Origin of the sequence: Streptomyces sp. VRA16 Mangrove soil, from assembly GCF_017377775.1 — a bacterium.
GTDB lineage: Bacteria > Actinomycetota > Actinomycetes > Streptomycetales > Streptomycetaceae > Streptomyces.
The window spans coordinates 224,275-280,538 of the sequence record NZ_JAFVLN010000006.1 but is presented as its reverse complement, the minus strand read 5'-3'; the positions used below and the strand labels follow the sequence as shown (position 1 = coordinate 280,538).

General features: G+C 71.8%; 51 protein-coding genes (2 of these 51 only partly in view). 30 read left to right on the top strand and 21 right to left on the bottom strand.

Annotated elements, in window-relative coordinates; genetic code table 11:
• Both J3486_RS18840 and J3486_RS18835 read right to left on the bottom strand, forming a co-directional pair.
• Nucleotides 1-517, bottom strand: partial view of a Uma2 family endonuclease gene (locus J3486_RS18840; RefSeq protein WP_207821539.1) — the 5' portion only. 50 nt of this gene lie to the left of the window's left edge; 517 of the gene's 567 nt are visible here — the first part of the coding sequence; it begins with the start codon at nt 515-517; its stop codon lies off the left edge, out of view.
• Nucleotides 518-882: 365 nt separating this feature from the next.
• Nucleotides 883-2,406, bottom strand: a complete 1,524-nt coding sequence (locus J3486_RS18835) for an aminotransferase class V-fold PLP-dependent enzyme (RefSeq protein ID WP_207821537.1) — start codon at nt 2,404-2,406, stop codon at nt 883-885.
• Nucleotides 2,407-2,846: 440 nt separating this feature from the next.
• On the opposite strand from J3486_RS18835, the gene J3486_RS18830 reads away from it, so the two are divergent.
• Nucleotides 2,847-3,413, top strand: a complete 567-nt coding sequence (locus tag J3486_RS18830; RefSeq protein ID WP_207821534.1) for a DUF1269 domain-containing protein — start codon at nt 2,847-2,849, stop codon at nt 3,411-3,413.
• A 150-nt stretch (nt 3,414-3,563) separates the two neighbouring features.
• On the opposite strand, the gene J3486_RS18825 is transcribed toward J3486_RS18830, so the two are convergent.
• Genes J3486_RS18825 through J3486_RS18800 form a run of 6 tightly spaced genes read right to left on the bottom strand, consistent with a single transcriptional unit; the run spans nt 3,564 to nt 9,555 of the window.
• Nucleotides 3,564-4,286, bottom strand: a complete 723-nt coding sequence (locus J3486_RS18825) for a GAF and ANTAR domain-containing protein (protein ID WP_207821533.1) — start codon at nt 4,284-4,286, stop codon at nt 3,564-3,566.
• A gap of 15 nt (nt 4,287-4,301) precedes the next feature.
• On the bottom strand, nt 4,302-5,150 hold the full coding sequence (locus J3486_RS18820; RefSeq protein WP_207821531.1) for a GAF and ANTAR domain-containing protein: 849 nt from the start codon (nt 5,148-5,150) through the stop codon (nt 4,302-4,304).
• A gap of 23 nt (nt 5,151-5,173) precedes the next feature.
• A complete protein-coding gene (locus J3486_RS18815; RefSeq protein WP_207821529.1) occupies nt 5,174-7,042 on the bottom strand; it encodes a CheR family methyltransferase in 1,869 nt (622 codons plus the stop codon).
• Nucleotides 7,043-7,075: 33 nt separating this feature from the next.
• The gene (locus tag J3486_RS18810; protein WP_307804862.1) at nt 7,076-7,678 is read right to left on the bottom strand and encodes a chemotaxis protein CheB; all 603 of its coding nucleotides are present in this window, start codon (nt 7,676-7,678) and stop codon (nt 7,076-7,078) included.
• A gap of 25 nt (nt 7,679-7,703) precedes the next feature.
• Nucleotides 7,704-9,050, bottom strand: coding sequence for a DUF2252 domain-containing protein (locus J3486_RS18805; RefSeq protein WP_207821526.1), 1,347 nt, complete (start codon nt 9,048-9,050; stop codon nt 7,704-7,706).
• A gap of 19 nt (nt 9,051-9,069) precedes the next feature.
• Nucleotides 9,070-9,555 carry a hypothetical protein gene (locus J3486_RS18800; RefSeq protein ID WP_207821524.1) on the bottom strand — a complete coding sequence of 162 codons (486 nt, stop codon included), beginning with the start codon at nt 9,553-9,555 and terminating at the stop codon, nt 9,070-9,072.
• 117 nt (nt 9,556-9,672) lie between these two features.
• Between J3486_RS18800 and J3486_RS18795 the strand changes: the two genes are divergently transcribed.
• A complete protein-coding gene (locus J3486_RS18795; RefSeq protein ID WP_207821521.1) occupies nt 9,673-10,890 on the top strand; it encodes a winged helix DNA-binding domain-containing protein in 1,218 nt (405 codons plus the stop codon).
• A gap of 155 nt (nt 10,891-11,045) precedes the next feature.
• Here J3486_RS18795 and J3486_RS18790 read toward each other — a convergent pair whose 3' ends face one another.
• A complete protein-coding gene (locus J3486_RS18790) occupies nt 11,046-11,324 on the bottom strand; it encodes a hypothetical protein (RefSeq protein WP_229378212.1) in 279 nt (92 codons plus the stop codon).
• A gap of 126 nt (nt 11,325-11,450) precedes the next feature.
• Between J3486_RS18790 and J3486_RS18785 the strand changes: the two genes are divergently transcribed.
• Nucleotides 11,451-11,813: an arsenate reductase family protein gene (locus tag J3486_RS18785; protein WP_207821517.1), complete on the top strand. Its 363-nt coding sequence runs from the start codon at nt 11,451-11,453 to the stop codon at nt 11,811-11,813.
• On the opposite strand, the gene J3486_RS18780 is transcribed toward J3486_RS18785, so the two are convergent.
• Nucleotides 11,810-12,634 (bottom strand): alpha/beta hydrolase, encoded by an 825-nt coding sequence (locus tag J3486_RS18780; protein WP_207821515.1) that lies wholly within the window; start codon nt 12,632-12,634, stop codon nt 11,810-11,812. The genes J3486_RS18785 and J3486_RS18780 overlap by 4 nt on opposite strands.
• A gap of 50 nt (nt 12,635-12,684) precedes the next feature.
• On the opposite strand from J3486_RS18780, the gene J3486_RS18775 reads away from it, so the two are divergent.
• The 7 genes from J3486_RS18775 (at nt 12,685) to J3486_RS18745 (ending at nt 19,744) form a co-directional block, all read left to right on the top strand.
• Nucleotides 12,685-13,137, top strand: a complete 453-nt coding sequence (locus tag J3486_RS18775) for a MarR family winged helix-turn-helix transcriptional regulator (protein WP_207821513.1) — start codon at nt 12,685-12,687, stop codon at nt 13,135-13,137.
• Between the two features lie 69 nt (nt 13,138-13,206).
• Nucleotides 13,207-13,881: a hypothetical protein gene (locus J3486_RS18770; protein ID WP_207821511.1), complete on the top strand. Its 675-nt coding sequence runs from the start codon at nt 13,207-13,209 to the stop codon at nt 13,879-13,881.
• A 154-nt stretch (nt 13,882-14,035) separates the two neighbouring features.
• Complete coding sequence (gene glnII, locus J3486_RS18765) at nt 14,036-15,067, top strand: glutamine synthetase (protein ID WP_207821510.1); 1,032 nt, start codon at nt 14,036-14,038, stop codon at nt 15,065-15,067.
• A 339-nt stretch (nt 15,068-15,406) separates the two neighbouring features.
• On the top strand, nt 15,407-15,943 hold the full coding sequence (locus J3486_RS18760; RefSeq protein WP_207821508.1) for a winged helix-turn-helix domain-containing protein: 537 nt from the start codon (nt 15,407-15,409) through the stop codon (nt 15,941-15,943).
• A 124-nt stretch (nt 15,944-16,067) separates the two neighbouring features.
• The gene (locus J3486_RS18755) at nt 16,068-17,324 is read left to right on the top strand and encodes a sensor domain-containing protein (RefSeq protein WP_207821506.1); all 1,257 of its coding nucleotides are present in this window, start codon (nt 16,068-16,070) and stop codon (nt 17,322-17,324) included.
• Complete coding sequence (locus J3486_RS18750) at nt 17,309-17,959, top strand: response regulator transcription factor (RefSeq protein WP_207821504.1); 651 nt, start codon at nt 17,309-17,311, stop codon at nt 17,957-17,959. Before J3486_RS18755 ends, J3486_RS18750 begins: the two co-directional genes overlap by 16 nt.
• Nucleotides 17,960-18,280: 321 nt before the next feature.
• Nucleotides 18,281-19,744 carry a DUF1996 domain-containing protein gene (locus J3486_RS18745; protein WP_229378211.1) on the top strand — a complete coding sequence of 488 codons (1,464 nt, stop codon included), beginning with the start codon at nt 18,281-18,283 and terminating at the stop codon, nt 19,742-19,744.
• A gap of 40 nt (nt 19,745-19,784) precedes the next feature.
• Here J3486_RS18745 and J3486_RS18740 read toward each other — a convergent pair whose 3' ends face one another.
• The gene (locus J3486_RS18740) at nt 19,785-20,246 is read right to left on the bottom strand and encodes a hypothetical protein (RefSeq protein WP_207821500.1); all 462 of its coding nucleotides are present in this window, start codon (nt 20,244-20,246) and stop codon (nt 19,785-19,787) included.
• A 142-nt stretch (nt 20,247-20,388) separates the two neighbouring features.
• On the opposite strand from J3486_RS18740, the gene J3486_RS18735 reads away from it, so the two are divergent.
• From J3486_RS18735 to J3486_RS18715, 5 genes are all read left to right on the top strand, one after another.
• Complete coding sequence (locus J3486_RS18735; RefSeq protein ID WP_207821497.1) at nt 20,389-23,496, top strand: alpha-N-acetylglucosaminidase; 3,108 nt, start codon at nt 20,389-20,391, stop codon at nt 23,494-23,496.
• An 80-nt stretch (nt 23,497-23,576) separates the two neighbouring features.
• Complete coding sequence (locus J3486_RS18730) at nt 23,577-25,472, top strand: hypothetical protein (protein WP_307804861.1); 1,896 nt, start codon at nt 23,577-23,579, stop codon at nt 25,470-25,472.
• An 87-nt stretch (nt 25,473-25,559) separates the two neighbouring features.
• A complete protein-coding gene (locus J3486_RS18725) occupies nt 25,560-26,441 on the top strand; it encodes a metal-dependent hydrolase (protein WP_207821495.1) in 882 nt (293 codons plus the stop codon).
• Nucleotides 26,438-27,544: a PDR/VanB family oxidoreductase gene (locus J3486_RS18720; protein ID WP_207821494.1), complete on the top strand. Its 1,107-nt coding sequence runs from the start codon at nt 26,438-26,440 to the stop codon at nt 27,542-27,544. The genes J3486_RS18725 and J3486_RS18720 overlap by 4 nt, the downstream gene beginning before the upstream one ends.
• Before the next feature lie 46 nt (nt 27,545-27,590).
• Nucleotides 27,591-28,283, top strand: coding sequence for a TetR/AcrR family transcriptional regulator (locus tag J3486_RS18715; protein WP_207821493.1), 693 nt, complete (start codon nt 27,591-27,593; stop codon nt 28,281-28,283).
• A gap of 14 nt (nt 28,284-28,297) precedes the next feature.
• Here J3486_RS18715 and J3486_RS18710 read toward each other — a convergent pair whose 3' ends face one another.
• Nucleotides 28,298-28,660, bottom strand: coding sequence for a 5-carboxymethyl-2-hydroxymuconate Delta-isomerase (locus tag J3486_RS18710; protein ID WP_207821492.1), 363 nt, complete (start codon nt 28,658-28,660; stop codon nt 28,298-28,300).
• Nucleotides 28,661-28,728: 68 nt separating this feature from the next.
• On the opposite strand from J3486_RS18710, the gene J3486_RS18705 reads away from it, so the two are divergent.
• Nucleotides 28,729-29,247 (top strand): GNAT family N-acetyltransferase, encoded by a 519-nt coding sequence (locus J3486_RS18705; RefSeq protein ID WP_207821491.1) that lies wholly within the window; start codon nt 28,729-28,731, stop codon nt 29,245-29,247.
• Here J3486_RS18705 and J3486_RS18700 read toward each other — a convergent pair.
• Nucleotides 29,210-30,847, bottom strand: a complete 1,638-nt coding sequence (locus tag J3486_RS18700) for a fused response regulator/phosphatase (protein WP_207821490.1) — start codon at nt 30,845-30,847, stop codon at nt 29,210-29,212. The two genes, J3486_RS18705 and J3486_RS18700, sit on opposite strands and share 38 nt — an antisense overlap.
• A gap of 537 nt (nt 30,848-31,384) precedes the next feature.
• Here J3486_RS18700 and J3486_RS18695 point away from each other — a divergent pair.
• Nucleotides 31,385-32,419, top strand: coding sequence for a LacI family DNA-binding transcriptional regulator (locus J3486_RS18695; RefSeq protein WP_207821489.1), 1,035 nt, complete (start codon nt 31,385-31,387; stop codon nt 32,417-32,419).
• 75 nt (nt 32,420-32,494) lie between these two features.
• Entirely contained in the window at nt 32,495-33,370 is an 876-nt protein-coding gene (locus J3486_RS18690) for a phosphatase PAP2 family protein (RefSeq protein ID WP_207821488.1), read from the top strand.
• 346 nt (nt 33,371-33,716) lie between these two features.
• On the opposite strand, the gene J3486_RS18685 is transcribed toward J3486_RS18690, so the two are convergent.
• Nucleotides 33,717-36,725 (bottom strand): bifunctional [glutamine synthetase] adenylyltransferase/[glutamine synthetase]-adenylyl-L-tyrosine phosphorylase, encoded by a 3,009-nt coding sequence (locus tag J3486_RS18685; RefSeq protein ID WP_207821487.1) that lies wholly within the window; start codon nt 36,723-36,725, stop codon nt 33,717-33,719.
• A gap of 132 nt (nt 36,726-36,857) precedes the next feature.
• On the opposite strand from J3486_RS18685, the gene J3486_RS18680 reads away from it, so the two are divergent.
• From J3486_RS18680 to J3486_RS18660, 5 genes are all read left to right on the top strand, one after another.
• Complete coding sequence (locus J3486_RS18680; protein WP_207821486.1) at nt 36,858-37,289, top strand: VOC family protein; 432 nt, start codon at nt 36,858-36,860, stop codon at nt 37,287-37,289.
• Nucleotides 37,290-37,415: 126 nt separating this feature from the next.
• Complete coding sequence (locus J3486_RS18675) at nt 37,416-38,309, top strand: alkaline phosphatase family protein (protein ID WP_207821485.1); 894 nt, start codon at nt 37,416-37,418, stop codon at nt 38,307-38,309.
• 1 nt (nt 38,310) lies between these two features.
• The gene (locus J3486_RS18670) at nt 38,311-39,603 is read left to right on the top strand and encodes an MFS transporter (protein ID WP_207821484.1); all 1,293 of its coding nucleotides are present in this window, start codon (nt 38,311-38,313) and stop codon (nt 39,601-39,603) included.
• Nucleotides 39,600-40,625, top strand: coding sequence for a PD40 domain-containing protein (locus tag J3486_RS18665; RefSeq protein WP_207821483.1), 1,026 nt, complete (start codon nt 39,600-39,602; stop codon nt 40,623-40,625). The genes J3486_RS18670 and J3486_RS18665 overlap by 4 nt, the downstream gene beginning before the upstream one ends.
• 3 nt (nt 40,626-40,628) lie before the next feature.
• Complete coding sequence (locus tag J3486_RS18660) at nt 40,629-41,060, top strand: VOC family protein (RefSeq protein ID WP_207821482.1); 432 nt, start codon at nt 40,629-40,631, stop codon at nt 41,058-41,060.
• Here the strand turns inward: J3486_RS18660 and J3486_RS18655 are convergent.
• The 4 genes from J3486_RS18655 to J3486_RS18640 all read right to left on the bottom strand — a co-directional run bounded on the left by J3486_RS18655 (nt 41,041) and on the right by J3486_RS18640 (nt 43,863).
• A complete protein-coding gene (locus J3486_RS18655; RefSeq protein WP_207821481.1) occupies nt 41,041-41,484 on the bottom strand; it encodes an iron chaperone in 444 nt (147 codons plus the stop codon). The two genes, J3486_RS18660 and J3486_RS18655, sit on opposite strands and share 20 nt — an antisense overlap.
• Before the next feature lie 10 nt (nt 41,485-41,494).
• The gene (locus tag J3486_RS18650; RefSeq protein ID WP_307804860.1) at nt 41,495-41,752 is read right to left on the bottom strand and encodes a hypothetical protein; all 258 of its coding nucleotides are present in this window, start codon (nt 41,750-41,752) and stop codon (nt 41,495-41,497) included.
• Between the two features lie 10 nt (nt 41,753-41,762).
• Entirely contained in the window at nt 41,763-42,176 is a 414-nt protein-coding gene (locus J3486_RS18645; RefSeq protein ID WP_207821480.1) for a VOC family protein, read from the bottom strand.
• Between the two features lie 325 nt (nt 42,177-42,501).
• Entirely contained in the window at nt 42,502-43,863 is a 1,362-nt protein-coding gene (locus J3486_RS18640) for a glutamine synthetase family protein (RefSeq protein ID WP_207821479.1), read from the bottom strand.
• 319 nt (nt 43,864-44,182) lie between these two features.
• On the opposite strand from J3486_RS18640, the gene J3486_RS18635 reads away from it, so the two are divergent.
• From J3486_RS18635 to J3486_RS18625, 3 genes are all read left to right on the top strand, one after another.
• The gene (locus tag J3486_RS18635) at nt 44,183-44,869 is read left to right on the top strand and encodes a DUF3105 domain-containing protein (RefSeq protein ID WP_207821478.1); all 687 of its coding nucleotides are present in this window, start codon (nt 44,183-44,185) and stop codon (nt 44,867-44,869) included.
• Between the two features lie 5 nt (nt 44,870-44,874).
• Nucleotides 44,875-45,501: a DUF305 domain-containing protein gene (locus tag J3486_RS18630; protein ID WP_374194743.1), complete on the top strand. Its 627-nt coding sequence runs from the start codon at nt 44,875-44,877 to the stop codon at nt 45,499-45,501.
• 144 nt (nt 45,502-45,645) lie between these two features.
• Nucleotides 45,646-47,553, top strand: a complete 1,908-nt coding sequence (locus J3486_RS18625; RefSeq protein ID WP_207821477.1) for a protease pro-enzyme activation domain-containing protein — start codon at nt 45,646-45,648, stop codon at nt 47,551-47,553.
• Between the two features lie 60 nt (nt 47,554-47,613).
• Here the strand turns inward: J3486_RS18625 and J3486_RS18620 are convergent, their stop codons facing one another.
• Nucleotides 47,614-49,590, bottom strand: coding sequence for a right-handed parallel beta-helix repeat-containing protein (locus J3486_RS18620; protein ID WP_207821476.1), 1,977 nt, complete (start codon nt 49,588-49,590; stop codon nt 47,614-47,616).
• Between the two features lie 56 nt (nt 49,591-49,646).
• Complete coding sequence (locus J3486_RS18615; protein ID WP_207821980.1) at nt 49,647-50,606, bottom strand: hydroxyacid dehydrogenase; 960 nt, start codon at nt 50,604-50,606, stop codon at nt 49,647-49,649.
• Between the two features lie 352 nt (nt 50,607-50,958).
• Between J3486_RS18615 and J3486_RS18610 the strand changes: the two genes are divergently transcribed.
• The 4 genes from J3486_RS18610 to J3486_RS18595 all read left to right on the top strand — a co-directional run bounded on the left by J3486_RS18610 (nt 50,959) and on the right by J3486_RS18595 (nt 55,581).
• Entirely contained in the window at nt 50,959-51,813 is an 855-nt protein-coding gene (locus J3486_RS18610) for a sugar ABC transporter permease (RefSeq protein WP_207821475.1), read from the top strand.
• A 44-nt stretch (nt 51,814-51,857) separates the two neighbouring features.
• Nucleotides 51,858-52,721, top strand: coding sequence for a carbohydrate ABC transporter permease (locus J3486_RS18605; RefSeq protein ID WP_207821978.1), 864 nt, complete (start codon nt 51,858-51,860; stop codon nt 52,719-52,721).
• Nucleotides 52,722-52,789: 68 nt separating this feature from the next.
• Entirely contained in the window at nt 52,790-54,448 is a 1,659-nt protein-coding gene (locus J3486_RS18600) for an extracellular solute-binding protein (RefSeq protein WP_207821474.1), read from the top strand.
• Nucleotides 54,449-54,534: 86 nt separating this feature from the next.
• Nucleotides 54,535-55,581: a LacI family DNA-binding transcriptional regulator gene (locus J3486_RS18595; protein WP_207821473.1), complete on the top strand. Its 1,047-nt coding sequence runs from the start codon at nt 54,535-54,537 to the stop codon at nt 55,579-55,581.
• On the opposite strand, the gene J3486_RS18590 is transcribed toward J3486_RS18595, so the two are convergent.
• Nucleotides 55,582-56,264, bottom strand: partial view of an APC family permease gene (locus J3486_RS18590; protein ID WP_207821472.1) — the final stretch only. 760 nt of this gene lie beyond the right edge of the window; the window shows 683 of its 1,443 coding nt (coding positions 761-1,443); the start codon falls outside the window, past its right edge; the stop codon is at nt 55,582-55,584. It abuts the gene before it with no gap.

Sequence of the window (56,264 nt, the reverse complement as noted above, 5' to 3'; positions counted from 1 at the left end):
CGGTGCCGGTGAACACGTCGCTGTCCCGGTAGGTCTTGCCGGCGGGGTCCAGGACGTAGGCGTAGACGATGGGGAGGCCTGTGGCAGCCTGCTCGATGCGCCAGTAGAAGGGGATTCCGGCTTTCGCGTACTGCTCGACTTTGACGATCCGGTCGGTCGTTTCCGAGCCGGGGGAGACGACTTCGACGACGAGGAGGACGTGTTCGGGCCGCGTGGGAGTGACGTCGATGGTGTCGGCCCGGTACATGGTGACGTCGGGGCGCCGGTTGGTCAGGGGGACGTCCTGGAGGCGGACGTCGAAGCCGGTGTCAGCGTTCCAGTCCGCGCCGGCAGCTTCGTCCAGGGCGTTGGCCAGGACACGGGCCAGCCGGTTGTGGCGCTTGGACGTGCTCGGGCTCGCTACGACCATCCCGTCCACGATCTCGATGCCTGCACACTGTTCCTCGGTCCAGGAGTCGTACTGCTCCGCGCTGATCTGCGCGTGCATCCAGTCGGGTGCGACCATCTCGGCGGTCATGGCGTACCTCCCTCGCGCGTGCTCGGCGATTTCCGTGCTGCTCGGCGCAGCCTACTGTTCCCGGCGAGTCAGGGACGGCTCGCGCAGGTGCGCCGCCTCCAGCCCGATTCACCGGCCTCACCCGAACCGCAGGGCGTCGGCGCTCTCTCCTGTGACCGTCACTACTCGTCGTGTGCACCACGAGTGCACCTCACCTGGGGCACGGCCCACGGTCCCTGGGCGAATCGCCTGCGCGGCTTCGACATCCGGAAAGCAGCTCCGCGCGGCCTGGATCCAGGTCCCGGAGCACTGCCAGCAGGCACCGTGACGAGTGCGCCGTCCCGGCACAGGGGTGGCGCACTCGTCGTCGATGCGGGCGAGTGCGTCTACTCCGCTCCGTCCGTACGGCCGGACCGGCCGCGGTCGGCGTCGACGGCTGCGGCGACCTCGCCGAGCAGCACGTCGAGATCGTCCGTGGTGGTGCGGTAGTTGCAGACGCAGGCGCGCAGCACGGTGCGTCCCCTGACCTCGACGGTGGCGAGGTAGGCGCGGCCGCCCTCCTGGATGCGGCGGGCGACGCGGGTGTGCAGCGCGTCCGCGTCGTCGGGGGCGACGTCGGTGACGCGGAAGCACGCGGCCGGCCAGGGGCCGCCTGCCAGCAGTTCGAGGCGGGGATCGGCGGTGATCTTGTCGCGCAGCCGGGCCGCGAGGGTGAGGTAGTGCTCGATCAGCGCGGTGACACCGTCGCGGCCCAGATGGTTGAGGGTCGCCCACAAGGCCAGGGCGCGGGTGCCGGGACGGGTGAGTTCGACGGTGGAGTGGGACAGCCAGGGCAGGGCGTCGGTCTCCCCCGCGGTGAGGTAGGAGGCGCGGTGGGCGAAGGCGGTGTGCAGGTGCCCGGGGTCCGGGACCAGCAGCGCGCCGCAGCCCACGGGAACGCTCAGGGTCTTGTGCGGATCCACGGTCAGGGAATCGACGTCCCCCACCCCCCGGTACAGCGGGGCCAGGGCCGGGACGGCCGCGCCGAGCCCGCCCCAGGCGCCGTCGGCGTGGTGCCACATCCCGGCGCCGCGGCACACGGACGTGACCGCTTCGAGCGGGTCGACGGCGCCGGTGGCGGTCGTGCCCAGCGTGCTGACCGTACAGAAGGGCAGGAACCCCGCGTCGGTGTCGGCGGCGACCGCGGCGCGCAACGCGTCGGGGTCCAGACGGTCCTGCGCATCCGCGGGAACCGGACGCAGCCGATGGGCGGGCACGCCGATGCAGGCGGCGGCCTTGGACACGGACATGTGCGCCTGGGCGCTGTAGTAGAGAGTCAGCCGGGCGTGGTCGCGGTCGTAGTCGGGTCCGTCGCCCGAGCCGCGCCGGGTGAGGAACCAGGAGCGGGCGGTGGCCAGGGCCAGCAGGTTGGCCATCGAGCCGCCACTGGTCAGGACCCCGCCCGTGCCGTCGGGCAGCCCGGCCAGGCCGGCCAGGGTACGCACGGTGCCGCGCTCCAGGTCCATGAGCGCGTTCTCGCCCATGCCGCACGTCGCGTTGACGGCGCCGGCCAGCAGTTCGGCGATGAGACCGGCCGGTGCGGGCGGGGAGTTGACCCAGGCGAAGAACGCGGGGTGGCCGTTGCCGCTCGGGTACGGCGCGATCTCAGCACGTACGAAGTCGAGCACCCGGCCCAGTTCGGCTCCCTGTGGCGCGAGGGATCCCTCGCGCAGCCGGGCCCTGTGCTCGGCACGCATCGGACGGCTCACCGAGCCCGCCGGGAGCTCGCTCAGGTAGCGGGACACCCACTCCGCCGCGGCCACCAGTTCGTCCCGCACCACCTTCGGTTCGGCCCCGGGCAGGACCTGCTTCCAGGGCGGGGCGGCATCGCTGCACCGAGCGGGAGCAACATCACTGAAAAGGTCCGGCATGATGGCGTGTAGAGCCTTTCGTTGTCGCAAGACCCCAGGTCAGAACGCCCAGAGTCATGGTCGTAACGAGCGGCTCCCGCCTCCGACACGCAGGCCGGGGCCCACCCGGGTTCACCGCTGCGGCGGCTCCGCGAGGCAGAGGCCGTTGCCGTCCGGGTCCAGGATCCCGACGTGGCGGACGCCGTTGGCGCAGGTCTCCACCGGCTCGTGGCCGGTGCCGTACGCGGCGAGCCGGGACAGGACGGTTGGAGATGTTCGGGGTGCGGGGCGAGCAGCGCAAGCTCGTCGCGCGGGGGCAGCAGACGCTGATCCAGGTGCGCGGGGAGGACTGACGGGGACGCAGGGCCGGAGGGGCGAAAAGACGGAAAGGCGAAAATAGGGCATTTGACTTAAACTCGGGCACGTTGCACACGCTGCCCCAGCCTCGGAGGAGTGCCGTCATGAGCAATCTGTTCGTCGTCGCCTACAACGACCTCGCGACCGCCAACCAGGTGCGCGACAAGGTCCTTTCGATGACCCGGGAGCATCTGGTCGAGCTGGAGGACATCGTCGTCGTCGAGCGGCGGGAGAGCGACGGCAAGATCAAGCTGCACCAGGCCGTCAACCACACGACGACCGGTGCCGCGGGCGGCGCGCTGTGGGGCGGGGTCATCGGGATGCTGTTCCTGGTGCCGTTCCTGGGGGCCGCCGTGGGCGCGGCCGCCGGTGCCGCCGGTGGCGCGGTCACGGACACCGGGATCAACGACAACTTCATGAAGGAGCTCAGCCAGAATCTGCGGCCGGGCGCGGCGGCCGTCTTCGCCCTGGTGAAGCAGGCCGCCAAGGACAAGGTCGTGCCGGAACTCGCCGCGTTCGGCGGGCAGTTGGTGCAGACGTCGCTGAGCCACGAGGAAGAGGAGCAGCTGCGCGAGATGGCGCTCGCCGCCCAGAAGAAGGCGCAGGAGACGGCCCAGGAGACGGCCCAGGAAGCGGCCAGGGCCACGCCGCAGGAGGCCGCCGCCTCCTGAGGTCGGGGCACGAAAGCACGAGTGAGGGCGGTCGTCCCGCGGGTTGCCCGGCCCGCAGCGATCATCCCCGCCGGATGCCCGGCCCGCAGCGATCGTCCCCGCCGGGCGTCCGGCCCGCAGCGGGCGTCCCCGCCGGATGTCCGGCCCGCGTCACCCCGCGGGGAACTCCAGCTTGCCCTCGATGATCTCTCGGGCCACGTCGGCCACCTTGCGCTGGTGCGAGCGCGCATAGCCGCGTAACCAGGAGAACGCCTCTTCGAGGGTCAGGTCGTGGCGCGCCGCCAGGATCCCCTTGGCCTGTTCCACCACGACCCGGCTGGACAGCGCGTACTCCAGCTGCCCGGCCAGGACCCGGCTCTCGGTCACCTCGCGCTGGAGCGAGAGGGTGTGCGCCGCGGCGTCCGTGTAGCTGCGGGCCAGCGCCAGGGCCGGCTCGTCGAGGCGCCTTCCGGGTGCGTCGAACAGGGCTATGGCCCCGGCCGCGCCCTCCTTGGCGGGCAGCGGCAGCGCGGTGACCCTGCCGTACCCCAGGGCCTGGACACGGGCGGACCAGCGCGGCCAGTGCGCGCGCACGGGCAGTGTCGTCACGTCCACGTCGATGAGGGCGCCGCCTGTCGTGGAGGAGTCGTGGGCGGGCCCCTCCCGCCAGTCCGCGGCGTCCGCGATCAGATCGCGCAGGGCATCGTCCGTGCCGGCGGTCCACACGACCCCGCCGGGGCCCGCCTGATAGCGCACGGCGGCACCGCGCGCTCCGAAGAGCCTGACGGCACCTGCCACGAGGGTGCTGAGCAAGGATTGTGTGTCGAGCGGCTCGCGGGCCGCCTCCCCCGTCAAATGGGCGAAGACCGCGCCGAGTTCCGGTCCCTGCAGCATCACGGTGGAGACCTCTCAGCCGAGTGTGAGTCGTCCTTCGACGATATCCCGGGCGATGTCGCCGATGGGGCGACCGTCGGCGAACGCCCGCGCTTTGACCAGTTCCAGTGCATCCACGACGGAACATCCGAGTTGCACTGCGGTCACGCCGGCCGCCTGATGCACCACGGCCCGGAAGTCGATGCCCCCGAAGAGGCCGGGTACCGCGTCACGGCCGAGCAACACACTGCGGGTCAGCGCGTCGGCGACCTGACTGAACAGGAGCGTCGAGGCCGTGCCGGGATGCGGATCGAAGACAGCGAGGGCGCCGATGCACTCGTCGGGCGCCTGCAGCGGCACGGCCACCACCTGGCCGATTCCGAGCGCCATGACGGCCGGACCGTAGCCGGGCCAGCACACACTCAGCGCGCGGCCCGACACGTCGATGGGGGCCCTGGCCCTGACCGCGTCCCGCGCCGGGCCCTCCCCCAGGGCGAACTCCAGGTCCTGTGCCCTGCGCGCCGGTTGATCGGAGGGGGCCGTCGCCAGCTGATTGCGGTCGCCGTCGACGAGGGTCACCGCCACGCTGTGCGCGCCGCACGCCTCGGCGACACCCGTCATGAACCGGGGCGGCGGCCCGCCGTCCCGTACCCACCGGCTGGCCCGGCGGGCGTGGCTCTCCAGGAGCTCCGCGGCGACCTGGTGACGGGCACCGGTGGTGCGGTGGATATGGGCGAGCCGCTCGAACATGGGGTCCCTCGCGCTGCGCGCCAGCCCCTCGTACCGCCGGGCGAGCCCGAAGGCCCGCTCGGCGCGCGCCCGCGCGCCGACCGCACGCTGCCAGGCGAGCGCGGCCTGTGCGGGCGAGTCGCCGCTGGGGTCCATACCATCCACACTACGCCCGTCGGTCATCCCTGACCGTCGGTGTGCCCTTCTTCCATCAAGAGCACGACACCGCCGCGGTGACCGTCGAAGGGGCTGCACTGAACCGTGCAACCGATGCTGCGGCCAAGGCGGTTGACGGCGTCGAGGGTGACCGGCACCCCGCGCTTGCGGGACGTGAGGCACTCCTCGACCACCTCGCGCAGCGGCTTGGTCGGCAGCCCGAACTCGAGGTCGAAGAAGGCGTGGTCGAGGACCTCGTCCTGGCGCAGGCCCCACAGGTCCGCGGCGCCCCGGTTCCAGCTCTTGACCTTGAGGTCCTTGTCGAGGACGACGACGGCCGCGGCGATGGAGGTGAGGACACCCTCCAGGAAGGCGCGCGCCTCGTCCAGCTCCTCGCTGCGGATGCGCATCTCCTCGTTCATCGTCTCCAGTTCCTCGTTGCCGGACTGGAGTTCCTCGTTCGTCGTCTCCAACTCCTCGTTCGTGGACTGGAGTTCCTCGTTCGTCGTCTCCAACTCCTCGATGGAGGACTGGAGTTCCTCGTTCGTCGTCTCCAACTCCTCGTTCGTGGACTGGAGTTCCTCGTACGCCGTCTCCAGGTCCTCGCGCACGCGCTTGATCTCGGACTTGAGCTGGGTGGCGACGGTGACGTCGGTGAACGTGATGTTGGTGGCGGCCGGCAGTCCGCCCGCGCCGACCAGCGGCTGTACCAGGATGTCGAAGAACTGGACGTCCTCGCCGACCCTGCGCTCCGCGCCGTTGACCCTCAGGGTGCGGCGTTCGTGCGTGGCCTGCTCGATGAGGGAGCGCAGTTCCACGGGGCGGTAGGAGATCTCCAGGTCCTGGAAGGGACGGCCGGTGTCGTTGGAGGTCAGGCCGAACTGGACGCGGGCATGGTTGTTGATGAAGACGACCATGCCCTCGGCGTCGACGGCGAGGGTGGCACCGGGCGAGGCGTCCAGGATCAGGTCGCGCAGCTGCCGGTTGCGGGCCACGCTCTGCAGCTCGCCGCCGTTGGTGACGCGCAGCTTCAGCGGGGCCGGCTGATAGGGCGGGGTGGTGCCGCCGGGGCGGCGGCGGAAGATGCGCTGGCGCATGCTGAGGACGTCGAAGCGTTCGGCGTCGTTCAGCAGCATCTCGGCCTTGCCGAGGAACAGGAAGGCGTTCTCGCGCAGCGCGAAGTGGAACCGGTCGATGATCTGGGTCTGCGCCTCGACGTTGAAGTACATCAGCGTGTTGCGGCAGACCAGCAGGTCGAGGCGGGAGATCGGGGCGTCGCGGGTGATGTCGTGACGGCCGAAGATCACCCGGCGGCGCAGATCGGAGCGGAAGCTGAACTGCGAGCCGTTCTGCTCGAAGTACTTGTCGCGCAGCTCGGCGGCGAGCGGCTCCAGGGTCTTGGCCGGGTAGAGGCCGGAGCGGGCGTCGCGCAGCGCCTCGTCGTCGACGTCCGTGGCGTAGATCTTGACCCGGTTGAGGGCCTCCTCCAGGCCCAGGGCCTCCGCGAACATCATCGCCAGCGAGTACGCCTCCTCGCCGCTGGAGCAGCCCGCGCTCCACACCCTGATCTCGTCCGAGTGGCCGACCTGGGCGAGGAGTTCGGGGAGCACCTCGTCCTGGAGGTACGTCCAGGCGTCGGTGTCGCGGAAGAAGGAGGTGACGTTGATGAGGATGGTGTTGAACAGCGCGTTGAACTCGTCGGCCGTGGTCTCCAGCTGGTCGCGGTAGTCCGCGTACGACTCGATGCCCACGTCGGTCATGCGCTTGCGGATGCGGCGGCCGAGCGACGAGCGCTTGTACCCGGTGAAGTCGAATCCACGGGCGTCCCGCAGGAACCTGAGCAGCTCTTCGAGCTCCTCGTCCGTCTCAACGTCGCGCGAAGCCTCGCTCATCGTCTTCTACCCACTGCCTCTTCTTACCGACTCTTACCGACTCTTGCCGACAAGTCCCCTAAGCACCGCGGGGATCTCCTCAAGAGGTAGCACGAAGTCCACGGCCCCTGTACCCACGGCCGCCTCCGGCATTCCTCGAAACTCCGCCGATTCCGGGTCCTGGACGATCACGGTACCGCCGCGTGACTTCACGGCGTCCACACCCATGGCTCCGTCGTTGCCCGTGCCGCTGAGGACGACGGCGACGGCGCTCTCCCCGTACGTCCCGGCGACGGACTCGAAGAGCAGGTCGGCGGAGGGCCGCAGGAAGTGGACGAGTTCGCTCAGGGAGAGGGAGAGGCTGCAGCCGGGTCCGACGAGGAGGTGCCGGTCGGGGGGCGCGATGTAGACGGTGCCCGCCTCGGCGAGGTCGTCCTGTTCGGCGAGTTTGACGTGCAGCGGGGTGCGGCGGTCGAGGATCTCGGCGAGGACGGTGCGGTGGCGGGGGTCGAGGTGCTGCACGACCAGGACCGGAACAGGGAAGTCCGGTTCCAGTGCGCCGAGCAGTGTGGTCAGCCCGTTGATACCTCCGGCGGACGCGGCGACGGCCACGACGGCGAACGGAGGAGCGGGTTCGGCGGTGTGGTTTGCCTGCACCTGTCGAGCGTAGCCCCGGACTTCGTCAGGCACCCGGGGCCGCGGCCAGAACGCCGGAGGAGATGGCCCGGCGCAGCACCGCGTGATCGCGGACGGTCTGATCGGCGTAGCGCAGGGCGAAGGAGGCGACGGCCCGGTCGAACGTGTCCGAGCTGCCGAGGTACCCGGCGATGGCGATGCGGTCGCCGGAGCGGGCGTGGGCGCGGGAGAGGGCGGTGCCGCAGAGCCGGGCGTAGGCGAGGAGTTCGTCGGGCGGCATGCCGGCCACGTCGGCGGTGCCCTTCATGTCGCGCAGTTGCCGCCAGTAGAAGGCGCGGCCCTGCGGGCCCGTCATCCAGCCGAGGAAGATGTCGCCCGCCGCCTGGAGCAGCCTCTGCCCGGAGACGACGCGGTGGCCGGGGTGGACGTAGGGCCCGTGGTACGGGACGTGCTCCTCAAGGACGGACCGGGTCGCCTCCTTGATCTGGAGGAAGAGCGGGTCGTCGGCGTCGCGTCCGGCGAGCAGCACGATGAAGCAGCGGGTGCCGACGCTGCCGACGCCGACGACCTTGCGGGCGGCGTCGACGAAGCGGTAGCGGTCGAGGAGACGGCGGCGCTCCTCGGCGAGCGTGGAGCGGTAGTCGCCGAACATCTTGCGGATGGCGGCCGCGTCGGAGACGCCCGCGGGTTCCAGGAGCGGCGGGTCGTGGACGATGCGGCGGCGCCCGTCGGGGGCCGGCTCGGTGAGTTTGGTGAGAGCGTGCAGGCTGGTGCGGCGGGTGGCCTGGGCCAGGGTGTGCTCGACGCGGCGCCGGTGGCGTGCGGAGCGGACCAGCGGGAGCAGTTCGTGGGCGTCTATTCGCTCGTACCAGACGGCGAGTTCGCCGAGCGAGGAGAGCCGGCGCATGTTCGTGCGGTACGCGGTGACGCTCGCCCGCGCCGCCCGCAGGGCCTGCTTGTCGCTGTGGCCGTTGTCGCGGGCGGCGACGGCGACCGAGGCGGCGAGCCGTTTGACGTCCCATTCGAAGGGCCCGGGGTAGGTCTCGTCGAAGTCGTTCAGGTCGAAGAGCAGGGCGCGTTCCGGGGAGGCGAACAGGCCGAAGTTCAGCAGGTGGGCGTCGCCGCAGAGTTGGACGGTCAGTCCGGTGTGGGCGCCGGCGGCGAGGTCGCCCGCCATGACGGCGGCGGCGCCGCGCAGGAAGGCGAACGGGCTCGCCGCCATCCGCCCGTACCGGATGGGCAGCAGGTCGGTGAGGCGGTCGGCGGCCTGGCGCTCCAGGACGACGACGGGGTCGGGGCGGTCGGCGGCCGGGATCCAGGGGGCGTGCGAGGAGCGCGGCGTGTGCTTGCGGGCTCGTCTGCCGTGGGCGGCACGTTCGTCGGGGCTGCTCATGGCCTGGGCGCCCCGCCTGTCAGTGGCGCAGCGCGCGGGCCACGTCGGCCGTGACGTCGCCGTCGAGGGAGCGGTTGCTGCGGGCCGTGGCCTCCTTCGACTTGCCGGCCTCCACGTTGCTGACGGTGAGGGCGATCGTGTCGAGCAGGTTGCCGCCGCTGTCGCGGAAGTCGACCTGGACGGCGTACGAGCGCGTGGCGGACTCGCTGTTGGTGACGGTGACCGGGACCGTGGCGCGGCCGCCGTCCTTCGTCACGTCGCCGAGCTTCACGTCGTCCTTGGCGTTGACGCCGCCCTTGAACTCGTCGAGCTTCTTGCCGGCCTCGGCCGTCGCGGACGCCACCGTGTCGCCGATCTTCGCGGTGGCCGACGCGGCGGCGGACGCCGCCTTCGACGCCGCGTCGGAGGGGCTGGTGTCGTCGGAGCAGCCCGCCGCGGTCAGGGTCAGCACGGCGACGGCCGCGACCGCGCCCATCGCCCGTACAGCGTCTCGCTTGCCCGCCATCCCGAACACCTCCCGCTCGACCGGTACTCCTCCTGGTCGCCCCAGTCAACGGCGGGCGGTGGCCGGACCGCATGTCCAGTACGGCAAACGGGTGGCGGCCGGGCCATGATGAGCGCCATGAGTCCTACGGCACCGAAGGCGACACCGGCGGCAGTGCGGCACATCGGCGACGAGGAGCGGCGGGCCAGGCTCGCGCTCGCCCACCGGCTCTCCCCCGCGGCGCGGGCGGCGACGCCGCAGGCGGTGGCGCGTTCCCTGGTGGCGCTGCACGGCACGGACCCGGCGACGGTGTACCTCGCGGTCGGGGCGCGCCTCGCGGACGCGTCGCGGACGGTGGCCGAGGTGGAGGCCGCGCTGTACGAGGACCGGTCGCTGGTGCGGATGCACGGGATGCGGCACACGGTGTTCGTGTTCCCGACGGAGCTGGCGGCGACGGTGCACGCGTCGACGGGTCTCGCGGTGGCGGCGAAGGCGCGGGCCGGGCTGCTCAAGGACATCGCGAACGGGAGTGACGGGCGGCTCACGCCCGAGTGGCTGGCCGAGGTGGAGGCGTCCGCGCTGGCCGCCCTCGAGCGGCGCGGGCAGGCCACGGTCTCCGAACTCACCGTGGACGAGCCCCGGTTGAAGGAGCCGTTCGTCTACGGCAGGGGCAAGAGCTACGAGGCGACGCAGACCGTGTCGTCGCGGCTGATGCGGGTGCTGGGGGTCGAGGGGCGGGTGGCGCGGGGCCGTCCGCTGGGGTCCTGGACGTCGACGCAGTTCCGCTGGGCCGTGGCGCCGCCGCACCCCGAACTGCCGGTCGCCGATGCCCAGTCGGACCTCCTGCGGCGGTGGCTCGGCGCGTGCGGGCCCGCCACCGAGGCGGACCTGAAGTGGTGGACGGGCTGGAAGGTCACGGATGTGCGCAAGGCGCTGGCCGCGGTGGCGGCGGTGCCGGTGTCGCTGGACCAGGGCAGCACGGGGTACGTCCTGCCCGACGCCGTGGACGCCCCGGCCGGCGGTTCGGCCGAGCCGTGGGCGGCATTGCTGCCCGGTCTCGACCCGACGGCGATGGGGTGGCAGGAGCGCGACTGGTACTGCCCGCCCGAGCTGCGGCCCGCGCTCTTCGACGGCAGCGGGAACATCGGGCCGACGGTGTGGTGGAACGGGCGGATCGTGGGCGGGTGGGCGCAGGACGCCGGCGGGGCCGTGGTCTGGCGGTTCCTCGACGAGTCGGGGGGCCGGGCCGCGGCGCGGGCCGTCACCCGGGAGGCGGCGCGCCTCTCGGAGTGGCTGGACGGGGTCCGGGTGACTCCCCGGTTCCGGACACCGTTGGAGCGGGAGCTTTCCGGGTGATCCTGAGTGGTCGAGTGCGGGCGGGCGGGAAGCTGCGCGCAGCGCGTGCTTGAGGGGCGCGGGGAACCGCGCGACCAGCCCCCACCCACCCACAGACACAGAACAAGTGCAGAGCGGGGCCGCACCCGCTGCGGCCCCGCCGGAAACAGTTCGGGTCAGCGGGCGTACCGCATCAGGGCCCGGACCATGTGGCACGTGGTATCGGACGGCGGGTGGATGCCCACGCGCTCGGCCATGTCGCGGATCCTTCGGTTGTGGGCCTGCTGAGGGAGGTAGACGCCGGAGTCGAGCAGGGCTATCGCCAGGCGCATGGCCTTCAGGCGGCGGTTGTGGGTGATGTACCAGTCGCGGGGCTGCCCCGCGGGCAGCGGCTTCTTGGCGAGTGGCGCGTACGGCAGATCGATCAGCATGGGTGCGGCAGCGGGCACAGGCATCCTCCTGTCGCGCATTTCCGAGAGCCCCCGTAGCCCTCGAACACTGCTTCTATTCTACTGCCCACCACTGACAAAAGCCGCTGGCCAAGCCCTAGTTGAGCATCTCACTCGCGTACCGTTGGCCCCATGGAGATCTGGATCAACCCGGCCTGCTCGAAGTGCCGCAGCGCGCTCACCCTGCTCGACGCGGAGGGCGCCGACTACACCGTCCGCCGCTACCTGGAGGACGTACCGACCCCCGACGAGATCCGCGCCGTGCTCGACCGGCTCGGCCTCGAACCGTGGGACATCACCCGCACCCAGGAGGCCGTCGCCAAGGAGCTCGGCCTGAAGGAGTGGGCGCGTGACGCGGACGCCCGCGCGAAGTGGATCGAGGCCCTGTCCGCCCACCCCAAGCTGATCCAGCGCCCGATCATCACGGCGGAGGACGGCACGGCGGTGGTGGCCCGCAGCGAGGAGGCGGTACGGGACGCACTGGGGCGCCGCTAGGCGAGCAACTCCGCGAGGCGCGGGCCGAGTTGGAGCGGCATCGCGTGGTGCGAGACTCCGGGCACCACGGTGGCCGCCGCCCCGGCCCTGGCCGCCACCCGGGCCACGTCGTGCACCCGGCCGTCCCCGGCGAGCAGCACCCGTACGGGGACGGACAGGTCGGCGGACTTCGGGGCGGGGCCCGTCACCGGGCGCGCCCCCGGAAAGCCGGCGGCCGCCTCCTGCAGTGCGAGCCAGTCCGCGTCGAGGGCGGCTCCGCCCGTCTCCCAGGCCAGGAACCGGCCGATCCGGGCGGGCGTGGGGCGCAGCAGCATCGGCAGGGCCCGCAGCAGATAGCCGGGGGCGAATCCCGCGTAGCAGCGGGTGGGGTCGAGCAGGGTCAGGCGGCGTACCCGCCGGCCGCCCCGCAGCGCGTACCGGAACGCGATCCAGGCACCGTACGAGTGCCCGCACAGCTCCGTCTCCGGCACCCCGAGCCCGTCGAGCAGCGCGTCGAGCCAGTCCGCGAGGTCGGCGACGGCACGGATCGGGCGATCGGCCGCGCGGACGCTGCGGCCCGGTTCGCCGATGAGATCGGGCGCGTACACGCGCCGCTCCCCCGCCAGCGCCGCCACGTTCGCGAACCAGGTGGCGCCGGTCGCGCCGCCGCCGGGGAGCAGGAGCAGGGGCGGGGCGTCGCGCGGGCCGAGCGCGTGCACGTGCGTGGTGCCGTGCGGCGTGACCACGTCGAGGTGTTCGGTTCCGTCCGGCCACTTGGCCATGACCTTGTCGTACGCGTCGAAGAACTCCTGTGACCGTGGCACTCTGGGACTCCCAGACATCTCGTCGGGCGATAATCTCGCTGAGCGAGAGAATATTCGAGGAGGATGTCATGGGCGATACCGCGGACGACAGCATGGAGATCGTCCATGCCCTGCGCGCGGTGACGGTCCAACTCGCCCTGCGCAGCGCCGGGTTCGCCCAGGACAACGGCATGCACCCCACGGACGTACGGGCCCTGATCGCCCTGATGGACGCCCGGCGGGCCGGTGAGCCGATGACGGCGGGGCGGCTCGGCGCGCAGCTGGGCGTCAACTCGGCGGGCACCACCGCGGTCGTGGACCGGCTCGAACGGGCCGGGCACGTGGAGCGCGTCCGGGACCCGGCGGACCGGCGGCGGGTGCTCGTCGAGGTCACCGAGGGGGCCGTCGCGCTCGGGCAGGCGCACTTCGGGCCGTTCATCGAGACGGTGGTGGCGTTGCTGGAGGGCTTCGACGAGCGGGAACGTGCCGCGATCCGGGGTTTCCTCGACGGGGCGCGCGCGTCCGCTTCCCGCACTCCCTGAACGGCAGCCGCTTGTTACCCGTACGTAACGGCGTGCGCAGCAACGTTCGTCTCACGACAGGAGGCGCGCATGTCCCGTAGGAAAACGATCGGAAGCGGCAAACGGCTGGCCCTGACGGCGGCCGCGGCGGTGCTGGCGGGCGGGGGCGCGTTCGCGCTCGCGGCGACCGGCAACGCGGCACAGCCCTCGACGGTGTGCGACGGCCTGGCCACCGCGCTCGCCAACAACCAGAAGTTCATCGACGGCCAGCGGGCCGCGCCCGACGCCCAGTCCGCGGCCCGGATCGCCAACCGGGAGGCCGTGATCGCCGAGATCCAGCGGAAGCAGGCGGCCTCCGGGTGCGGCGGGGAAAGCAGTGCCAGTGGCGCCGGGGGTGGCAGTAGTGCCAGTAGCGCCGGGGGTGACAGTAGTGCCGGTGCGGCAGCCCCCTCCGCCGCCGGGACCGCGGCCGCCACCGGCGACCCGGCCACCACCACCGGAACCCCGGCCGCCGTCGGTGACCAGGTCTGCCCCGGTTCCACCGTGACCCTCTCCGGGGAGGGCGGCGCGCCCGCCGCCTCCAGCGATCAGTTCCCCGCGGGCACGAAGCTCAAGGTCACCAACCTCGACAACAACAAGTCGGCCACCGTCGAGGTGACCTCCGTCTCCGGCTCCTGCGTCCTGCTGAACGACGCCGCCTTCGAGCAGGTCCGCGAGCCCGGGAAGTTCCTGATCCGCCGGGCCCTGATCGAGAAGGTCGGCTGACCCTGTGGGGTAAACCCATCGCATACGAGTTCACGGGTCGGCTCCCGCCACAGGCGCCCCCGGTAACACGGGGTTCACAAACGGGCAACCGTCGGGAAATCCCCTGTTGACAGGCTTCCCCGCAGTTAGAGACCCGTGACTGAGGAGTCGGCCCGTGACCTTCAAGGCTGAGTACATCTGGATCGACGGCACCGAGCCGACCGCCAAGCTTCGTTCGAAGACGAAGATAATCGCGGGCGAGCCGCAGGGGCTCGACGCCCTCCCGATCTGGGGCTTCGACGGCTCGTCGACGAACCAGGCCGAGGGCCACGCCTCGGACCGCGTGCTCAAGCCGGTCGCGGTGTACCCGGACCCGATCCGCGGCGGCGACGACGTACTCGTCATGTGTGAGGTCCTCAACATCGACATGACGCCGCACGAGTCCAACACCCGTGCCGCGCTCGCCGAGATCGAGGAGAAGTTCGGCGCCCAGGAGCCGATCTTCGGCATCGAGCAGGAGTACACGTTCTTCGAGGGCGACCGCCCGCTCGGCTTCCCGGTCGGCGGCTTCCCCGCCGCGCAGGGCGGCTACTACTGCGGCGTCGGCACCGACGAGATCCACGGCCGTGACGTCGTCGAGGCGCACCTCGACAACTGCCTGAAGGCCGGTCTCGGTATCTCCGGCATCAACGCCGAGGTCATGCCGGGCCAGTGGGAGTTCCAGGTCGGCCCGCTCGCCCCGCTGGAGGTCTCCGACCAGCTGTGGGTGGCGCGCTGGCTGCTCTACCGCACCGCCGAGGACTTCAAGATCTCCGCGACCCTCGACCCGAAGCCGGTCAAGGGCGACTGGAACGGCGCGGGCGCGCACACCAACTTCTCGACCAAGGCCATGCGTGAGGGCTACGACGCCATCATCACCGCCTGCGAGTCGCTCGGTGAGGGCTCCAAGCCGCTGGACCACGTCAAGAACTACGGCGCCGGCATCGACGACCGGCTGACCGGCCTGCACGAGACCGCCCCGTGGAACGAGTACTCGTACGGTGTCTCGAACCGCGGCGCCTCGGTCCGCATCCCGTGGCAGGTCGAGAAGGACGGCAAGGGCTACATCGAGGACCGCCGTCCGAACGCCAACGTCGACCCGTACGTCGTGACCCGCCTCCTCGTCGACACCTGCTGCTCGGCGCTGGAGAAGGCCGGCCAGGTCTGATCGCCGAAGTCCGACGGGCCCGACGGGGTCTGCTTTCGGCCACGCGGCAGCGGAGAGGGCGTCCCCGTACGGTGGACGCCCTCTCTTTCCCGTACTCCATCTGCTTCAATACACGTATGGCCAGCTTCCAGAACCTCAGCGCGCGGGGTCGTCGTCACGACCTCGAGCCGTTCTGGCCCTCCCGTCAGCACCACGACTTCGACCGTGTGTGTTGCCGCGCGACGAACGCGCAGGCCCTCTAAACCCGTTCACGTTCCCGTTCCCCTCGTGACGGCCTTCGGCCCGCGCGCCCGCACGTCCTCTCCCTGACGGCTTCTCGCGCGAAAGAGCTGACCTCTCATGGCCAACGCACGCCACCTCTCCCTTGCCGCCCCCACCGCCCCCGCCCGGCTGCGGGCCGTCGGGCAGAACGACCTCAGCGACCTCGCGGACGTCGCCGAGTTCCTGCCGCCCGGTGCGACCCTGCTGCCCGCGCCGCCGCACGCGCTGCCCTCCCTGCCGGGCCGTCCTCCGATGGTCGGCTACCTGGTGCTGGTCCCGGCCGACCGGCAGCCGGCGGCCCCGGCCCCCGCGCCGGTCGCCGACGGTCCTGTCACCATCGACGCCGCCCGGCGCACCGCGCAGGTCGAGGGGCGCCCCATCGACCTCACCTACCTGGAGTTCGAGCTGCTCGCGCATCTCGTCGCGCATCCGCACCGGGTGCACTCGCGGGATCAGCTCGTCACCACGGTGTGGGGGTACGGGCATGTCGGGGACGGCCGTACCGTCGACGTGCACATCGCCCGGCTGCGCCGCAAGCTGGGCGCCGAGCACCGCACGGCGATCCAGACGGTGCGCAGGGTCGGCTACAAGTACGCGCCGCCCGCGGGTCGCTGAGCCGCCCGCCCGGGGTGTCGCTGAGTACACCCCGGGCAGGGGGCCGCTCCCACTGCCCCGGGCCCCCCTTCTCCGCGACACTGTCGAGGACAGGGGGAACGGACGGGACGGGACGGAGTACGGCATGGGTGCGCGGGTACGGAGCGCCGTGGTGGCGGGGGCGCGGGGCCTGATGCTCGCCTCCGTGGGATTCGCCGGATCGATCACGCTGTTCGTCGTGGCCGTGCTGTCGATCGCCTTCATCCTGCTGGGAGTCGGGGCGTGCAGCACGCCCTGGGTGCTCGGCCTGGTGCGGCACTGGGCGAACTGGCGGCGGGCGGTCGCCGCCGAGTGGTGCGGGGTGCGGATCCCGGCGACGTACCGGCCGTTCCCCGACGATCTGCGCGACGGGGTCCTCGGGCGGATCGAGCGGTGCAGGCTGCTGCTCGCCGACCCGGCGACCTGGCGGGATCTGCGTTGGCTGCTCGTCGACATGACCGCCGGGTTCGTGACGGCGCTGCTGCCCGCGGCGCTGGTGTTCTACCCGGTCGAGGGGTACGTGATCGCGGCCGGTCTGTGGCGGGTCCTCGCGCCCGTCGGGTACTGGTACGGGTTCGTGCCGCTCAGCGGGCAGGGGTCGGCGCTGCTGGCCGGCGCCCTCGCGACCGTGCTGCTCCTCGTCGGCGTCTTCACGGCGCCGGTGCTGCTGCGCGGGCACTTCCTGCTGACCCGGACCGTCCTCGCGCCCGCCGAGGGCCGACTGGAGGAACGGGTGCGGGTGTTGACCGAGACGCGGCGGGACGCCGTGGACACCTCGGCGGCCGAACTGCGGCGCATCGAGCGGGATCTGCACGACGGGGCGCAGGCCCGGCTCGTCGCGATGGGCATGGACCTGGGCACGGTCGAGGCGCTGATCGAGCGGGACCCGGCGGCGGCGAAGGCACTGCTCGCGCGGGCCAGGCAGTCGTCCGCGGACGCGCTCACCGAGCTGCGCGACCTGGTGCGCGGCATCCATCCCCCGGTGCTGGCCGAGCGTGGACTGGGCGATGCCGTACGGGCGTTGGCGCTGCGGATGCCGGTCGCGACCGAGGTCGAGGTCGAGCTGGCGGGGCGGGCGGACGCGCCGGTCGAGTCGGCCGCGTACTTCGCGGTGAGCGAGGCCCTGACGAACGCCGTGAAGCACGCGGGCGCCGACCGGATATGGGTCGATGTCACGTATGGGGACGGGCGGTTGCGGGTGACGGTGACGGACAACGGCACGGGCGGGGCCGTGCTCGGCGCCGGGGGCGGGCTCAGCGGGGTCGAGCGGCGGCTCGGTACATTCGACGGTGTCCTCGCCGTCAGCTCCCCCGCGGGCGGTCCGACCATGGTGACCATGGAGATCCCTTGCGTGTTGTCCTAGCCGAAGACCTGTTCCTGCTGCGGGACGGGCTCGTGCGGATGCTGGAGGCGTACGGATTCGAGATCGCTGCCGCCGTGGAGAGCGGGCCCGAACTCACCAAGGCGCTGGCCGAGTTGACCCCCGATGTCGCCGTCGTCGACGTGCGCCTGCCGCCCTCGCACACCGACGAGGGGCTGCAGTGCGCGCTCGCGGCGCGGCGGGAGCGGCCGGGGTTGCCGGTGCTCGTGCTGTCGCAGCACGTGGAGCAGTTGTACGCGCGTGAGCTGCTCGCCGACGGGACCGGTGGGGTCGGGTATCTGCTGAAGGACCGGGTGTTCGATGCGGAGCAGTTCGTGGATGCGGTGCGGCGGGTGGCCGGGGGCGGGACCGCGATGGATCCTCAGGTGATTCAGCAGTTGCTGGCGCGGCGCCGGGTGCAGGAGCCGCTCGGGGGACTCACTCCTCGGGAGCTGGAGGTGTTGGAGCTGATGGCGCAGGGGCGGTCCAACGCGGCGATCGCGGCGCAGCTCTTCGTCACGGAGCGCGCCATCGCCAAGCACACGTCGAACATCTTCGGGAAGCTCGGGCTGGCGGTGTCGGACGACGACAATCGCCGGGTCCTGGCGGTTCTGGCGTACTTGGATCGCGGCCTGTAGCAGCCCGGGGCTGTCGCGCCCCGCAGGGGCGCGGGGCCGTATCGATCTGCGGCTCCGCCGCGCGGGCGCGACCAGCCAGCACCCACCGAGCGTGCACGCGGCAACAAAGCACCCGGGACCGAGCTGAACGCCGCCCGGAGCGCTCGCCCCGCGCCGGGGTGCCGCCTTGCCCACCCTGCCGCCCATGGCGGCAGATTGCCCAAGGCGGCGCGGCTCGGCGGCAGATTGGATGAGGGGGGTTTGAACGGGCGCGCCTCTCGGTGCGTACGTAGTCCCATGGGACGCACCTCACGGAAAAGGCGCTCATCGCTGGCGACGCGTATGACCATCGCGTCGGCCGCACTGCTCCTGGGCGGAGGTGGGCTGATCGCGGTGAACGTGTACGCGCAGGCCCACGAGGAGAACTCCACGGACCCCGGGCAGCAGAGCGCGGGCAGCGGCGCCGTAACTCGGACGACCACCATCGACTGCCCGGACGTCGGCACCGCGCTGCCCGACGTACCGGACGGCGCCCGCGGCCAGGTAGACGGCGAACTGGCCGCCATGGACACGCAGATCACCCAGGCCTACGAGCGCCTCGCCCAGAACAGGGCCGCCGCCGCTCAGGACCCGAACTGGGTGCAGAACAGTGTCCTGGGCCCGCTCAAGGACAAGCGCGGCGCCGCCCTCGACCGGATCGGTCAGGACATCCGGCGGGCGGGCGGCAGCGCGCCGCAGCAGCTCGACGGGATGGCGCGGTGCAGCCAGCGCGCCACGGACGACAACGGCGGGAACGACTCCCCCGCCCCGTCGGCCCCCGCCTCGGCACCTGCTTCGGCACCCGCCTCGGCCCCGGCCTCCTCCGCGCCCCCGGCCCAGGGCGGGAACAGCAACGGCAACGGCCCCGTCGCCGACGACTTCGTCGACATCACCAAGGTCCAGCCCAACGTCCAGCAGCCGCAGCGCAGCCGGGGCGCCTCCACCGGCACCTTCACCACGTCCTGCGGCACCAACGCCAACAAGCTGCGCAACAGCGACAACGTGATCGTCGCGCCCGGCGTGAGCAACGGCGCCCACCACATGCACGACTACGTCGGCAACCAGGGCAACACCGCCTTCGCCACGAACGACTCCCTCGCGGCCGGGAAGACCAGCTGCCGCAACCAGGGCGACAAGTCGACGTACTACTGGCCGGTGGTGCGGGTGCAGGACGGCACCCAGGAGGTCGACGCACAGCAGCAGGGCGGCGGCCTGGAGGGCAACTCCGGGCGGATCGTGCAGGCGAAGAAGGCGAGCATCAAGTTCGTCGGCAGCCCGCGCGGCAAGGTCGTGGCGATGCCGAAGTTCCTGCGGATCATCACCGGTGACGCCAAGGCGTTCACCAACGGCACCGCGAACGCCAACGCCCACTGGAGCTGCACCGGCTTCGAGAACCGGCAGCTGACCGACAAGTACCCGCTCTGCCCGAGCGGCAGCTCCGTCGTGCGCACGTTCAAGTTCCAGAGCTGCTGGGACGGCCAGAACACCGACAGCGCCAACCACCGCACGCACGTGGCGTTCGCCGACGCGCAGGGCAACTGCCCCGCCGGGTTCCGGGCGATCCCGCAGTTGACGATGCGGCTCGTGTACGACCTGCCGAGGCCCACGATCAGCAACGGGCAGCTGCAGAAGCCGTTCGCCGTGGACGGGTTCCCGGAGCAGCTGCACAAGCCGGTCACCGACCACGACGACTTCATCAACGTCTTCGACGACCAGCTGATGCAGCGCATGACCAACTGCATCAACCAGGGCCGGCGCTGTACCTGACCGCCCCGGCCCCCGCGTAGAGCCGCTGCGCGGCCGCGTCTCAGCCGTGACCCGTGTGCCCGGAGCCGGGCGCCTCCTCGTGACCCCCACCACCGCTACTCCCCGAGTGGTGCGAGGAGGACCGCTCCACGGTCCCGCCGAGCCGGCCGCGCAGCTTCGTCACGACCGCGTCCGGGCCGACCGCGATCCATTTGCGGCCGACGAGATAGGTGCCGCCGTAGTCGTCGGCGCTGTCCAGCCATTCGGTCTGGCCGCGGTCGGTGGCGAACGTGGCGAGGACCCAGCGTCCGGTGCCGCTGCCGCAGTTGGCCTGCCGCAGTTCGGCGGCGTTCGTCTGGACGGCGGGCCGTGCGCAGCCCGCCCTGTGGGCTATCTGCTCCAGTGTCCCGGTAGCCGTTCGGGGGATCTTCGGTCCCTCGTCGCGCACCCCTCCGGAGGTGCATCCGGCCGCGGCGCCGGCCAGCACCACGGCCGTCACCAGCAGTTTTCCCGTCTTCCTCATGTCCGCTCTCCTGTCCCGTACGTGACCGGCGGCCCGGCCCGTCTCCTTCAGATCCCGCCAGCTCCGTACGCACCGTTGAGCCCAGACGTCCACCCGGTTAGCGTGCGCCGCACGATCCGCCACGCACAGGGGGGTAACAGGTATGTCCGCGCCCACGCGACGCACGGTTATCGGCACGGCAGGCGCCATCGGTCTCGGCTCGGCCCTCGGACTCGGCCTCGGCACACCGGCCGCGCACGCCGCTCAGGCCCTTGATACGTCGGCGGCGCTCGCCGCGCTCAAACGGCAACTGCCGCACCACGCGGACCAGTTCAGACTCAGACTGACCGCTCCGCAGGGCGGCGCGGACCGTTTCCGGGTGTCCGGGACGCGGGGCCGCATCGAGGTGTACGGCACGACCCCGGCCACTCTGCTGGCCGGGGTCCACTGGTATCTGAAGTACGAGTGCGGGGCGCAGATCGCCTGGAACGGCAGCCAGCTCGACCTGCCCGAGCGCCTGCCCGCCCCGTCCCGCCCGCTGGAGCGGTCCACGGCCCTCCCCCACCGGTTCGCGCTCAACGACACCAACGACGGCTACACGGCGCCGTTCGCCGACTGGTCGTACTGGGAGCGCGAGCTGGACATCCTGGCGCTGCACGGCTGCAACGAGGTGCTCGTCATCGCGGGCATGGAGGCCGTCTACCACCGCCTGCTCAAGGACTTCGGGTACAGCGACGAGGAGTCCCGGGCCTGGCTGCCCGCGCCGTCGCACCAGCCGTGGTGGCTGCTGCAGAACCTGTACGGGTACGGCGGCCCGCTCTCCCCCGAGCTCATCGCCAAGCGCGCCGAACTGGGCCTGAAGATCACCGACCGGCTGCGCGAGCTGGGCATGCGGCCGGTCATGCCGGGCTACTACGGGCATGTGCCGAAGGAGTTCGTGGCGCGCAACGGCGGTGACGCGCACGTCGTGCCGCAGGGCACCTGGCACGGCTTCCAGCGGCCCGACTGGCTGGACCCGCGCACGGAGGCGTTCGCGAAGGTCGCCGCCTCCTTCTACGGGCACCAGAAGGACCTGTTCGGCGAGATCGACGCGTTCAAGATGGATCTGCTGCACGAGGGCGGCACGGCCGGTGACGTGCCGGTCGCGGACGCGGCGCGCGGTGTGGAGAGCGCGCTGCGCGCCCACCGGCCGGGGGCGACCTGGGTGATCCTCGGCTGGGAGGCGAACCCGCTGCCCGAGCTGATCGCCGCGATCGACAAGAAGAAGATGCTGATCGTGGACGGGGTCTCCGACCGGTTCTCGTCCGTCACCGACCGCGAGAAGGACTGGGCCGGCACCCCGTACGCGTTCGGCACCATCCCCAACTTCGGCGGCCGTACGACCATCGGGGCGCGCGCCCACATCTGGGAGCAGAAGTTCTTCGCCTGGCGCGACAAGCCGGACAGCGCGCTCGCGGGCACCGCGTACATGCCGGAGGGCACCGACCGCGACCCCGCCGCGTTCGAGCTGTGGTCCGAACTCGCCTGGACGGACGAGAAGGTGGACCGCGAGGCGTGGTTCGCCGGGTACGCGGATCTGCGCTACGGGCGCCGTGACAAGGACGCCCGCGCCGCCTGGCAGGCGCTGTACGAGACGGCGTACCAGCAGCAGGCGGTCGAGCGCTCCGACCCGCACGACTCGCTCTTCGCGGCCCGCCCCGACCTGTCGGCCGACCGCGCCGCCTACTACGCGCCGCGCGCCCTGACCTACGACCCGGCCCGGTTCGACGCCGCGCTGTCCGGACTCCTCGGCGTGGCGGGCGACTTGAGGCGCAGCGCCGCCTACAAGTACGACCTCGTGGACATCGCCCGGCAGGCCCTCGCGCACCGCAGCCGCCAGCTCCTGCCGCAGCTCAAGGCGGCGTACGCGGCGAAGGACCAGGCCACCTTCAAGGCCCTGTCCACGCTGTGGCTGAAGCTGATGCGGCTCTCGGACGACGTGACGGGCACCGTCCCCGCGTTCCTGCTCGGCCCCTGGATCCAGGACGCGCGGAACCTGGCGACGAACGAGGCCGAGCGCGCCGAGTTCGAGCGGTGCGCCAAGGTGCTGATCACGGTGTGGGGCGACCGGGCCACCTCCGACCCCGGCAATCTGCACGAGTACGGCAACCGTGAATGGCACGGCCTGACGGCCGACTTCTATCTGCCGCGCTGGCAGAAGTGGCTCGACGAGCTGCGGGACGCGCTGGCGGCGGGCCGCGACCCGGTGGCCGTCGACTGGTTCGCGTTCGAGGAGCCGTGGACGCGGGAGACGAAGGACTATCCGCTGCGGCCGTACGGCGACGCGTACCGGACGGCGGCCCGGGTGCGCGACGTCCTCGCGCGGGCCCCCTACCAGGGTGCGATCACCGTCGACGCCGAGCCGCCCGCGTTCCCGCCGAACGGGCACGCGCGCGTGGCCGCCACCTTCCACAACGTCAACGGCCTGCGCGCCACGGGCCGCGTCGACTTCACCCTCAAGGGCATCGACGCGACACCGGAGGGCGCCACGTATCTGCGCCGTGTCGCCCCTGCGGGCGAGGGCACGGTGACCTGGCGGGCGAGCGCGCCGGACACCCCGCTCGACAAGCCGCTGCGTCCGCTGCCCTACGAGATCGACGTGCGGTACGGCCCCGCGGGCGAGGACCGGATCACGTACGTCCACAGGGGCACGCTCTTCGAGGCGGGACCGCTGGACGCGGGCTGGAAGACGTACTCCGACAACGACGCGTTCTTCGGGCAGCTGGGCGACCGGTTCGCCATCGACGGCGGCGGCGCCGACCTGTGGAAGGGCACGACGGAGTTCGGGACGGCGTACCGCGAGGGCGGGCTGAAGGACGGCACCGAGGTGGTGCTGCGCGTGGACAGCCAGGCCGTCACGGGCGCGTGGGCGCGGGCGGGGATCATCGTGCGCAACTCCCTCGCCACGCCCGGCTCGCAGGGCTTCGTGAATCTGTCGGTGACGCCGTCGAACGGAGTCGTGCTCTCCTACGACACGAACGGCGACGGCACGCTGGACACGTACAAGCGGATCACCGGGATCAAGGCGCCGGTGCTGCTGCGGCTGAGCCGGTCCGGCGGCTCGTTCACCGGGCAGTGCTCGACGGACGACGGCGCGACCTGGCGAACCGTCGCGACCGTGCCGGTGCCGGGCGCCGCCGCGACGCAGGACGTGGGCCTGTTCATGACGGCGACGAACGGGGGGAACGGGGCGCGCGGCACCGTGGAGTTCAGCAACTGGCAGCTGTCGTAGGGCAGTTCCCGGAAGGATGACCGAGCGGGTCGGGGGCTCGGCTGCTGTGACCATCCCACGATTCGCTCGTTCTGCTGAACGTGCAGTCCAAGGTGCAGCAACCCGAGCCCTCGTCCCCCGCCGCACCCGCCCAGGCCGACGTGATCGACGTCGAGCGGGCGGAGGCGGCCCTGGTGGAGCACTACCCCCGCCTGGTCCGCCTCGCCTATCTGGTGCTGCCACCGGGTCTGGGCCGCAACCGCCGCGTGCTCACCGCGCACTCCGTCGTCCAGCGGGCCCTGCCCCGCGGCCGGACGGCGCCCGCGCCGACGGACGGCGGCGACCCGGGCTACGCGTACGTACGCCTCCGTGTGCTGCGCAGCGCCCTGGAGGCGGGGCTGCCGCTGCGCCGCGCGGCCTGGCCCAAGCGGTCCCAGCTGCCGCCGCTGCTGCCGCAGGTATGGGGCCTGAGACTCTTCCCGAAGTCCGGCGGCGCCGATGAACTCGCCCTGGACCAGCGGCTCTCCGCGCTCGACGGACCGGCCCGCGCCGCGTACGTGCTGCGCGGCCTGGAGCGGCTCGACGACGCGGCGATCCGTACGACGCTGACGGCGGCGGGCCGCACCGCCGAGGAGGCCGCGGCGGCCGTGGTCACCGCGGCCGGGATCGAGGCGCGGCCCGCGCTGCTCGGCTCGCCCGAGTTCGACCCGTGTTCCCTGCACGCCCGGCCCACCGATCTGATGCGCCGCCGCCAGCACGCCAAGGCGGGCCTCGCGGCGCTCGCGGCGGTCGTCGTGTGCGGCGCGCTGCTCGGCCTGCCTGGTGACAGCTGGGGGCCGGACGGCGCCGCCGCACCCCCGTACGCCCGCAACCCGGCGGGCCAGGCCGCCCTGGATCCGGGGAAGCTGACGCGGGTGGAGCCGACCGTGTGGGAGAGCTCCGCGCGCACCGACTTCTCGGTGTGGCCCGCGCGCGGGCCGCTCGCCGGCGACCAGGAACTGCTGCGCCGGGCGCTCGCGGTGTGGGCGCGGCCCGGCGAGTCCGTCCGGGTCTCGGCGACCCCGGGCACCGCCGCGGGCGCCCCGCCGGGACCGGCCCAGCTCCTGTACGCGGGCGAGGTCGACGACGCCCGGATCGTCGTCCTCTACGACGGTCTGCGCATCGTCCGCTACGCCGAGCCGAAGGACGGCACGAGCGGCGCCGCCCTCGACTTCGCCCGCGTCGACGGTGCGACGACCGGCCAGTCGGGCGCCGTCGTCCTGGACCGCTCCGACGGCAACGTCCGCTACCTGACGGCTCCCTGGGTGACCGGCGCCGCCGTGCGCGACCTGCTGAAACCGGACGCGGCGCCGCTGAAGCTGTCCCGCACCGCGGACGGCGTGACCTCCCCCTTCGCCAGCCCGGCCGTCTCCCGTACCTGTACGTCGTGGAACGCGCTGGCGCTGACCGACGCCTCCGGCACCCGGCTCACCAGCGACCTCGGGGAACTCGTGCCCGCTCAGCTCACCTCGGGCAGCCCGGACGCGCCGCACGACTCCGGGCCCGCGGACTGGCGGGCCACGGCCTGCTCCCTCGCCGCGGCCCGCTCTCACGGGGTGCGCTCGGTCAACTCCTGGGCGTACGCGCAGCAGCCGCTGCCCGAGGCCAACGGGACGGCGGACTGGGTGTGCACGCGTGCCGAGACGTGGCAGGGCGGCAGCCCGCGCACGCTGACCCTGTTCCGCACCCCGGGCGCGGCCACCGCGGTCGTCGCCGCGAAGTCGGAGACCTCGCCCGCGTGCGGCTCCCGGGACCCGCTGGTCCTCGCCGGAGTCCGCTGGAAGTCGCGGGCCGGCACCTGGTACCTGGTCGCGGCGGGCAGCAAGCAGCTCAACTCCGTCTCGGCGGCCGGGACTTCCGTGCCGGGGAACCTGCTCGCGGTGCGGGCGGCGCGGGGCGCGAAGGTGTCCCTGAAGGGCAGCACGGCGGACGGCACCCAGGTGAACACCCTCCGCTGAGCACACAGGACCCTTGCTGACGATCGCGTAAAGAAAGTCGCCGCAAGGGTCTGTACCCCTCCGCCTACCCGTCAGTACATTGACGCCATGTCTAATAGCCGCGTCACGCTGAAGGCCCGCCAGGTGTCCTTCACCTGGGACAAGACACCCCTGCACTGGCTCCCGGACGACCCGTTCACCACGCACACCATCAATGTGCTGCATCTGCTGCTGCCGGCCGGTGAGCGCTGGTTCGTGCACGTCTACAAGCAGGTGCTTCCGTACATACGGGACGAGCGGCTGCGCGAGGACGTCATCGGGTTCATCGGCCAGGAGGCCATGCACTCCCAGGCACACGACGAGGTGCTGCCGCACCTGCGCGAGCAGGGCCTCGACCCGACGCCGTACACGGCCCAGGTGGACTGGTTCTTCGAGAAACTGCTCGGCGACCGGACGCTGCCGCCGGGCAGGCCGCGCCAGTGGTGGCTGATGGAGCGGGTGGCGCTGATCGCGGCGATCGAGCACTACACGGCGTTCCTCGGCAACTGGGTGCTGAACGCCGACGAGCTGGACCGGCGCGGCGCCGATCCGACCATGCTGGACCTGCTGCGCTGGCACGGCGCGGAGGAGGTCGAGCACCGCTCGGTGGCCTTCGAGCTGTTCGAGCACCTGGACGGCAGCTACCGGCGGCGGGTGCGCACGTGGGCCACGGCGTTCACGGCGCTGGTCTTCCTGTGGCAGCGCGGGGCGCGGTTCTTCATGGAGAACGACCCGACGATCCTCGACGGCAAGGCGAGCTTCAAGGACTTCTACCGGGGCGGCAAGCAGGGCGTGCTGCCGTCGACCGGGGCGATGGTGCGCTCCATCCCGCGCTATCTGAGCCGGAGTTACCACCCCGAGCAGGAGGGCGACACGGCGCAGGCCGTCGCGTATCTCGACCGCTCCCCCGCCGCGACCGCCGCACAAGCCCGCACCGGAGGCGCCCGATGAAGGCTCGTACGCTCACCAGGGCCGTCCTCGTCGCGGGCGCCGCGCTCGTCGTGCGCCGCGCGCTGCGCCGTCGCGTGCAGGACTCGCCGCTGTGGCCGCTGCCCGCGCTCGAGGAGCCGATATCGGGACGGCCGCGGGCCCGCACGCTCCGCCTGCTCATCACGCAGCACGAGCGGATAGCCGACGGCGTCGTCCAACTCCGGCTGGAGGGACACGAGTTGCCCGCGTGGCAGCCCGGCGCCCACCTCGACCTGGTCCTGCCCTCCGGTGTCGTACGGCAGTACTCGCTGTGCGGCGACCCTGAGGACACGTCCTCGTACACCGTCGCCACCCGGCTGATCCCGGAGGCCGAGGGCGGGCGCGGTGGATCGCGCGAGGTGCACGAGCAGTTGCGGGAGGGCGCGGAGGTGGAGGTGCGCGGGCCGCGCAACCGCTTCCCGCTGGCGGCGGACGCGCCCGCGTACCTCTTCGTCGCGGGCGGCATCGGGATCACCCCGATCCTGCCGATGCTGCGGGAGGTGGAGGCGCGCGGCGCCGAGTGGCGGCTGCTGTACGGGGGCCGGACGCGGGCCTCCATGCCGTTCCTGGAGGACGTGCGGAAGCTGGGCGAAGGAGGAGGGGCGCGAAGCGCTTGGTGGGAGACGGGCGGGCGGGTGGCCGTCGTGCCCGAGGACGAGGCGGGGCTGCCCGACCTGGCCGCCGCGCTCGCGGACACCGCGCCGGGCACGGCCGTGTACTGCTGCGGGCCCGAGGGTCTGATGGCGGCGGTGGAGACGGCGCTGCCCGAGGGGCGGACCCTGCACCTGGAGCGGTTCGCGCCCCGCGACGCGGGCGACGGCAACGGCCCGTTCGAGGTCGAACTGCGGCGCAGCGGCAAGGTCGTCGGCGTCCCCGCCGACACCACCGTGCTTGCGGCCCTCCGCCCCGAGGTGCCGGGACTGTCGTACTCCTGCGAGCAGGGCTTCTGCGGGACCTGCCAACAGCGCGTCCTGGAGGGCGAGATCGACCACCGCGACGAGCTGCTGACCGACGCCGAGCGGGACGACTCGATGCTGATCTGTGTCTCGCGCGCGCGAAGTGAACGGCTTGTGCTCGACCTGTGACGGCCGCCTGGAGGGGCGGCTTGATCCGCTCGGTAGAGTGTTCGGTATGACTACCGGGGTGCGGCGCAGAATGGGAGTCGAGGAGCGGCGGCGACAGTTGATCGGGGTCGCCCTCGAACTGTTCAGCCACCGCTCCCCCGACGAGGTCTCCATCGACGAGATAGCGGCCGCCGCGGGCATCTCGCGGCCGCTGGTCTACCACTACTTCCCGGGCAAACTCAGCCTGTACGAGGCCGCGTTGAAGCGGGCCGCGGAGGATCTGGCCGAGCGGTTCCAGGAGCCGCAGGACGGCCCGCTCGGCGCCCGGCTGCTGCGTGTGATGGGCCGCTTCTTCGACTTCGTGGACGAGCACGGGCCCGGTTTCTCGGCGCTGATGCGCGGCGGCCCGGCTGTTGGCTCCTCGGCGACGAACGCGCTGATCGACTCCGTGCGGCAGGCCGCGTACGTCCAGATCCTGGCGCACCTGGGGATCGTCGCCCCGTCTCCGCGCCTCGAACTGGTCGTCCGTTCCTGGATCTCGCTCGCCGAGTCCACGGCGCTGATCTGGCTGGACGGCCGCCGGATCCCGCGCGCGGAGCTGGAGCTCCAGCTCGTCCACGACTTCGCGGCGCTGGCCGCGGTCAGCGCCGCCTACGACGAGGAGATGGCGCGGCTGCTGCGTCATCTCCTCGCGGACGAGCCGGCCGACGGCCCGTTCGCGGACCTGATCACCCGGCTGTCGGCGCTGGCTCCCGTCTGACCGGACACAGGCTCTCAGCCCTCGCTCGCCCCGGTCGCCTTCGTGTAGGTGCTCTCCAGGTCCCGCACCTCGACCGACCGGTACACGCTCTCCAGCCCCTTGACGTGCTCGGGCAGCAGCCGCAGCACGGTCTCGGCGAGGGCGGTCCTCGCCTCTTCGGTGCGGCCCGCGAGCAGGGCGATCTCGATGTGCAGGACGTCCGCGCTGTCGGCGCCGTCGCCGAAGACGACCTCCTCGGCGCGGCGGAACAGGGTCTTGCAGGCCGCCGTGCGCGCGGCCACGACGTCGACGCAGGCCTGGTGCACGGCGCCCGCGAGCCCGGCCCGGTCGATGCGGCCGTCGAGGCCGGCGGAGTGGTCGACGGTGATGTTCGGCATGAGAGCTCCGGGAGAGAAGGGGGGGTGTGCCTGCTGGCGTGTCAGCGCTCACCTTTACGGTGATCGGCATGACCGCACAACTCTCGTTCCGCAGAGCGGACACCGGCGACGTCGACGTGCTCGTCGCGCTGTACGACGGCGCCGCCCGCTGGATGATCGAGCAGGGCATCGACCAGTGGAAGCCCGGACAGAAGGACGCCGACCACTTCCGGCTGCGGATCAAGGAGGGCGAGGTCTGGCTGGCGCTCGGGGACGACTCGGTCGCCGGCGCGTACGAGCTGTGGTGGGACGACGAGCCGGCGTGGGGCGTGCAGCCGCCGGTCGCCGGTTACGTGCACCGGCTGATGGTGCGGCGCGGCGCCCCCGCGGGCACCGGGGGCGCGCTCCTCGCGCACGCCGAGCGACGGATCGTGGACGCGGGCCGCTCGCACTGCCGCCTGGACTGTGTGTCGAGCAACCCGCGGCTGCGCGCGTACTACGAGGGTCACGGATACGCGGTCGTGGGCGAGCAGCCCTTCAAATCCGGTGGTGCGGGCAGCAGTTACGCCGTCACGTTGCTGGAGAAGCGGCTGGGCGCTCGGGGCTGAGCCGCAGGGCGATCAGGGCGATGTCGTCGGCGCGGTCCCGGCCGAAAGAGGACAGGAGCGTGTCGCACAGGGCGCCGGGCTCGGCCGGTGCGACGGCGGCCGTGCCGCGCAACTGCTCCAGGGAGACGGCCAGGTCGGTACCGCGGGTCTCGATCAGTCCGTCGGTGACCATGAGGAGACGGTCGCCGGGGGCGAGGGTCAGGACGCTGGGGCCGGGGTGCGGCAGGCCGAGGCCGAGCAGCGGGCCCGCCGCGTCGGCGTAGTACGGCTCGCCGTGCGCGGGCACCACCAGCGGCGGGATGTGTCCCGCGTTCGCCACGTGTACGCGGCGGGTGTCCAGGTCGAGGAGGGTCAGGCACAGCGTCGCCGTGACCTCGGGGTGGTAGTACTGCAGCATCCGGTCGAGCCGGGTCACGAGCCGCCGGGGGCAGGGGTCCTCCACGCTGTAGGCGCGCAGCGCGTGCCGGATCTCGACCATCACGGTGGCCGCGTCGAGGGAGTGCCCGACGACGTCGCCGATGCCGGCGAGCAGCCCGATCGGGGTGGGCTGGGCGATGTAGAAGTCACCGCCGATCTCGGCCTGCTGGGAGGCCGGTTCGTAGCGGAAGGCCACGTCGACGCCCGGGACGCGGGGCAGCTGGGCGGGCAGGAAGCTGCGTTGCAGGGTCAGGGCCACGTGGCGCTCCTGCTCGTACATGAGGAGGGGTTCGGCGGCCAGTGCGGTGGCCCGGCCCAGTTGCGCGATGAGCGAGACGATCCGGCCCGCCGCGTCGTGGTGGGCGGGCGTCGCCAGGCAGATCAGCAGTCCGTCGGGGCTGCGCGCGATCACGAGCCGGACGTCGCAGGGCCCGAAATAGGCGGCGGGCCACAGCGACGCGGGCACGACGGTGGAGCGGACACCGCCGCGGGCGCACTTGGTCCGCCGCACCAGTTCGGCGACCCGCTCCTCGTCGAGCCGGTCGGGCGCGGCCGGCTGCGGGGCGCGCCGGGACAGGCCGCAGTGCACCTGCCCGTCGTCGCCGAGGACGAACGCGGTCGCGGCGCGTCCGGCGAGCCGGGCGGCGGCGTGGGCCGCGACACCGGCCAGCTCGTCGAGGCGGCGCGCGCCCTGCACCTCGACGACGGCTTCGGAGAGCAGCGCCAGCCGCCTGAACTGGGCCTGCGCCTCCGTGAGTTCGCGGGCCCCGCGCAGCGCCGCGCGCACCACGGCGCGGATCTCCTCGGGCTCGGCGGGCACCGCCAGATACGCCTCGCCGCCCGCGTCGAGCGCCCGGCAGCGGTCGTCGGGTCCTGAGGGGCGGGCGGAGAAGTGGACGACGGGCATCCTGGCGAGGGACGGTAACGCCTTGACCCTGCGGCACAGTTCGAACCCGTTGAGATCCGGCAGGCCGACGTCGACGAGGGCCACGTCGGGCAGGCGTCCCGCCCGCATGCGGACGTCGAGCTCCACGAGGGCCTCGCCGGCCGAAGCGACGGGCACGACGACATGGCCGGCGCGGCTGAGGACCGCGCTCATCGCGAACCGGTTCGCGGCGGTGTCGTCGACCACCAGGACCGTGCTGTTCCCACCGGGCCGGGTGTCAGGGGCGATGGCATTCACGTACAACAGCCCCTCGGGGCGGATCGGTTGCGAACCCCCTCGGTCCGCTCCACCAAGTTACCGCCGCCGGTGGGCGTGCGCCCTGCGTCCGCGCACGTTCACCGGTCCGAGCTTGTGCACTCCGCCGCTTGCCGCGCCGCCTTGGGCAATCCACCGCTGCCGTCCCACCCCGCCTTGGGCCATCTGCCGCCGTCCCATCCCGCCTTGGGCCATCTGCCACCGTCCCATCCCGCCTTGGGCAATCTGCCGCCATGGGCGGCAGGGTGGGCAAGGCGGCGCCCCGGCGCGGGGTGAGCGCTTCCATCCGGCGTCCAGCTCGGTCCCGGTCGCGTTCTCCCCGGGTGCGGCTCCGGTGGGGGCTGGTCGCGCAGTTCCCCGCGCCCCTACGGGGCCCGACCGCAGCCGCAGATCGATACAGCCCCGCGCCCCGGGCGGGGCACAATCGGCACCTCCCGAACTCCGCCCAAGACCTGGGCAGTTGCCCTGTTTCCGCCCACTGGTGGGCAATACGGCAGGTGACCGGTACAGTCCACTCCCGTGACCGCACGCCTGGCCGACATAGCAGCGCAAGCGGGTGTCAGCGAAGCGACCGTCAGCCGCGTGCTCAACGGCAAGCCCGGGGTCGCCGCTGCCACCCGCCAGTCCGTCCTCGCCGCCCTCGACGTGCTCGGGTACGAGCGTCCGGTGCGGCTGCGGCAGCGCAGCGCGGGCCTGGTCGGCCTGATCACCCCGGAGCTGGAGAACCCGATATTCCCCGCGCTCGCGCAGGTCGTCGTGCAGGCGCTGACCCGGCAGGGCTACACACCGGTCCTGGCGACCCAGACGCCGGGCGGCTCCACCGAGGACGAGCTGACCGAGATGCTGGTGGACCGCGGGGTCAGCGGCATCATCTACGTCTCCGGGCTGCACGCCGACACCACGGCGGACACCCGGCGCTACGAGCGGCTGCACACACAGGACGTCCCGTTCGTGCTGGTCGACGGCTTCTCCCCGGCGATAGCGGCGCCGTTCATCTCGCCCGACGACCGGGCCGCGGCGCGCCTCGCCGTGACCCATCTGGTCTCGCTCGGGCACACCCGGATCGGCCTGGCGCTCGGCCCGCACCGGTTCGTGCCGGTGCAGCGCAAGATCGAGGGGTTCGTGGCGGCGATGGCGGAGCTCCTGGCGCTCCCCTCGGCGGACGTGGAGCGGGACCTGGTCCAGCACTCCCTGTACACGTTGGAAGGCGGTCAGGCGGCGGCCTCGGCGCTGCTGGACCGGGAGTGCACGGCGGTGGTCTGCGCGAGCGACATGATGGCGCTCGGCGCCGTGCGGGCGGCGCGCGGCCGGGGCCTGAAGGTGCCGGCCGACGTCTCGGTGGTCGGTTTCGACGACTCCCCGCTGATCGCCTTCACGGATCCGCCGCTGACCACGATCCGTAAGCCCGTGCACGCCATGGGTCAGGCGGCCGTCAACACGCTCCTGGAGGAGATGGCCGGGACGCCCGCGCCGCACAGTGAATTCGTGTTCATGCCGGAGCTGGTGGTCCGGGGTTCAACCGCTTCGTCCCCTGGGGTCCGTTCTCGTCCGTAGGGAGTAGCAGGTGCGGGTTCGACCCGACCGAGGGATGATCTGGCAGAGGCCCAAAATCTGGCAGACTCGGTGACTATGGGTGAAACGACCGTGACGACACTCGACGGCCGACAGGGACCCGCCACCACGCCCGCCGCGGACGAACACCGCGGTCAGGGCGGCGCGGGCGGGATGCTGAGCCGCCTTCGTACGCCGCGGCGTCCCCGGCTCTGGTTCGAGATCCTGCTGATCGCGGTGAGTTACTGGACGTACTCCCTGATCCGCAACGCGGTCCCGGAACAGAAGGCGCAGGCGCTGCGCAACGCGGACTGGATCTGGTCCCTGGAGCACCACCTCGGCATCGCCGTGGAACAGAGCGTCAACCACGCGGTGAACTCGGTGACTTGGCTCATCGTCGGCATGAACTACTACTACGCGACACTGCACTTCGTGATCACGCTCGGGGTGCTCGTGTGGCTGTTCCGCCGCCATCCCGGGCGCTACGCGGCGACCCGGCTGGTGCTCTTCGCGACGACGGCGGTCGCGCTGGTCGGCTACTACTTCTTCCCGCTGGCACCACCGCGCCTCATGAACACCTCTTCCGGGGGTCACTTCATCGACACCGTCGCGGTGCACCAGACCTGGGGTTCGATGGCCTCGGGCAACCTGAAGAACATGTCGAACCAGTACGCGGCGATGCCGTCGATGCACATCGGCTGGTCGCTGTGGTGCGGGCTGACGATCTTCGCGCTCGCGTCGGTGCCGTGGGTGCGGGTGCTCGGCCTGCTGTACCCGGCGGTGACCCTGATGGTCATCGTCTCGACGGCGAACCACTTCTGGCTGGACGCGGTGGGCGGGATGCTCTGCCTGGCGTTCGGTTTCCTGGTGGCGCGGCTCTGGTACGGGGCGCTGCCGTACGCGCTGCCGCGGATCGTGGGGCAGCAGACGCCGATGTTGCCGATGAAGGCGTAGGGCAATTTCTGCGCATATTGCGTGTGAATTCTCCGTGCGCGGCCGCGTGCCGCGCGGGCAGGCCGCGATCCGGACGGTGCGGGCCGCGTCCCCGGCCGCGGCCGCCGCGTGCGAGGTCACTCCTTCGAGTGCTTCGAGCCCGCCCCGTCCCTACCGCGGTCCGGCCGCGCCCGCGGGCACCGGGCCATGGCCGGGACGCGCCGTACGCCGTAAGGGGTGATCGGCCCGTCCGAGCCGAGGGCGAGCGTGGCGCACGGCGGCGTCAGCGATGGCGTGGGGGCGAGCGGCCGCGGCGCCGCTGGGGCGCGACGAGCTCGTCGAGTCCCAAGGCGGCGCGGGGGCTCGGTCAGGTCGCGGCGCCGTAGAAGTGTTCTTCCGCCACCGCTCGGGCGCGGCGCGTGGTGCGGCGGTAGTCGTCGAGCATGTCACCGACGTGACCGGGGTCGTACCCCAGGTAGCGCCCCACCGCGCCGAGTTCACGCCCGTCGGAGGGGAACGTGTCACCGGCCCGCCCCCGCACCAGCATCACCGCATTGCGCACCCGCGTCGCAAGGACCCACGCCTCGTCGAGGGTGGCCGCGTCCTCGGCCGGCAGCAGACCGGCGGCGCAGGCCGCGGCCAGGGCCTCACGGGTGCGGGTCGTGCGCAGGCCCGGTTCCGCCCAGCCGTGCCGGAGCTGGAGGAGCTGCACCGTCCACTCGACGTCGGACAGGCCGCCGCGGCCCAGCTTGGTGTGGAGGGTGGGGTCCGCGCCGCGCGGCATCCGCTCCGACTCCATCCGGGCCTTCAGACGGCGGATCTCGCGGATCGCGTCGTCGCCGAGGCCCTCGGCCGGGTAGCGGAGCGGGTCGACGAGGTCGATGAAGGCGCGCCCCAGCTCCGCGTCCCCGGCGACCGGTTGGGCCCGCAGCAGGGCCTGCGACTCCCAGACCAGGGACCAGCGGCGGTAGTACGCCTCGTAGGACTTGAGCGTGCGGACGAGCGGTCCCGACTTGCCCTCGGGGCGCAGGTCCGCGTCGATGAGCAGGGGCGGGTCGGCGCTCGGGATGGCCAGCAGGCGGCGCATCTCTGCGACGACCTTGTTGGCCGCCTGCGTCGCCTCGTGGTCGCTGACGCCCTCGCGCGGCTCGTGCACGAACAGCACGTCGGCGTCGGAGCCGTACCCGAGTTCGTGTCCGCCGAAGCGGCCCATGGCGATGACGGCGAAGCGGGTGGGGAGGGTGTCGCCCCAGCCGTCGCGGACGACGGCGCGCAGCGTTCCGGCGAGCGTGGCGGCCGTCAGGTCCGAGACGGCGCCGCCCACTTGGTCCACCAGCGCGCCCTGATCGGCGACCGCGGGGGTGTCCTCGGTGCCGTAGGAGGCGATGATGTCGGCCGCCGCCGTACGGAACAGTTCGCGACGGCGCACCCCGCGGGCCGCGACGACGGCCTGCTCCCCGCCGTCGGCCCGGCCGACCGCCGCCATGACCTCCTGCTCCAGCTGGGCGTGCTCGCGGGGCCGAAGGCCCTGGTCGTCGCCGAGCAGCGCGACCGCTTCGGGGGCGCGCATGAGGAGGTCGGGGGCGAGGCGCCCGGCGGAGAGCACCCGGGCCAGGTTCTCGGCCGCGGCGCCCTCGTCGCGCAGCAGCCGCAGGTACCAGGGGGTCTTGCCGAGCGCGTCGGAGACCTTGCGGAAGTTGAGCAGGCCCGCGTCCGGGTCGGCCGAGTCGGCGAACCAGCCGAGCAGCACCGGCAGCAGCGTGCGCTGAATGGCGGCCTTGCGGCTGACGCCGGAGGCCAGCGCCTCCAGGTGGCGCAGGGCCGCGCTGGGGTCCGCGTAGCCGAGCGCGACAAGCCGCTCGCGGGCCGCCTCCGTGCTCAAGCGGGTCTCGCCCGGGGCCAGCTGGGCGACGGCGTCGAGCAGCGGACGGTAGAAGAGCTTCTCGTGCAGGCGGCGGACGACCGACGTGTGGCGCTTCCAGGCGCGGCTGAGGTCCGTGAGGGGCTCGGTGCGCATGCCCATCGAGCGGCCGATGCGGCGCAGGTCCGCCTCGCTCTCGGGGACGAGGTGGGTGCGGCGCAATCTGTAGAGCTGGATGCGGTGTTCGAGCGTCCGCAGGAAGCGGTAGGCGTCGTCGAGCTGGACGGCGTCGACCCGGCCCACGTAGCCGCCGTCGGCGAGCGCGGCCAGCGCGTCCAGGGTCGTGCCGCTGCGCAGCGACGCGTCGGAGCGGCCGTGCACCAACTGGAGCAGCTGGACGGCGAATTCGACGTCGCGCAGCCCGCCCGGGCCGAGCTTCAGCTCCCGCTCGACCTCTCCCGCCGGGATGTTCTCGACGACGCGGCGGCGCATCTTCTGCACGTCGGGCACGAAGTTCTCGCGCTCGGCGGCCTGCCACACCAGCGGCGAGACGGCCTCCACGTACGCCGCGCCCAGCTCGGGATCGCCCGCCACCGGGCGGGCCTTGAGGAGCGCCTGGAACTCCCAGGTCTTGGCCCAGCGCTGGTAGTAGGCGAGGTGGGAGGAGAGGGTGCGCACGAGCGGGCCGTTGCGGCCCTCGGGGCGCAGGTTCGCGTCGACCGGCCAGATCGTGCCCTCGACGGTGGTCTCCGAGCAGATCCGCATCATGTGCGAGGCCAGCCGGGTGGCGGCCTGGATCGCCTTGCCCTCGTCGGCCCCGGCAGCGCCCTCCACGGCCTCGCCGACGAAGATGACGTCGACGTCGGAGACGTAGTTCAGTTCGTGGCCGCCGCACTTGCCCATCGCGATGACGGCGAGCCGGCACAGCGCGGCGTCGGCGGGCGCCGCCGTGCGGGCCATGGCGAGCGCGGCACGCAGCGTGGCGGTGGCGAGGTCGGCGAGTTCGGCGGCGGTCTCGGCGATGTCGGTGGTGCCGCACACGTCGCGGGCCGCTATCGACAGCAGGCAGCGGCGGTAGGCGACGCGCAGCGACACGGGGTCGGTGGCGGCGGCGAGGCCCTGCTCGAACTCCACCACGCCCGGGTGCAGGTCGCTCGGCTCGTACGTGACCAGGGCCTGCCAGTCGCCGCTGTGCCGGGCGAGGTGGTCGGCGAGCGCCTCGGAGGCGCCGAGCACGCCGAGCAGGCGGTCGCGCAGCGGCTTCGCGGTGATGAGGGTGTCGAGGAGTTCCTGGCGCGCGGTGGGGCCGGGCTGCGCCTCGACGAGCCGGACCAGGCCGAGCAGCGCCAGATCGGGGTCGGCGGTGGCGCCGAGCGCGTCCAGGAGCAGCGGGTCGGACCGTACGGCGGTCAGCGCGTCGGCGTCGAGCAGCCGCTCCGCGCCGGACGGATCGGTGAATCCGTGCCGCAGCAGCCGCGTGAACGTACTGCTCCTTCTCCCCTGCGGCACCGACATCGCCCGGCCTCCTGTTCGATCACACGCTGGTGCTGAGCCTACTGCGCCCGTCGCGGGACCGATGCGTCGTGACGGGGTGCGCGACGGCGTTCCCGGCGGCAGGATTCCCGTACGTCTTCGAAAGGACCGCCCATGGAATGGACCCTGGAAGTCGTCACCGTGCCCGTCGCCGACGTGGACCGCGCCAAGGAGTTCTACGCCGACAAGGTGGGTTTCAAGGTCGACCTGGACCGCGAGGTCGCGCCGGGCATCCGCGTCGTCCAGCTCACGCCGCCGGGGTCGCGCTGCTCGATCGCGCTGCTCCAGGGGATGCCGGGCGCGCCCGGCCAGCGGCCGATGGAGCCCGGCTCGCTCACCGGTCTGCAGGTCTGTGTCACGGACATCGCGGCCGCGCACGCGCAGCTGGTCGCCCGCGGGGTGGACGTGAGCCCGGTGCGGCACGCGGGTGCGGGCGGCTGGGAGGAGGGGCCGGGCGGGGAGTGGAACTCGTTCATGTTCTTCAAGGACCCGGACGGCAACGGCTGGACGGTCCAGGAGGCGCCGGCTCCGCTCGGCGACCGCTGACCCCGAGGATTCACCGGCGCTTCACCCGATCGAGGCGGAACACGTGACACCGGGGCCTCTTGGCGTGTGCATGCTCTGGCCGCACCGCCAGGAATCCCTGCTCCTCCCCCACCCCGGAGGTCTCACGTGCCCGGCAGTTCCCTCCTGCGTCGCGCCCGCGGCAAGGCGCTCACCTCGGTCCTCGCCCTGACGGCGGCCGCCGCCGGCGGCTGGCTCGCGCTCGGCGGCGGCTCGTCCGCCCATGCGGCGGCGACCGTGCCCACCCCTGACCACACCGTCGTCGTGGTCTTCGAGAACCACGCGTACAGCCAGGTGATCGGCTCCTCCAGCGCGCCGTACCTCAACAGCCTCGCGAAGGGAGGCGCCAACCTGACCGCCGCGTACGCGGAGACGCACCCGAGCCAGCCCAACTACTTCGCGATGTTCTCCGGCGCCACGCAGGGCATCACGGACGACAGCTGCTACACGCCCGGCTTCTCCTCCGCGGCCAACCTGGCCGCGGAGCTGATCGCCGCCGGGAAGACGTGGGGCAGCTACAACGAGGGCCTGCCGAGCCAGGGTTCGACCACCTGCTCCTCCGGCGACTACGCCCGCAAGCACAATCCGTGGTTCGGCTTCAGCAACGTACCGACGTCGTCGGCGAAGACCTTCGCCCAGTTCCCCACGGACTACTCCACGCTCCCCCAGGTCTCCTACGTCGTCCCCGACCTGTGCAGCGACATGCACGACTGCTCCGTCGCCACCGGCGACACCTGGCTGAAGAACAACCTGGGCGCGTACGCGACCTGGGCGAAGACCCACAACAGCCTGCTCGTCGTCACCTTCGACGAGGACAACCGGCTCAGCGGCAACAGGATCCCCACGGTCCTCTACGGCCAGCAGGTCACGGCGGGGGCCACCTCCTCGACCACGTACAACCACTACGACCTGCTGCGCACCCTGGAGGACATGCACGGGCTGACCTCGCACGCGGGCAACGCGGCGACGGCCAAGGACATCACCGGGATCTGGACCTCCTGACATGTACGTAGCGGACAGTCGCGCGACATCCCCGGCGCCGACGTCCGCGGAGCCCGCCGTCCGGCCGAGTGCCGGGCGGCGGCGCGCCGTGGGCTCCACCGTGTTCGCGCTCGGCGCGGTCAGCCTGATCACCGATGTCTCGTCGGAGATGGTGACCGCGGTCCTGCCCCTGTACCTGGTGGCGGGGCTCGGCCTGAGCCCAATGGGCTTCGGGCTCCTGGACGGTGTCTACAACGGCTTCTCGGCGCTGGTGCGGCTGATCGGCGGACGGTTCGCCGACAGCGGCGGCGGCCGCCACAAGACGGTCGCGGTCCTCGGTTACGGGCTGTCGGCGCTGTGCAAGCCGCTGTTGCTCGTCGCGGGTTCGCTGCCGCTGATCGGCGCCGTGCTCGCGGCCGACCGCACCGGCAAGGGCCTGCGCACCGCCCCGCGCGACGCGCTGATCTCGCTGTCCAGCACCCCGGAGGCGCGGGGGCGGGCGTTCGGTGTGCACCGGGCGATGGACACGGCGGGCGCGCTGCTCGGCCCCTTGGTGGCCTTCGTGATCCTGCGGGCGACGGTGGACGGCTACGACGCCGTGTTCACGGTGAGCTTCTGCGTGGCGGCGCTGGGGGTCCTGGTCCTGGTGCTGTTCGTGCCCCGGAACGGGGGCGCGGCACGGCGCGAGCCACCACGGCCGACACCCGCCCGGCGCCGTACGACGCCGCCCTCCCGGGCCCTGATCCGCATCACCGCGTGCGCGACCCTGCTGGGCCTGGCGACGGTCAGCGACGCGTTCGTCTACCTGGTCCTCCAGCGTCAACTGGGCGTGCCCGAGCAGTGGTTCGCGCTGCTCCCGCTGGGCACGGCCGCCGCGTTCCTGCTGCTCGCCGCCCCGCTGGGCCGGCTCTCGGACCGGGTGGGCGCCTGGCCGGTCTTCCTCGGCGGACATGTCGCGCTGCTCGCCGCGTACGGGCTGCTGCTGACCCACGCCCGCACCCCGGCCCTGCCCTGTGTCGTCCTGCTGTTGCACGGCACGTTCTACGCGGCGACGGACGGCGTCCTGATGGCGGCGGCCTCAGCCACCGTCCCGGAGGAGCGCCGCTCGTCCGGCCTCGCGGTGGTGCAGACCGGGCAGGCCGCCGCCCGCTTCGGCTGCTCCCTCGGGTTCGGCGCGGCCTGGACGGCCTGGGGCGACCGCACGGCGCTCTCCGTCGCGGCGGCCCTGCTCGTCGCCGCAGCGACGGCGGCGCTCCTCCTCCGGCCCGTCCGCACACCGGCGCGGCAGACCCAGCAGACGGAAGCGACGGCATGACGACGCGCAACAAGCTCACGGTCCTCATCGCGGCGGTGCTCGCCCTGGCGGCGGTGGCGACGGCCGCCGTCCTGCACGCGTCGGCCCGCGCCGATCGCCGCGGCCAGGCCCGCCCCGGCGGCCCCGCCGTCACCGAGGGCACGGTGCGGCTCGGGTCCGGCGGGCACCGGATGGTGTTCCGCAACATGGCGTGGGGCCCGCACCGCGACGAACTGGCGACCACCCCCGTCGCCGCCCCGTCGGGGCCGCGCACGGCGACGGCCACCGGCCTCAAGTGCCTTCGCTTCTACGCCAGTTCGGGCACCGGCATCTGTCTTCAGGCGGTTCACGGCGCGCTCACCGACACCTACCGCGCCACCGTCCTCGACGCCTCCTTGCACGAGAAGGCCCACTATCCGGTGCCCGGCATCCCGTCGCGGGCCCGGGTCTCGCCGAGCGGGCGGTACGCGGCGTGGACGGCGTTCGTCGGCGGCGACAGCTACGCGGGCACCGACTTCTCGACCCGCGCCGCGATCCTCGACACCTCGACGGGCAGGCTGACAGCCTCACTTGAGGCGTACCGGGTCATCAAGGACGGGCACCCGTACCGGGCGGCGGACGTGAACTTCTGGGGCGTCACCTTCGCCGCCGACGACCGCCACTTCTACGCGACGCTCGCCACCGGCGGAAAGACGTACCTGGTCCGCGGCGATCTGCGGGCCCGCACCGTCACCACCCTCCACGCGAACGTCGAGTGCCCGTCCCTGTCCCCCGACGGCACCCGGATCGCGTACAAGAAGCGCGTGCCGGGACTGCCCGCGGACGCGCCGTGGCGCCTGTACGTGCTCGACCTGGCCACGTTCCACGAGACGCCGCTCGCCGAGACCCGCAGCGTCGACGACCAGGCCGTGTGGAGCGACGACGGGCACGTGACGTACGCCCTGCCCGGCGACTACGGCGCCGACCTCTACACCGTGCCGGCCGACGGCTCGGGCGCGCCGCACAGGCTCCTGACGGCGGGCGTCTCCCCCGCCTACCTTTGACCGATGGAGATGACACTCGAAGTGATCCCCCTGCCCGTGTCCGACATCGACCGGGCGAAGAAGTTCTACGTCGAGAAGGTGGGCTTCCACTGCGACGTGGACCGGGAGGTGATGCCGGGCGCCCGCATCGTGCAGCTCACCCCGCCGGGTTCAGGATGCTCGATCGTGCTCACCGCCGGTTTCCCGTTCCCGACGGGGGCCCCGGCTCCCGGCACGTACCACGGGCTTCAGCTCGTCGTCAGCGACATCGAGGCCGCGCGCGAGGAGCTGACCGGGCGCGGTGTCGACGTGTCGGAGCCGGTGCGGTTCGGCTCGGACGACGGCGGCACGTTCATGTACTTCAGCGACCCGGACGGGAACGGCTGGGCGGTGCAGGAGTACCGCAGGCGCGCGACCGTCCCCCTCCGGGACGCGATCAGCCCGCCGCCCGCTTGATGAGCTCCCCGATCCGCGTCTCGTCCTCGGCGGTCAGCTCGGTGAGGGCGAACGCGGTCGGCCACATCGTGCCGTCGTCGAGGCGGGCCACGTCGTTGAAGCCGAGCGTGGCATAGCGGGCCTTGAACTTCCGTGCGTCCTGGAAGAAGCAGAGCACCTTGCCGTCCTTGGCGTAGGCGGGCATCCCGTACCACAGGCGCGGCGTCAACTGCGGGGCCACGTCCTTGACCAGGGCGTGTATCCGCTCGGCCAGGACCCGATCCGCGTCGTCCATCTCGGCGATCTTCGCGAGGACCTCGGGCTCCGGGTCGGCCTTCGCCTTGCCGCGCTTCGCGCTCGCCCGGACCTCCTTGGCGCGCTCCTTCATCGCGGCGCGCTCCTCGGCGGTGAAGTTCTCGGTCGTCTTCTTCGTGGTGGCGGCCATGGCGGTCTCCTCAGGCGGCAAGGGCGGTGTGGAAGCGGGCGCGTTCGGCACGACGTGCCTGGACGTACGCGTACGGGGATCTGCCGTACGCGCGCCGGAAGCCGGCGCTGAGTTCACCGGGCGTCATGCCGGCTGCGGCGGCGAGGGCGAGGACGTCCAGCGGGAGCGCGTACTCGCGGTCGATGCGGTCGCGGACGCGGCGCAGCCGTGCGAACTCCTTCAGCCGCTGGGCGGCGACCAGGGCGAGGGCCCATCCGGGGCGGCACACGGCGCGGCCCTCAGCCGGTGATCTCTTGGATGCGGACCATGTTCCCCGCGGGGTCGCGGAAGGCGCAGTCCCGCACGCCGTAGGGCTGCTGGGTCGGCTCCTGGACGACCTCGGCGTCGGTGGCCTGCACCTTGTCGAAGACGCCGTCGAGGTCGCGGGTGGCGAGCATGATCCAGCCGTACGTGCCCTTGGCCATCATCTCGGTGATGACCCGGCGTTCGTCGTCGGTGACGCCGGGGTCGGCGGCGGGCGGGGCCAGCAGGATGCAGGTCTCGGGCTGGTTCGGGGGGCCGACGGTGATCCAGCGCATCTTGCCCTGGCCGACGTCGCTGCGGACCTCGAAGCCGAGGGCGTCGCGGTAGAAGGCGAGGGAGGCGTCCGGGTCGTCGTGCGGCAGGGCCGCCGTATGAATGGTGAGCTCCATGCCCCTCAAGCTAGCCGCGCGCGAGTGCCGCCGCTTCTCGATTCCTGACCATTCCCTGCGGGGCTGCGTCGCCCCCCCCACCCCGCCACGCGATCGCGCCCCCGTAGGGGCGCGGGGAACTGCGCGACCAGCCCCCACCGGAGCTGCACCCGGCAACACCGCGCCCGGGACCGAGCTGGACGCCGAATGAAGCGCTCACCCCGCGCCGGGGGCCGCCTTGCCCACCCTGCCGCCCCAGGCGGCAGATTGCCCAAGGCGGCGGGGGCACGCGGCAGATTACCCAAGGCGGGGCGGCCCGCCCTGGGTGGCGTGGGGGACGAGACCGCTAGAGGACCGGCAGGTTCTTCCTCAGCTCGAACGCCGTGACCTCGGAGCGGTACTCCTCCCACTCCTGCTTCTTGTTGCGCAGGAAGAAGTCGTAGACGTGCTCGCCCAGCGTCTCCGCGACCAGTTCCGAGCGCTCCATCAGGGCGATGGCCTCGCCGAGGTTCTGCGGGAGGGGCTCGATGCCCATCGCGCGGCGCTCGGCGTCGGAGAGGGCCCAGACGTCGTCGTCGGCGCCCGGAGGGAGCTCGTAGCCCTCCTCGATGCCCTTGAGGCCGGCGGCCAGCAGGACCGCGTAGGCCAGGTACGGGTTGCAGCCGGAGTCCAGGGAGCGGACCTCGACGCGCGCCGAGCCCGTCTTGCCGGGCTTGTACATGGGCACGCGGATGAGCGCCGAGCGGTTGTTGTGGCCCCAGCAGATGTAGGACGGGGCCTCGCCGCCGGCGCCCGCGGTGCGCTCCGAGCCGCCCCAGATGCGCTTGTAGGAGTTGACCCACTGGTTGGTGACCGCGGCGATCTCGGCGGCGTGCTTCAGCAGGCCCGCGATGAAGGAGCGGCCGACCTTGGAGAGCTGGTACTCGGCGCCCGACTCGTAGAACGCGTTCCGGTCGCCCTCGAAGAGCGAGAGGTGCGTGTGCATGCCCGAGCCGGGGTGCTCGGAGAACGGCTTCGGCATGAACGTGGCCTGGACGCCCTGCTCCAGTGCGACCTGCTTCATGACCAGGCGGAACGTCATGATGTTGTCCGCCGTGGAGAGCGCGTCGGCGTAGCGCAGGTCGATCTCCTGCTGGCCCGGGGCGCCCTCGTGGTGGCTGAACTCGACCGAGATGCCCATCGATTCGAGCATGGTGATCGCCTGGCGGCGGAAGTCCATGCCGACGTTCTGCGGGGTGTGGTCGAAGTAGCCCGAGTTGTCGGCGGGGGTCGGGCGCGAGCCGTCGAGCGGCTTGTCCTTGAGGAGGAAGAACTCGATCTCGGGGTGGGTGTAGAAGGTGAAGCCGAGGTCGGAGGTCTTGGCCAGGGCCCGCTTGAGGACGTAGCGCGGGTCCGCGAAGGACGGCGAGCCGTCGGGCATCAGGATGTCGCAGAACATGCGGGCGGTGCCGGGGGCCTCGGCGCGCCAGGGCAGCACCTGGAAGGTGCCCGGGTCCGGCTTGGCGATCATGTCGGACTCGTAGACACGCGCGAAGCCCTCGATCGCGGAGCCGTCGAAACCGATGCCCTCGTCGAAGGCCTGCTCCAGCTCGGCCGGAGCCACGGCCACCGACTTCAGGAAGCCCAGAACGTCCGTGAACCACAGGCGTACGAACCGGATGTCGCGCTCCTCCAGGGTCCGGAGCACGAATTCCTGCTGCTTGTCCATCTTCCGCTTCCACCCATCCTTGCTGGTCAGGCCACCTGCTCCCACGCCCGGGGACGCCTTTCGGGGGACCTCGAAAAGAAACCGTAAAAGGGCCTGGTCACATCCCACCACACGCCCGTTTCGAGCGCGTTGCCGACCATGATCGCCCTTGATCGGCCGGTGTGGGACTCATAGTGCCTGCTGGACCCCCCAGGGCCATAGTGCCTGCCGTTCGGTATGACCTCGACAGCGGGCCTGAAACGCGTCCTCCCGCAACCCCTCGATCCCCACTACGATCAGCGGGCCCGCCCGTCTCATCCTTTTCTCAGAAGGACTTGCCATGGGTTCCGCCAAGAACACCTCCGCCGCGCCCGCCAGGGACCGCAAGCAGCGCATAGAGGACATGCGCCGTGCCGAGCGCTCCCGTGAGCGCCGTGGCCGGATCGCCGTCATCGCTGTCAGCACGGTCGTGGTGGCCGCGTTGATAGGGGTCGGCGCGTGGGCGGTGACCAAGGGCGGGGACGACGCGTCGTCCGACACGGCGGACTCCAAGTCCGCGGCCTCGGGGTCCGGCCACTTCACGTACGACAAGGACGGCGTGGGCACCTGGAGCGGCAAGCTCACCCGTAACCACGTCGGCAAGAAGGTCGCCTATCCGATGGACCCGCCGGTGGGCGGCGACCACAATCCGGTGTGGGCGGACTGCGACGGGACCGTATACACGAAGGCCGTCCCGAACGAGAACGCCGTGCACTCGCTGGAGCACGGCGCGGTCTGGGTGACGTACAACGACAAGGCCGCGGACGCCGACGTGCGGGCGCTGGCCAAGAAGGTGAAGGCGACGCCGTACACGCTGATGAGTCCGGTCGCGGACCAGAAGGACCCGATCATGCTGAGCGCCTGGGGTCACCAGCGCACGGTGAAGAGCGCGAGCGACCCGGCGGTCACGCAGTTCTTCGCCTCGTTCGTGCAGGGCAAACAGACTCCTGAGCTGGGTGCCTCGTGCACCAGCGGGACGATGCAGTGAGCCTGGTGCGACGCCGTACCGGGTGGCTGGTGTCGGCCGTGGCCGCGGCGTTCGTCGCGGCCGGGGCCGTCACCTACGCCGTCGCCGACGGGGACGGCGGCCGTGCCGGTCCGTCGGTGCCCTCGGCCGAGTCGGCGGACGCCGGGTTCGCCCGTGACATGGCCGTGCACCATCAGCAGGCGGTCGAGATGTCGTACTTCGTGCGGGACCGGACGAAGGACCCGGACGTGCGCCGGCTGGCGTACGACATCGCGCAGACCCAGGCCAACCAGCGCGGCATGCTGCTCGGCTGGCTCGAACTGTGGGATCTGCCGAAGACGTCCGCGAAGCCGCCGATGGCCTGGATGGGCATGGGCGACATGCCGGCCGGTGAGGACGGCGCGCTGATGCCGGGGATGGCGACCGACACCCAGCTCGCGCAGTTGACCAAGCTGAGCGGGCGCAGGGCCGAGGTCCTGTACCTGCGGCTGATGATCGCCCACCACAAGGGCGGGGTGCACATGGCCAAGGGGTGCGTCGAGCGGTGCACGGTCGGCGCGGAACGGCGGCTGGCGCGCGGGATGGTGGCCGCGCAGCAGTCCGAAATCGAGCTGATGACCGGCATGTTGAAGGAGCGGGGCGCCAAGCCATAGCGCCGGCAGTCGATTTGGGCGACTTGGGCGTCACCTTTTGACGTCTTCTTGATCGTTCCATTCCCCCCGCGTGAACGGTTCGTGACAAGAGTGGGATCCCTCTGCGTGTGCATTACACGTGCACCTCACCCAGGGGGTTACCGAATGAGATCCATCCGTTTTGCGGCGGCGCTGCCGCTGCTGGCCGGAGCGCTCACCCTGGCCGCTCCGGCCGCCCACGCCGACGCCGGCCGTGACACGCTCTCCGGCACGAAGCCGCTGTGGGCCACGAACGCCGCCGACCAGGGCTCCACCGCGAACAGCAACAAGGTCACCGCCCGTGTGTACCTGGCGGGCCGGGACGCCAAGGGCCTCGCCGCCTACGCGAAGGCCGTGTCCGACCCGTCCTCGGCGTCGTACGGGAAGTACCTGAGCGCGAGCGCGGCGAAGGCCCGCTTCGGCGCGACCCAGGAGCAGATATCCGAGGTCAAGCAGTGGCTGGAGGCCGCGGGCCTCACCGTCACGGGCACCTCGGAGCACTACATATCCGTCTCCGGTGACGTGGCCGCGGCCGAGAAGGCCTTCGGCACGCAGCTGCACAACTATTCCAAGGGCTCGCACACCTACCGTGCCCCGTCCGCCACGGCCTCGGTGCCGGCCTCGCTCGACGGCGCCGTGCTCACCGTGACCGGTCTGGACAGCGCGCCGCACAAGGCGACGAAGCAGGACCAGCTGCCGCCGCCGGACGCGGTGTTCCGCAACGCCGGGCCGTTCTCCTCGTACTTCGGCTCCAACGTCGCGACGACGCTCCCGGACGCGTACGGCACGAAGGTCCCCTACGCGATCAAGGGTTACACCGGCAAGCAGCTGCGCAGCGCCTACGGCGCCGGCAAGGCGACCGGCAAGGGGGTGCGGGTCGCGATCACCGACGCGTACGCCTCGCCGACCATCGCGAAGGACGCGGCGACGTACGCGGCCAAGAACGGTGACGCGGGCTACGCGAAGGGCCAGTTGACGCAGGTCCTGCCGAAGAACTACACGAAGACCGACGAGTGCGGCGCCTCCGGCTGGTACGGCGAGGAGACGCTCGACGTCGAGGCCGTGCACGCGGTCGCGCCGAGCGCGGACATCACGTACGTGGGCGCCGCGTCCTGCTACGACGACGACCTGCTCGACTCGCTGAACAAGGTCGTCGACCACCACCTCGCCGACATCGTCTCCAACTCGTGGGGCGACATCGAGGCCAACCAGACGCCCGAACTGGCCGCCGCCTACGACCAGGTCTTCCAGCTCGGCGCCGTCGAGGGCATCGGCTTCTACTTCTCCTCCGGCGACAACGGCGACGAGGTCGCCAACACCGGTACGAAGCAGGTCGACACGCCCGCCAACTCGGCGTGGGTGACCGCGGTCGGCGGTACCGCGCTGGCCGTCGGCAAGAACGACACGTACAAGTTCGAGACCGGCTGGGGCACGCTGAAGGCGACCCTGTCGGCGGACGGCAAGAGCTGGACCGACTTCCCCGGCGCCTACACCTCCGGCGCGGGCGGCGGCACCAGCAAGAACGTCGCGCAGCCCTTCTACCAGAAGGGTGTCGTGCCGAACTCGCTGGCGACGGCCAACGGCGGCGTGAACCGTGTCGTCCCGGACATCGCGGCCGTGGCCGACCCGAACACCGGCTTCCTGGTGGGCCAGACGCAGACGCTGCCCGACGGCTCGCTCGGCTACGACGAGTACCGCATCGGCGGCACCTCGCTCGCGGCCCCGGTGATCGCGGGTGTGCAGGCGCTGGCGCAGCAGACGCGCGGCGGGGCTCCGATCGGGTTCGCGAACCCGTCGATCTACGCCCGCTACGGTTCGCCGCTGTACCACGACGTGACCGACAAGCCGACCGGCAAGGACCTCGCGGTCGCCCGCGTCGACTTCGCCAACGGTTACGACGCCGCCGACGGGCTGCTCACCTCCGTGCGCAGCCTCGGCAAGGACGCCTCGCTGAAGGCCGTCCGCGGCTACGACGACGTCACCGGGGTCGGCTCGCCGGCGGCGGGCTACGTACAGTCGTTCCGTCGCCACTGATCCGCCGCGATCGGCGCAGCCCCGCACCCCGTCAGGGGCGCGGGGCTGCGCCGTGGGCGGCTACGGCGTCTGCTTCACCAGGCGGACGTCGTCGCACCAGGAGTGGCCCGTCCCGGCCCGCGCGTAGCAGTACACGGTCGCCTTCGTCGAGCTCGCGCCCGTGGTGAAGGAGATGGAACCGCCCCGCCAGTCCGTCCCGGTGAAGAGCGGGGCCCGCGTCTGCGTGCCGCCGAAGTTCTTGGCGCCCAGGGCGAGCTGGGTGTCGTACGCGTCGACGCGCCCCCAGCCGGAGAGCACGTACGTCGTGTCCGGCTCGACGGTGACGATCTGCTCGGCCGAGGTGGGCGAGCCCGTGAGCTGGGCGGCGTAGCTGCCCGCGTGGGGAGTCGTGGTGCCCACCGTGAACGTCGTCGAGCCCGTCCAGGGCGCCGCGGCACCGGACTCGAAGCCGCCGTTGGAGACGAGGTTCGTGCCGGCGCAGGACGCGTCGTCGAACGACGAGACCTGGAAGGCGCCGATGTCGGGACGGCAGGCCGCGGGGGTCGCGGCGCCCGCGTAGTCGTGGCCGCCGTTGTCGGGGGTGGCGAGGCCCGCCTTCAGCGCGGGTGAGCCGGCCGCCGGGCGGTAGTCGAGCGGGTCGGCGGAGGTGGCGTCGGTCAGCCGCGGGTCGGCCGTGATCTTGCCGGGGTCGGCCGGTTCGGAGGACGGGTGGTTGCCGTGGATGACGTTGTCGCGCCAGGTGTGGTCGGTGGCCGTGTAGCCGGAGCCGCCCCAGCCGCCGCTGCCCCGGTTCAGGATGATGTTGTTGCTCCACAGCGTGGTGGAGGTGCCGCCGCCGTCCTCGACGACGGCCGTGGTGCCGCCCTCGGGCAGCGCGAAGACGTTGTTGTAGAGGTGGGCGCCCGCGTCGCCGACCGCGTACAGGATGCGGGAGCCGTCGTTCACGGAGACGTTGTGACGGGCCACCGTGCCCGCCGTGTCGGCGCCCGAGCCGCACGCCCCGCACAGCAGCAGGAAGCCGCCCTCGTTGTCGTGCGTGTAGTTGTACTGGAAGACGGCGCCCCGGGTGCCGAAGTCGGCGTCGAAGGCCATGCCGTCGTTCAGTCCCGGTCGCCGGACGTGGTGGACCTCGTTGTACTGGAAGACGGTCCGGTCGCTGTTGATGGTCCAGAAGCCGGCGTTGTTGCCCGCCGAGCGCATCCAGATGTCGTAGCCCTCGTTGTGCTCGACCAGGGCGTCACGGGTGACGCGGACGACCATGCCGTCGCCGCCGATGTCGTGAATGGTGTTGCCGCGGAAGACGACGTTCGTGTTCGCCGTCCACGCCGGGCCCGATGAACAGCCGTAGACGGCGCGGCAGTTCCACGACGACGCGGTGGTCAGGCCCTCGCGGTCGACCTTGTAGATCTCGCTGTTCTCGACCAGCACGTCGTCGAAGTGCGTCGGGGTGGTGGTGCCGGAGACCCGGAACTGGATGCCGTTGCTGTTCTTGGTGTCGCCGCCGTTGACGTCGTGGACGTAGACGTCGTCGAGGACGTAGTGGGTGCCGGTGCCGTAGTCGGCCAGCTCGACCAGGATGCCGCCCCGCTCGGCGTCGGCGGCGCCCTGGTTGGTGACTTCGAGGCCGCGGATCTCCCACTGCTGGACGTTCTTCAGGTACACGCCCGCGTAGACCGCGCCGCCGCCCGCGATGACCGGGCGGGCGCTGCCCGTGCCGTACGGGGCGACCCGCACCGGCTGCCCGGCCGAGCCCGAGCCGTGCGGCGCGAACTGCCCCTGGCAGGTGGCGCCGCGCTTGAACCAGGCGCGGTCACCGGGGCCGAAGTCCACGGCGTTCACGGCGGCGAGGCTGTTGAACGGGGCCGCCGAGCTGCCGGTGCCCGCGGACGCGGCCGAGCAGTCGACGTAGTAGTCGGTGCCGGAGGCCCGCGCGGCCGCCGGGCCCGCGAGACCGGTCGGGCCGCAGAGGGCCAGGGCGGCACCGGCCGCCAGGGCCCACAGGGATCTGACGGTGCGGGGGCGAATCGAAGTGCTCATGGGTGCTCCTTCCAAGGGTTCGGTCCTTTCAGGGCTTTGTGAGCAGGCCGGGCCGATCACGCCACCCGCAGCAGGTCCTCCCGCACGGTCCGGCCGACCAGTTCCCGGCCGGACACGTACCGCTCGACCTCCTCGACCGCGTACCGGCCGAGCCGCTCCACCTCGCTGCCCTGCGCCCCGGCGATGTGCGGGGTGACCAGGACGTTCGGCAGGGTGAGGAGCGGGTGTCCGGCCGGCAGCGGTTCGGGTTCCGTGACGTCCAGGTAGGCCGACAGGCGGCCCGTCGCGCACTCCAGGGCCAGGGCCTCGGTGTCCACCAGGGAGCCCCGCGCGGTATTGATCAGCACGCCGCCGTCGGGGATCAGCTTCAGCAGCTCCGCGCTCAACAGGCCCCGTGTCTGGGGCAGTTGGGGCGCGTGCACGCTCACGATCGAGCTGCGGCGGCACAGTTCGGCGAGGTCCGTCGACTCCGCGCCCGCGACACCGTCGACGTACGGATCGTGGAGCAGCACCCGGTACCCGGCCGGGTCCGCGCGCAGCCCCTCGATCACCCGGCGGCCGATCCGGGACGCCCCGATGATCCCGACGGTGCGCCCGTCGGCGCCCTCGCGGGCGGTGAACCGCGGCCACGCGTCGGCGTACCGGGCGGCGGCGGGCAGGGCGCCCTTCGCCGCGAAGGCGATCGCGGCGAGGGTGTACGCCACGACGGGCCCCGCGTTGGCGTCGGCGGCCGAGGAGACCAGCAGGCCGCGCTCCCACACGGCGTCGGTGACGATCGGCCGGACCGAGCCCGCCGCGTGGATCACCGCCCGCAGCTTCGGTGCGCGGTCCAGCACTTCGGAGGTGAGCGGCGGACAGTCCCAGCCGGTGACCAGGACCTCCGCGGACGCGAGCGGACCGGCGGCCGCGGCGGCGTCGAGCGGTCCGGTCAGCGGGCGGGGCGCGAGCCGCACGCTCCGGCCGAGGCGCTCGCGCAGCCCGTGCGGAAAGACCCGCTCCACCACCTCGGCACCCATGGCCAGCGCCGCGGTCGGTCGGTATGCCGTCACCGTCACTCGGTCCCACCCCTTGTCTCCGCGTATCTCTGTAACCGGTTACTAAACCGTGTCGGAAGTCTGGGCACCAGCCCTGCACCGGGTCAATATTCATTGGGTTCAAGGGGGTTGACCGCTTCCTGTAACCGTTTTAGATTCCCGCTCACCTTGTTCCAACGACGGAGGGGTTCCCGTGCCCACGGTGGCGAAGGACAGGCCCGAGACCGGGATGGCGGAGCCACCGGGCGGGCCGCAAAACGGGTCAACTGCCCGTATAAGCAAGCGATCTGAGAAATGGAAACGGTTTCGGAGCAGCCGCACCCTGCTGCTGCTCATGGTCCCGGGGGTCGCGTACTTCCTGGTCTTCCACTACGGCGCCTTCTTCGGCAACGTGGTGGCGTTCAAGGAGTACGACCCGTTCGCCGGGCTGTGGGGCAGCTCCTGGGTCGGCTTCGGCAACTTCAGCCGGATGTTCGGCGACCCCGACTTCTGGCACGCCACGTGGAACACGCTCTACATCGCGGTGCTCCAGCTGGTGTTCTACTTCCCGGTGCCGCTGGCGATCGCCCTGCTGCTGCACAGCCTGACCTCGGACGTCACACGGCGCTTCGTGCAGTCCGTCGTCTATCTGCCGCACTTCCTGTCGTGGGTGATCGTGGTCGCCCTGTTCCAGCAGGTCCTGTCCGACACGGGCCTGCTCAACAGCCTCCTCGGCGACAGCGGTCTGCACACCGTCGACATCATCGGCAATCCCGACGCCTACCGGCCGCTCGTGGTCGCCGAGGTGATCTGGAAGGACGCCGGCTGGGGCACCATCATCTTCCTGGCCGCCCTGATGCAGGTCGACGAGCAGCAGTACGAGGCCGCCGCCATCGACGGGGCCGGGCCGTGGCGCCGCTTCTGGCACGTGACGCTGCCGTCGATCCGCCCCATCGTCGTGCTGCTGCTGATCATGCGGCTCGGCGACATCCTCTCCGTCGGCTTCGAACAGATGCTGCTGCAGCGGCAGTCGGTGGGCCCGGAGGTCGGCGAGGTCCTCGACACCTTCGTCTACTGGCAGGGCATCGTCGGCGGCGACATCGGCTACGCCACCGCGGCCGGGCTCTTCAAGGGCCTGGTGGGCGCCGTCCTCGTCTTCGTCGCCAACCGGATCGCGCACCAGCTCGGCGAGCAGGGGGTCTACAAGTGAGTACGTCCGTGAAGGCTCCCGCCCGTCCCGCCCGCCCCTCCTGGATGGAGCGGCCCAAACCGCTCACCAGGGCCGCGAAGGGCCTGGCCGTCCTCGTGCTGCTGGCCCTGGTCCTCGTACCGTTCCTGGTGATCGTCTCCACGTCGCTCGCCTCCAACAAGGAGGTGGTGGCGAACGGCGGCTGGGTGCTGTGGCCCACCGACCCCACCCTGCGCGCCTACCGGAACATCCTCAGCGGCGGCATCGTCACCAAGGCCCTGTGGGTGAGCATCGGCATCACGGCCATCGGCACGCTGCTCTCGCTGGCCTGCACCGCGACCCTGGCCTTCGCGCTCAGCCGCCCGCGGGTCTTCGGCGGCAAGCCGGTGCTGCTGCTCGTGCTGTTCACGTTCCTCTTCCCGCCCGGCATGATCCCGGCGTTCCTGCTGGTGAAGGGGCTCGGGCTGCAGGGCGCGTACGCGTCGCTGATCGCGCCCTGCCTGATCAACGTCTTCAACCTCGTGGTGCTGCGCGGCTTCTTCCAGGGCATCCCGGAGGAGCTGTACGAGGCGGCACGCCTCGACGGCGCCGGTGACTGGGCCACGTTCTGGCGGATCGCGCTGCCGCTGTCGAAGGCCGCGCTCGCGGTCGTCGGGCTCTTCTACGCGGTCAGCTACTGGAACTCCTGGTTCACCGCCTCCATCTACCTGGAGTCCGACCACTGGCCGCTCTCCCAGGTGCTGCGCACGTACGTGATCGGCGGTGCGCAGATCGCCGACTCGGGACTCAGCGAGGCCGGCATGGTCTCGGCCCCGCAGACGACGCAGATGGCGGTGCTCGTGATCGCCGTCGTGCCGATCCTCGTCGTCTATCCCTTCCTGCAGAAGTACTTCACCAAGGGCGTGCTCACCGGCGCCATCAAGAGCTGATCCCCGGCTCCTCTCCCACCCCCCGCACCGGTTTCCCCGACTTCCTTTGTCCGAAGGGTTGTTCCAGCATGTCCGCTCCTGCTTCCCGTATCTCGCGCCGCACCCTGCTGCGTTCGATCGCCGTCGGCGGCGCCGCGCTCGCCGCCCCCTCCGTCCTGACCGCCTGCTCCGACGGCTCCGCCGGCGGCGGCAACGTCTCCAACGCGGGCAAGAAGGCGGCGGCCTGGCCGGCGTACGCCCCGGCGAAGGGCGCGACGCCCGATCTCGCGGCGACCGCCGACGGGGTGCAGGCCGGCTTCACGAAGTACCCCTCCGACCTGGTCCGGGCGGTGGCGGAGAAGCCCGGCTCCGGCAAGGAGAAGATCAAGGTCCTGACCATCACGTACGGCACGCCGCCGAAGCCGGCCGCGCAGAACAAGTACTGGCAGGCGGTCAACGAGGCGCTGGGCGTCGAGATCGAGTTCACCGTGGTCGCCGACGCCGACTACCGCTCGAAGCTGGCCACGGTCTTCGCCGGTGACGACATCCCCGACGTGATCAACCTCGGCGGCGGCTATGTGCTGCCCCGCCAGGCCCAGTTCGTGCAGACCCGGTGCGCCGACCTCACCGACCACCTGTCCGGCGACGCGATCAAGGAGTACCCGAACCTCGCGGGCATCCCGACGTACGCCTGGCAGGGCATGGGCCGGATCTCCGGGAAGCTGTACGGCGTGCCGGTGGAGCGGCCCAAGCCGCAGGACACCCTGTACATGAACAACCAGGCCTTCACGAAGGCGGGCTACCGGCCGGGGATGTCCACGGACGACTTCGCGGCGATGGCTAAGGACGCGACCGGGTCGAGGAAGTGGGCGCTCGGCGCGTCCGCGACCGGCTACTTCAGCTACAAGATGCACGCCAACTTCTTCGGCGCGCCCAACGAGTTCGCGTACCGGGACGGCAAGATCGTCCACTTCGGCGCGAGCGACGAGTTCAAGGCGATGCTGGAGTACCTGGCGAAGCTGCGGGCGCAGGGCTCGTACTACCCGGAGGCCACCTCGGTCTCGCAGGTCGACCTCAAGACGCAGTTCTGGAACGGCTCCGTGCTCTCCATGGGCGACGGTTTCGCCGCGTACACGAGCAACGCGCAGGGCATCAAGGGCGCCTACGACCTGGACGTGGCGCAGGCGTACGCGGCGCCCGGCGCGACCGTGAAGTACCAGCAGAGCCAGGGCTGCTTCGGCTACACGGTGATCAAGAAGGCGTCCAAGGAGCGGATCAAGCTGATCCTGCGGGTCCTTGACTACCTGGCCGCGCCGTTCGGCACCGAGGAGTACGAGCTGACCCACTTCGGTCTGGAGGGCACGCACTTCGAGCGCGACAAGGACAACAACCCGATCGCCACCGAGCTGGGCCTGGTCGAGTCGAAGACCAACGTGCCGTTCACCTACCTCTGCGACGCGCCGCAGGTCCTGTACGCGCCCGGGTACGGGGACGTCGTGCGGCGACTGCACGCCTACCAGCAGAAGGTGGTGCCGCTGATGCAGCCCAACGTCCGCTTCGGCCTGCAGTCGAACACGTACAACACGAAGGGCGCGACGCTGGAGCAGTTGATCAACGACTCCGTGACCGCGATCGTCAGCGGCCGCGCGAAGCTCTCCTCCTGGGACACCGCGTACGCCAAGTGGCAGGCGCAGGGCGGCAAGAAGGTGATCGAGGAGTTCACGAAGGAGTACGAGGCGGCGCACTGACCGGGCTGCCCCACGGCAGCGGCGCAGGCGATGATGGTGCGGGGCCCGTACGGCGGGCCCCGCGCGGGCGAGACGAAGGAGTGAAGGTGGGCGAGCGGGCCACGATCCGTGACGTGGCGGCACGCGCGGGGGTCTCGGTGGCGACGGTGTCACGGGTTCTCGCGGGCAGCTATCCGACCTCGGCGGCCTCGCGCGCCAAGGTGCTGCGGGCCGCCAAGGATTTGGACTACGTGGCGAACGCGCACGCGCGGGCACTCGCCGGCGTCGGCCGCAAGACCATCGCGGTGCTGATGCTGGATGTGGTCAGCTCGTTCTACGCGGCGATCGCGCAGGGCGTCGAGAAGGAGGCCGCCCGGCACGAGCGGCTCACCCTCGTGGCGTCGACCGGCGCCGACCCGGCCCGCGAGCTGGCCCTGGTGCAGATGATGCGGGAGCAGGCCGCGGAGGCCGTGGTCCTGGTCGGCGGGGTGGTGGAGGACGACGAGTACCGGGAGCGGATGGCGCAGTACGCGCAGTCGCTCGCGGCCGCCGGGTCGCGCCTGGTGCTGTGCGGCCGGCCCGCGCCCGCACCCGACGTGCCCGCCCTCGTCGTGGAGTACGACAACGAGGCGGGCGCGTACGCCGTCACCAGCCATCTGCTGGGCGCCGGGCACCGCAGGATCGCGCTGATCGGCTACCAGCCGGGGAACACGACGGGCGAGGACCGGGTGCGCGGCTATCTGCGGGCGCTGGAGGACCATGGCGTGCCGGCCGCCGACCGGCTGCTGCACGGCGTGGGCTTCGGGCAGCTCAGCGGGGACGAGGCGATGCGCGACCTGCTCGACAAGTGCGACGGCAGGCCGGAGTTCACGGCGGTCTTCGCCGGCGACGACCGGGTGGCCGCCGCCGCGGTCAAGGTGCTCGCCGAGTACGGGCTGCGGGTCCCCGAGGACATCTCGGTGGTCGGCTACAACGACGACCCGGTCGCCGCCGACATGACGCCCGGCCTGACCACGGTGCACATCCCCGGCGAGGAGCTGGGCCGCACCGCGGTCCGCCTGGCCCTGGGCGCGCGGGGCCGCTCCGGGCAGGAGCGGCATCTGCTGGGCACCCACATTGTCGTACGGGACAGTGTGCGGCGCCTGACGCCGTGATCAGCGGTGATCCGGGTGCACCCAGCTCGGCTTGCGGTACTTGAGGAAGGCGGCCGGGGCGGCGATGCCGATCAGCAGCAGGCCGCCGCCGACGATCAGCAGGAAGCGCCACAGCGGTCCGGTGTCGTAGCCGTCCGGCGGCACGAACCCGATGACCATCGCGATCACGGAAGCGACGAACCCGACGCTCGCGACGGTCGTCACCGCCGGGACGACGAAGCCGCGCTCCACCTCGGGCTGGGTCTTCCGCAGCCGGACCACGGCCACGAACATCAGCAGGTAGGCGATCAGATAGATCTGGATGGTGATGACGGAGAACATCCAGTACTGACTGGAGACGCTGTCGCTGAACGCGTACAGGATGCCGATGAGGGTGGTCAGCACGCCCTGCGCGACCATCATGTTCTGCGGGACGCCGTACTTGTTGAACTTCTGCAGGTAGGGCGGCAGATACCCCTCCTGGCGGGAGAGCAGGACGAGGCCCTTGGCGGGTCCCGCGAGCCAGGTGAGCATGCCGCCGAGCGCGGCGCAGACCAGCATGATGCCGACGACCTTCGTCATCCAGCCGACCCCGAAGTGGTCGAAGAACGCCTGGAACGCCTGCATCAGACCGGCGGTCAGGCTCAGTTCCTTCGACGGCATGACCCAGCTGATGGCGAGCGCCGGAAGGATGAAGATCAGCA

Excerpts from the sequence above, each read along its gene's own strand:
- J3486_RS18825 (WP_207821533.1), bottom strand. The coding sequence starts at position 4,286 with ATGCTGCAGGGACCGGAACTCGGCGCGGTCTTCGCCCATTTGACGGGG.
- J3486_RS18610 (WP_207821475.1), top strand. The coding sequence starts at position 50,959 with ATGGTCCCGGGGGTCGCGTACTTCCTGGTCTTCCACTACGGCGCCTTC.
- J3486_RS18820 (WP_207821531.1), bottom strand. The coding sequence starts at position 5,150 with ATGGACCCCAGCGGCGACTCGCCCGCACAGGCCGCGCTCGCCTGGCAG.
- J3486_RS18740 (WP_207821500.1), bottom strand. The coding sequence starts at position 20,246 with ATGAGGAAGACGGGAAAACTGCTGGTGACGGCCGTGGTGCTGGCCGGC.
- J3486_RS18720 (WP_207821494.1), top strand. The coding sequence starts at position 26,438 with ATGAAGGCTCGTACGCTCACCAGGGCCGTCCTCGTCGCGGGCGCCGCG.
- J3486_RS18685 (WP_207821487.1), bottom strand. The coding sequence starts at position 36,725 with ATGTCGGTGCCGCAGGGGAGAAGGAGCAGTACGTTCACGCGGCTGCTG.
- J3486_RS18805 (WP_207821526.1), bottom strand. The coding sequence starts at position 9,050 with ATGAGCAGCCCCGACGAACGTGCCGCCCACGGCAGACGAGCCCGCAAG.
- J3486_RS18670 (WP_207821484.1), top strand. The coding sequence starts at position 38,311 with ATGTACGTAGCGGACAGTCGCGCGACATCCCCGGCGCCGACGTCCGCG.
- J3486_RS18800 (WP_207821524.1), bottom strand. The coding sequence starts at position 9,555 with ATGGCGGGCAAGCGAGACGCTGTACGGGCGATGGGCGCGGTCGCGGCC.
- J3486_RS18830 (WP_207821534.1), top strand. The coding sequence starts at position 2,847 with ATGAGCAATCTGTTCGTCGTCGCCTACAACGACCTCGCGACCGCCAAC.
- J3486_RS18770 (WP_207821511.1), top strand. The coding sequence starts at position 13,207 with ATGTCCCGTAGGAAAACGATCGGAAGCGGCAAACGGCTGGCCCTGACG.
- J3486_RS18755 (WP_207821506.1), top strand. The coding sequence starts at position 16,068 with ATGGGTGCGCGGGTACGGAGCGCCGTGGTGGCGGGGGCGCGGGGCCTG.
- J3486_RS18645 (WP_207821480.1), bottom strand. The coding sequence starts at position 42,176 with ATGGAGCTCACCATTCATACGGCGGCCCTGCCGCACGACGACCCGGAC.
- J3486_RS18775 (WP_207821513.1), top strand. The coding sequence starts at position 12,685 with ATGGGCGATACCGCGGACGACAGCATGGAGATCGTCCATGCCCTGCGC.
- J3486_RS18835 (WP_207821537.1), bottom strand. The coding sequence starts at position 2,406 with ATGCCGGACCTTTTCAGTGATGTTGCTCCCGCTCGGTGCAGCGATGCC.
- J3486_RS18795 (WP_207821521.1), top strand. The coding sequence starts at position 9,673 with ATGAGTCCTACGGCACCGAAGGCGACACCGGCGGCAGTGCGGCACATC.
- J3486_RS18665 (WP_207821483.1), top strand. The coding sequence starts at position 39,600 with ATGACGACGCGCAACAAGCTCACGGTCCTCATCGCGGCGGTGCTCGCC.
- J3486_RS18725 (WP_207821495.1), top strand. The coding sequence starts at position 25,560 with ATGTCTAATAGCCGCGTCACGCTGAAGGCCCGCCAGGTGTCCTTCACC.
- J3486_RS18715 (WP_207821493.1), top strand. The coding sequence starts at position 27,591 with ATGACTACCGGGGTGCGGCGCAGAATGGGAGTCGAGGAGCGGCGGCGA.
- J3486_RS18745 (WP_229378211.1), top strand. The coding sequence starts at position 18,281 with ATGACCATCGCGTCGGCCGCACTGCTCCTGGGCGGAGGTGGGCTGATC.
- J3486_RS18640 (WP_207821479.1), bottom strand. The coding sequence starts at position 43,863 with ATGGACAAGCAGCAGGAATTCGTGCTCCGGACCCTGGAGGAGCGCGAC.
- J3486_RS18690 (WP_207821488.1), top strand. The coding sequence starts at position 32,495 with ATGGGTGAAACGACCGTGACGACACTCGACGGCCGACAGGGACCCGCC.
- J3486_RS18710 (WP_207821492.1), bottom strand. The coding sequence starts at position 28,660 with ATGCCGAACATCACCGTCGACCACTCCGCCGGCCTCGACGGCCGCATC.
- J3486_RS18680 (WP_207821486.1), top strand. The coding sequence starts at position 36,858 with ATGGAATGGACCCTGGAAGTCGTCACCGTGCCCGTCGCCGACGTGGAC.
- J3486_RS18815 (WP_207821529.1), bottom strand. The coding sequence starts at position 7,042 with ATGAGCGAGGCTTCGCGCGACGTTGAGACGGACGAGGAGCTCGAAGAG.
- J3486_RS18615 (WP_207821980.1), bottom strand. The coding sequence starts at position 50,606 with ATGGGTGCCGAGGTGGTGGAGCGGGTCTTTCCGCACGGGCTGCGCGAG.
- J3486_RS18780 (WP_207821515.1), bottom strand. The coding sequence starts at position 12,634 with ATGTCTGGGAGTCCCAGAGTGCCACGGTCACAGGAGTTCTTCGACGCG.
- J3486_RS18625 (WP_207821477.1), top strand. The coding sequence starts at position 45,646 with ATGAGATCCATCCGTTTTGCGGCGGCGCTGCCGCTGCTGGCCGGAGCG.
- J3486_RS18660 (WP_207821482.1), top strand. The coding sequence starts at position 40,629 with ATGGAGATGACACTCGAAGTGATCCCCCTGCCCGTGTCCGACATCGAC.
- J3486_RS18655 (WP_207821481.1), bottom strand. The coding sequence starts at position 41,484 with ATGGCCGCCACCACGAAGAAGACGACCGAGAACTTCACCGCCGAGGAG.
- J3486_RS18600 (WP_207821474.1), top strand. The coding sequence starts at position 52,790 with ATGTCCGCTCCTGCTTCCCGTATCTCGCGCCGCACCCTGCTGCGTTCG.
- J3486_RS18785 (WP_207821517.1), top strand. The coding sequence starts at position 11,451 with ATGGAGATCTGGATCAACCCGGCCTGCTCGAAGTGCCGCAGCGCGCTC.
- J3486_RS18635 (WP_207821478.1), top strand. The coding sequence starts at position 44,183 with ATGGGTTCCGCCAAGAACACCTCCGCCGCGCCCGCCAGGGACCGCAAG.
- J3486_RS18760 (WP_207821508.1), top strand. The coding sequence starts at position 15,407 with ATGGCCAACGCACGCCACCTCTCCCTTGCCGCCCCCACCGCCCCCGCC.
- J3486_RS18620 (WP_207821476.1), bottom strand. The coding sequence starts at position 49,590 with ATGAGCACTTCGATTCGCCCCCGCACCGTCAGATCCCTGTGGGCCCTG.
- J3486_RS18605 (WP_207821978.1), top strand. The coding sequence starts at position 51,858 with ATGGAGCGGCCCAAACCGCTCACCAGGGCCGCGAAGGGCCTGGCCGTC.
- J3486_RS18790 (WP_229378212.1), bottom strand. The coding sequence starts at position 11,324 with ATGCCTGTGCCCGCTGCCGCACCCATGCTGATCGATCTGCCGTACGCG.
- J3486_RS18735 (WP_207821497.1), top strand. The coding sequence starts at position 20,389 with ATGTCCGCGCCCACGCGACGCACGGTTATCGGCACGGCAGGCGCCATC.
- J3486_RS18705 (WP_207821491.1), top strand. The coding sequence starts at position 28,729 with ATGACCGCACAACTCTCGTTCCGCAGAGCGGACACCGGCGACGTCGAC.